We start from the raw sequence: 55,333 nt of genomic DNA on the forward strand, positions 1-55,333 counted from the left end.
CGCAGAACGCCGTCGTGAGGTCCGCGAAGTGCCGGGCGAAGCGTCGGCGCACGCGGCGCCCGGCCCGGGCCTTCGCGCCGGCCGGCCACCAGCGGTCCGCGTCGGGCAGCTCGCCCCCCAGCGGGGCCGTGCGTGCCACGCGGACCCGCTTCGGCAGCCCGGCCGGACCGGGCTGTGCCGCGGCGTCCCGGCCGAGCGCGTACAGCTCGAAGTCATGACCGGTGAGCCCGCGCACGAGCCGGTCGCACCAGACGCGCGTTTCACCACACGCGTACGGATCGCCACTCTCAGTGAGCAGACCTATGCGCACAAGTGCACCCCCGTTCCTCGGATCGGCGACCTTCCGGGCGGTGGCCTGATTCGGCACCGCCTGCGCCCCGACGCTACGCAGAAGCACCGGTGGCGCGACGGACGGTTGTCCATCGCGCCACCAAAAGGGGTGAAGAGGCGTAACTTTCCGCCGAACCCGGCGTTCTGATGCGCTACGTACACGGAGCGCTACATGGAGTGTCGGTCGCGCGAGCGGAGACTCTGCGCCGGGGACGTGCCGCGCGTCAGGCGGTCGGGAACGGCCAGGCGTTCGGGCGGCAGGTGACGCCGTCCGTGCTCAGGAACTTGGTCTGCTGCATCATCACGGGCGCGAGCGCCCCCTGCCGGTGACAGCCCTCGTGGTCGTGCCCCAGCCGGTGCCCCACCTCGTGGTTGATCAGCATCTGCCGGTACGCGTACATCCTGTCGGCGCCGTACGTCTCGGCACCGCGCGCCCACCGGTAGGCGTTGATCATGACGCGTTCGGTCGCGGCCGAGTCGCAGGAGACGCGCTCCTGACTGGTGTCCAGGCCGGACTTGGCGCACCACTCGTCCGTGGTCCCCGGGCTCGCCAAGGTGATCACGAAGTCCGCCTTGCCCGAGGCGACGCGCTCGAACGTCCGCCGCCCTCCGTGCGCCCAACTGCGCTCGTCGTTCAGCGTCTTGTGCACCGCCTCGGCGAACAGCCCGCCGTCCAGCCCGAGCCCGTCCTCGACGTCGACGCGGTAGCGCACCACGTCCCCGCGGCCCGGCGCCGCCGCCGCGCCGCCGGCCGGCCGGAACGTCCCCGGCCCCTTCAGATCGGCGGCCAGCGGATAGACCTTGGCCATCCTGGCCGCGTACGTGACGGGCGCGGCGGTGGGCCCGGGGCGCGGGCTCGCGGCGTCGGCGTCCGGCGAGGCGTCCCCGCCGCTCACCGGCGCCCCCTCGGCGCCGTTCTTGCGGGCGTCGGCGACCTGCCCCGCGACCACCACCGCGAGCACGGTGGTCACCGCGGCGGCGGCCACTCCGGTGAACGTGCGCCCCTTGGCGCCGCGCCGCCGGGCGGGAGCGTCCTGTGACGGCTCCCGCCCGGCGAACTCCGCTTCGTATGCGGCGAGTTCCTCGTCCTCCTCGGGACCGGAGGACGGCGGGTGCACGGGAGGCACCCCCTGCGCAGCCCCTGAGGGCGGCACGGGCGCGGTGGGCGGACCGCCCACCGGGGGGCGCGCGCCCTTCGGGGGACGCGGGCCGGACACCGCACCGGGAGCGGGCGCGGCGAAGTGACCGTCGTCGGCGAAGGCGTCCAGGTACTCCTGGCGCGGCCCCGGCCGGCCGCCGCCCGGATCGACGGGCGTGCCGAGCACACCGGGCCGGCCGCCGCCCGTACCGCGCTGATGCGGCACCAGCGGGACACCCGGCGCCTGCGGGTGGCGCGGGCCGCCGGTGTCCTCCTGGTGGGCCGGATGGCCGCCGCGCACCGCCGGGGCTTCCGCCGGGCCGTCCTCGCCGCGCCGCCGGCGGCCCCTGCCGGGTCCCGCGTCCGGCCCGGGGCCTTGGGCGGCACCGCGGGCTGCCGCGGGCTGCCGGGGCGGCGGGCCGGCCGCGGCCCGCCCGTCCATGACGACGTCGGTCTCGGTGGTGTCGGCGGTCCCGTCCTGGGCCCGGCGGCTATGGCGTCCCACTGGGCCCGTCAGCTCCTGCCCGCGTCGGCGGTCGTGTCACCCGGCGCACCGTCCGCGCCGCTCTGCGGAGCGACGGCGCCGCCACGGGTGCCCCGCGAGGCACGGCCCTTCGGGCCCCCGGACGGCATGCCCTCCGTGTCGTCCAGCAGCTCCCGGATCGCCCGGGCGACGGTCGGCGGGTACTCCATCATCGCGACGTGGCCCGCCTCGGGGAGCGTGAGCAGCCGCGAGCCGCGGAAGGCGGCCGCCGCCCTGCGGGCCATCCGGAAGGAGACGAGCCGGTCCCGCCCGCCGTAGATGAGCAGCGTGGGGGCGAGGACGCGCTCCGCCTGCCGCCACAGGTTGTGCTGGCCGCCGATCGTGTAGGCGCTGACGATGCCGCGCGAGGCGCGCTCCATCACCTCCCAGAAGTACGGCAGTTCCAGCCGGCGCGCGGTCTCCTCGACCGCCGCCGCCACCTCTTCGGGGGTGGCCTTCCCCGGATCCCCGTAGCAGAGGGCCAGCACCTCACGGGTGCGGCGCTCGGCCGTCCAGTCCCGCGTCAGGCGGCTGAAGAGGCCGGTCACGCCGGGGAGCGCCAACAGGCCCGTGGGCAGCGCGCTGAGCTGCGGCCGCAGCTCGGGAAGGGCGGGCGAGACGAGCGTCAGGGTCCGCACGAGGTCGGGGCGGACGGCGGCGACCCGGGTCGAGACCGCGCCGCCCATGGAGTTGCCGATGAGGTGCACGGGGCCGCGGCCGCGGTGATCCAGGTACCGGATCACCGTGCGGGCCTGGCCGCTGATGGAGTAGTTGCCGTCGTCCGGGGGCGGGGAGTCGCCGAAGCCGGGGAGGTCCAGCGCCTCGCCGTCGACCCGGTCGGCGAGCAGCGACATCAGGGCCGACCAGTTCTGCGACGAGCCGCCGAGGCCGTGGACGTACAGGGCGGGCGGCAGCCCCTCGCGCACCCTCGCGGGCGCGCGCACGCTGAGCGTCACGCCCGGCAGGCTCACGCTGCGCAGCGTCTCCTCGGCGCCCACGTACGGGCCCGGCCCCCCGGGCGGTACCGGGAGCGCGGTTCGGGTGTCCGGCGGCTCCGTGGAAGACATGCGTCGATGTTACGAGACGATCACACCCCTTCCGGTGTGTTCGCCATCACACGTCCCTCGCGTCACGGTCGGCGCCCGCGGGGCCGCGCACCGTGTGCGCGCTCCCGGAACCGCCACCCGTTCGCGGCGCGTACCACGTCGCGCCGGACATTCCCCTCTCATAGGCTCGTGTAAAGGACGCTCGCCCAGGAAAGGGGAGCCACCATGCCTGTCGACCCCACAGATCCGGATACCTTCGACGAGGACGAGGCGGCCGAAATGGACGTGGAAGCACCGGAGGCGGACGCCCAGGAGCAGCTGACCGAGCTCGCTCCGCACCGCGACGACGCGCTGACCGGCGGCGATCCCGACACAGCGAATGAAGCGGACCGCGCGGAACAGGCGCGGACCGTCGAGCTCGACGAAGACGATTACCGGTGACCTGAGCCGGTATGTCGGCTTCCCGCAGGCGCCGGGCGGAGAAATTCTCGGTCCGGACCGCGCACAGCCTCGTTACCCAAAAGTACGATGGCGGGCGCGGTGCACCGTGCTGTGTGCATCTCGTACGGAACGACACTGGGAGGCGGCGTGAGCGCCATCGAGCAGACAGAGGCCGCGCGCCCTCGGGGCACGCGCCTGCCGCGCCGGGCGCGGCGCAACCAGCTCCTGGGCGCTGCACAGGAAGTCTTCGTGGCACAGGGGTACCACGCTGCGGCGATGGACGACATCGCCGAGCGGGCCGGCGTCAGCAAGCCGGTGCTCTACCAGCACTTCCCCGGCAAACTCGACCTCTACCTCGCGCTGCTGGACCAGCACTGCGAGGCGCTGCTGCACTCGGTGCGGACGGCCCTGGCCTCCACCACCGACAACAAGCAGCGGGTCGCCGCGACCATGGATGCGTACTTCGCGTACGTGGAGGACCCGGGCGGCGCGTTCCGACTGGTGTTCGAGTCCGACCTGACGAACGAGACGGCCGTCCGCGAGCGCGTGGACAAGGTCTCGCTGCAGTGCGCCGAGGCGATCAGTGACGTGATCGCGGAGGACACCGGGCTCTCCAAGGAGGAGTCCATGCTGCTGGCGGTGGGCCTGGGCGGAGTGTCCCAGGTCGTCGCGCGGTACTGGCTCTCCAGCGAGCGCACGGTGCAGCGCGACACCGCGGTGCAGCTGCTCACCTCGCTGGCCTGGAAGGGCATCGCGGGCTTCCCGCTGCACGGCACGGAAGGCCACTGAGGGCGGGCGCCGGTCCACCCCCGAAGCGGGTGCCGACGGCCGTCATTGGGGCACGCCCCGGCCGCGGCCCGGCGCCCGCTCCGGGTACGGCGGTGCGACGCACGCCTCCCGTGTTCGCTGCGGGCGTGCTCCGTGACGGCCTGTCCGTCCCCGTACCGGGCTAATGTGTGCTGCGTACGGCGCGGATCGTCGCGCACCCCGCCCCCTGGTCGGACCGGGGGGACCGAGACCGTCGGAGGGACATAAGCCGTGGAGGTCAAGATCGGCGTGCAGCACGCGCCCCGCGAGATCGTCCTGGAGAGCTCGCAGTCTGCCGAGGATGTCGAGAGCGCGGTCTCCGCTGCGCTGGGCGGCAAGTCGCAGCTGCTGAGCCTGGAGGACGAACACGGCCGCAAGATCCTGGTGCCGGCGGACCGCCTGGCGTACGTCGAGATCGGCGAGCCGGCCGGGCGCAAGGTGGGCTTCGGCGCGCTGTAGGACGCTGCCGCAGGCACAGCACGCATGACGGGCGGCGGCCCGGGGAGACGATTCCCCGGGCCGCCGCCCGTTGTGCGTGCCGCGCTCGCCCGCAGCCGTGCGCTCTCGGCCGCTTTTCCCTGCTCAGGGCCGTGATCGCACCTTTGTCCGGCCCGGCACGATTGCCCGTGGCGCCCCTTGGGTACGACCGCCCACGAACGACAGTGACACCGCCGTATCAGGACGGCGTCATCGCGCGGGAGGGGAAACATGATCTTCGAAGTTCTCGGCGCCGCGGTCCTGGGCCTCGCCATCGCCCTCGCCGCCGTGCGGCGGCTGCCCGGCCGCTTCCCGACCCGGAGCCTGACGCTGGCCACGGGGCCCGGCGCGGCCGTCTTCGGGGCGCTGCTGGCCCACACGGTCCTCGGCCCGGGCTGGGCGCCCGCGGTGCTGCTCGTGGCCGTGGGCGTCTGCGCCGCGCTGCTCTCGCTGCTGCTGCGTCCCGAACCCCGGCCGGCCCGTCGGCTGCGCCGATCAGCGACGGCCTGAGGCGCCGCGGGAGGCCCGGCCGCCGTCCGGTGCGGACTCCGGCCCGGACGGAGCGTGACGGACGCTTTCCGGCCGATGTCGGGCCGGAGAAACGGCGCGTTCCGCACCGTGGGCCCCGCACCGTCCCGGACGGTGCGGGGCCCACGGGGTGAGCATCCTCATACGGGCCGGGTGACGGTCCCGGCCGGGGCGGTCCGGCCGAACCGGCCGGTCCCGCCGTCAGTACGTCAGGCGGCCAGCCCCAGGGCCGCCATCCGCTTCGTGTGCGCCTCGGTGATCCGCGAGAACATCCGGCCGACCTCGGCCAGGTCGAAGCCGTCGGCCACCCCGCCGACCAGCATCGTCGACAGTGCGTCGCGCTCCGCGACCACCCGCTGCGCCTGCGACAGCGCCTCGCCCATCAGGCGGCGCGCCCACAGTGCGAGCCGGCCGCCGACCCGCGGGTCGGCCTCGATGGCCGCGCGGACCTTCTCGACGGCGAAGGACGCGTGCCCTGTGTCATCCAGCACACCGAGCACCAGCTCCTTCGTGTCGGAGTCCAGCCGGGCCGCCACCTCGCGGTAGAAGTCGCTGGCGATGGAGTCGCCGACGTACGCCTTGACCAGGCCCTCCAGCCAGTCCGACGGGGCGGTCTGGCGGTGGAACTCGTCCAGTGCCGCCACGAACGGCTCCATGGCCGCGCTGGGCTCCGCGTCGATCTGCGCGAGCCGCTCCCGCAGCCGCTCGAAGTGGTGGAATTCCGCCGACGCCATCTTCGCCAGCTCCGCCTTGTCGTCCACGGTGGAGGCCAGCTTGGCGTCCTCGGCCAGCCGCTCGAAGGCGGCCAGCTCGCCGTACGCGAGGGCGCCGAGCAGGTCGACGACCGCGGCGCGGTACTGCGGATCGGCGGCCGCCTGCTCCCAGGTCTGGGCGGCGATCCCGGTGGGCTCGTCGGGCGTGGCGGGGGCGTCGGCGGTGGCGTTGTCAGGCGTCTCCATGGAGCGCACAATAGCCCGCCGCGCAAGCCGGGAGAGGGCCTGGTCAGCCACTCGGGTCCCACTCGACCGAACGATTGCCCGGACACACATGCGCTCATCCGGGGTATGGTGGTAATGAGCCCGCCGATTAGTCGGTGGGCCTGCCACGCATGCGGATGCCCGGTCGGTGGCCCGATCGGCTCCAACACCCGACCGCCCTCTGTTGTGGCGCGTACGAGACGTACGTGCGGCAGGAGGGACACCGCTCGCGGCACGAGCGCCTGAGCGAAGGCAGTGGTCCCGCGCCATCCGGCCCTAGGAGGCCGGGCCGCGCCGAGTACGACCAGTACGACGGTGAGAAGGCACGGTTGATCCCCTTCGACGCCTCGCGCCGCGACTCACAGAAGAGGCAAGCATCCTGTCTACGTTCCGAGACCTCGGGATCCTCCCCGAGACCGCCGAAGCCCTCGAGGCCGTCGGCATCACGACTCCTTTCCCCATCCAGGCCATGACCCTGCCGGTCGCCCTCTCGGGCTCCGACGTCATCGGCCAGGCCAAGACCGGTACGGGCAAGACCCTCGGTTTCGGCCTCCCCCTCCTGGAGCGCGTCACCGTCCCCGCCGACGTCGAGACGGGCCGGGCGAAGCCCGAGCAGCTGACCGACGCGCCGCAGGCCCTGGTCGTCGTCCCCACCCGTGAGCTGTGCCAGCAGGTCACCAACGACCTGCTGACCGCCGGCAAGGTCCGTAACGTCCGCGTGCTCGCCATCTACGGCGGCCGGGCGTACGAGCCCCAGGTCGAGGCGCTCAACAAGGGCGTCGACATCGTCGTCGGCACCCCCGGCCGGCTGCTGGACCTCGCGGGCCAGAAGAAGCTGGACCTCTCCAAGGTCCGCGGCCTCGTCCTGGACGAGGCGGACGAGATGCTCGACCTCGGCTTCCTGCCGGACGTCGAGAAGATCATCCAGTACCTGCCGGTCAAGCGGCAGACGATGCTGTTCTCCGCGACCATGCCCGGCCAGGTCATCTCGCTGGCCCGGCGCTACATGTCGCAGCCGACCCACATCAGCGCCACCTCGCCCGACGACGAGGGGGCGACGGTCGCCAACACCACGCAGCACGTCTTCCGCGCGCACTCCATGGACAAGCCGGAGATGGTCTCGCGCATCCTGCAGGCCGAGGGCCGCGGGCTCGCGATGATCTTCTGCCGTACGAAGCGCACGGCGGCCGACATCGCCGACCAGCTGGCGCGCCGCGGCTTCGCCTCCGGCGCGGTCCACGGCGACCTCGGCCAGGGCGCCCGCGAGCAGGCGCTGCGCGCCTTCCGCAACGGCAAGGTCGACGTCCTGGTCTGCACCGACGTCGCCGCCCGGGGCATCGACGTCGGCGGTGTGACGCACGTCATCAACTACCAGACGCCCGAGGACGAGAAGACCTACCTGCACCGCATCGGCCGTACGGGCCGCGCGGGCGCCAAGGGCACCGCCGTCACGCTGGTCGACTGGGACGACATCCCGCGCTGGCAGCTGATCAACAAGGCGCTGGACCTGTCGTTCAACGACCCGGAGGAGACCTACTCCACCTCCGGCCACCTCTACGAGCTGCTGAACATCCCGCAGGGCGTCACCGGCGTGCTGCCGCGCTCGGAGCGCACCCGCGCGGGCCTCGCCGCCGAAGAGGTCGAGGACCTCGGCGAGACCGGCGGCCGCGGCCGCGGTCCCCGCAAGGGCGGCCGGGAGCGCGAGGAGGAGCGCCCGGAGCGTACGCGTACGCCGCGCAAGCGTCGCCGTACCCGCAACGGCGCCCCGGTCGAGGCGGGTGCCGAGGGCGGTGCCGACGCCCCGAAGGGCGGCGAGGCCGCCGAGGCCGCGGCGGACACCGCCGAGGGCACGTCCGCGCCGCGCCAGCTGCGCCGCCGCCGTCGCACCCGCAGCGGTGCCTCCGCCGCCACGTCCGCGGCCACCACGGCCCCCGCCGCCACCGCGCACGCCGTGGCGGAGCCGGAGCCGGCGCCCGCCGAGAAGGCCCCCGCCGAGAAGGCGGCGAACGCGGTGGACACCGCCGAGGGCACCGACGCCGCGAACGTCCCGGCGCAGGGTGCCGGTCCGGACACCGCGCAGGAGGCGCCGGCCAAGCCGCGCCGCCGCCGCAGCCGGAACGCCCGCACCCAGGGCACGGCCGCCGAGGCCGTGGCCGCCCCCGCCGAGGACCGGGCGCCCGCCGCCAAGGCCCCGGCCCGGGCCAAGACTCCGGCACCCCGGCGCCCGGTCGTGGTCAAGGAGGACAACTCGGTGGGCTTCCAGACGGTCGAGGTCGCCGCCCGGCGCCTGGCCGCCGAGCGGCGCGCCGCCGAGGACGCCGCCAAGAAGACCGCCGAGCGCGCCACCGCGGAGAAGGCCGTCGCGGAGAGCGCTCCGGCCGAGGCCGCCGAGGAGGCGCCGGCGAAGCCGCGCCGTGCGCGCAAGACGGCCGCCCAGAAGATCGCCGAGAGGGCCGAGGCCGCGGTCGACGCCGCCGAGGGCAACCAGCTCGCGGAGACGGCGGCCGACGAGGCACCGGCCAAGCCCCGCCGCACCCGCAAGACCGCCGCCAAGAAGACGACCGCGAAGGCCGAGGCCGCCGTCGAGGCGGCCGAGGGTGCGGACGTCGCCGAGGAGGCGCCGGCCAAGCCGCGGCGGACCCGCAAGACCGCCGCCAAGAAGGCCGAGGCCGCGGTCGACACCGCCGAGGGCAACCAGCTCCCGGAGACGGCGGCCGACGAGGCACCGGCCAAGCCCCGCCGCACCCGCAAGACCGCCGCCAAGAAGACCGCCGAGAAGGCCGAAGCGGCCACCGGGGGCGGCGCGACGGATGAGGTTCCGGCCAAGCCGCGCCGCACGCGCAAGACCGCGGCGAAGAAGACGGCCGCCGCCGCCGAGGCGGCGTCCGAGGGCTGATCCGCAGGCCACCGACGGCCCCGTACCGCTCAGGCGGTGCGGGGCCGTCGTCGTTCGGGCGGCGGGGCGGGCGGCGGAGGCCATCTTTCCGGCACCCGCCCGTCATCCGCCCCGGATAGCCTCTGGTGCATGAGTAGGCCTCCGTTCCTCGATCTGCCCGCGTGCGCCGGCGCGTACCGACTCGCCACCGGGCGAGGTGAGTTCGCGGTGCACGACGCGCGTCCCGACGGTCCGGTACGCGGCACCGCCCTGCTGGTACCGGGCTTCACCGGCAGCAAGGAGGACTTCCTCCCCCTGCTCGCCCCGCTGGCGGCGGCCGGGTACCGCGCCGTGGCCGTGGACGGCAGAGGCCAGTACGAAACGCCCGGACCGCGTACGGAACAGGCTTACACGCAGGGCGAGTTGGCCCGGGACATCGCCGCGCAGGCGGCCGCGCTGAACGCCGGCCCTGTGCATCTGCTGGGCCACTCGCTCGGCGGGCTGCTGGCGCGCGCCGCGGTGCTCGACGACGCCGCGCCGTACCGCTCGCTGACCCTGATGAGCTCGGGCCCCGCCGCGGTCGCTCCCGAGCAGCGGGCCCGCGCCAAGATGCTCATCGACGCGCTGACCACGATGCCCATGGAGGCCGTCTGGCAGGCGATGCGGGACCTGGACCCGCCGGAGGCGGCGGGCGAGACCACGCCGCCGGAGATCGCCGAGTTCCTGCACCGCCGCTGGCTGGGCACCGTGCCGGAGCAGCTGATCGGCACGGCGCGGCAGATAGCGGGCGAGCCGGACCGGGTGGCGGCGCTGGCCGCCGTACCGCTGCCCAAGCACGTGCTGTCCGGCGCCGTCGACTACGCCTGGCCGGTGCCGCTGATGGACGAGATGGCCGAGCGGCTCGGCGCGCGCCGTACCGTCATCGCGGGCGCCGAGCACTCCCCCAACGTCGAGCGGCCCGCGGAGACGGCGGCGGCCCTGGTGCCCTTCTGGGGCGAGGCCGGGGACGGCGCCGGGCTGTAGGGCGTACGCGGGGCTGTGGCGCGTGCCCGGGGCGGGCGGCTCAGAACTGCGCCCGCACGTGCTCCCAGAAGCCGTCCCGCAGCACGCGCCGGAGGTCGGCGTACGGGCGCAGGGAGTGGCGCAGCAGGCCCTCGGCGGTGGTCAGCAGGTCCTGGTCGACGGCGCCCGGCAGATAGGGGTGGCCGGGCAGCAGGTCGGCGGTCCAGTCGCGGCCGCGGGAGGCCAGCCACTGGGCGGCGACCTGCGCGCCGACGAAGCGGACGTCCTCGCGGCTGGGCGCCGGCCCGTCGTCGGCCGCGCCCGCCGCGCCGCCGTCCTGCAGCGTGCGCTCGGTGACGTACGGCTTGCAGAACTCCAGGTCGAAGGTGCGCTGGCTGTCGACCTCCCAGAGCAGCGGCTCGGCCTGGTTCCGCCCGTCGACGGCCTCGATGCCCCACAGGTGCACCCGCGCGCCGTAGCCCTGCGCCGCCTCGACCGCGGAGACCAGGTCCTCGTCGCCGCCGATGAGGACGGCGTCGCTGATGGCGCGGTGCCGGGCGAGCGACTCCAGGTCGGAGCGGATCAGGGAGTCGACGCCCTTCTGCTGGTTGTTGGCGTTGAGGTTGCCGAGCCGCACCTTGACGTCGGGGAGCTCGGCGATGGACTGCTGCTCCAGGGTGTGGATGCGGCGGCGCGCGCCGTCGTACCAGTAGACCCGCAGCAGCCGGCTGTCCGGGAAGACGACGCGGGTCACCTCGATGAAGGCGTCGATGATCCCTTCGGCGTCCAGATCGAAGGAACGGCGGTCCTCCGTACCGGTGACGAGCCGGCCGGCCGCCGCGTAGAGGTAGCCCGCGTCGACGAAGACCGCGTGCGTGGAGGGGGTCGTGGCGACCTCTGCCAGGACGCGGTTGAGCAGCTCGTTGGTGCGCTCGATGCCCGCCACGACAGCGGTGAGGTCGGTGGGGCCCGCGGGCCGGACGTCGTCGTTCATACCGGTCCGATTCTCCTGGCGGGCACGGGGGAGGCACAACCGGCCGGGTGGCGAGGGGCGAGTGAACTTACCTGTGAGTAATTAGACACTCGAAAATTTTCTTTAGCGTAGGGAATTATTGCTCAGAGCACTTCGTTGTCCCCATTGGCACGCCTGACACCGATGACAGGCATCCGTGCCACCCAGCAGTTCTCCTCAGGAGGATCAGACGAAGGGAGAAGCCCTTTATGCGCTTCGAGATCATGCGTCTTGACGACGTCAACGGCACCGCCGTGGACAGCACCGTCGTGGACGCCGCCTCCGTCAACCGGATCGTGCAGCAGGCCGCAGCAATCGGCCAGCGCATCTACATCCGCCCCGCCGATGCCGCGGCGGCCGCTTCGTAACGCGGTCCCCGGCTCTCCCGGCCGGGCCGGCTCACCGGCCCGCCGACAGCAGCGCCCCCGTACGGACGGTCCGTACGGGGGCGGCGTGTCTTCCGGCGGCGGTGACTGCCGAGGCGGTCGGCTCAGGCGCCGTTGACCACCTGGGTCACGCCGTTGATGATCTGCTGGACGGCCAGCGCGGAGAGCATCATCCCGGCCAGCCGGGTCACCAGGACCACCCCGCCGTCCTTGATCACTCGGATGATCACCAGCGAGAAGCGCATCACCAGCCAGAGGACCACGTGGATCGCGGCGATCGCCGCCCACACCGAGACCTGGCCCGTGGCACCGTCCGCGTGCTGCACCGCGAGGATCACCGACACGATGGCCCCCGGCCCGGCCAGCAGCGGCATGCCCAGCGGCACCAGCGCCACGTTGACGTCCTTGGTCTGCGTCGGCTCCTCCGACTTCCCCGTCAGCAGGTCGAGCGCGATGAGCAGGAGCAGCAGCCCGCCCGCGATCATCAGCGCGGGCGTGGAGATGTGCAGGTAGGCGAGGATCTGGCGGCCGCAGAGGCCGAAGACGGCGATCACGCCGAACGCGACGGCCGCCGCCTGCCAGGCCATCCGGCGCTGCACCTTGGCCGGGCGGCCCGAGGTCAGGGCGAGGAAGATCGGGGTGATTCCAGGAGGATCCATAATCACAAAAAGCGTGAGAAAAAGGGATCCAAAGACGGCGAGGTCGAACACGGTGATGGCCTTGCGGTGGTACGGGAGCACGCGCGCGCAGGGGCGCGCGTGCAGCGGGAAGGGGGCGGCGCGGAGCGCCGGAGGAGCCCGGAAGGGGCGGGAAGGTGTACGGCCGGGCGGGCCGGATCAGCCGCCGGCGCCGGGGACGGGGAACGCGCCCGTCGCACGGCGCACGATCTCCCCGTAGATCTCGGGGTCGGTGGTGTACTCGCCGAGCCGGCAGGTCTTGCGGCTGCCGTGGTAGTCGCTGGAGCCGGTGGTGAGCACGCCGAGGTCGGCGGCGATCGCGCGCAGCCGGTCACGGGTCGGCGCGTCGTGGTCCATGTGATCGACCTCGATGCCGTCCAGCCCCGTGGCGGCCAGCTCGGCGATCGCGCTCTCCGGGACGCAGACGCCGCGCTTGAGGGCCAGCGGGTGCGCGAAGACGGTGACCCCGCCCGCGGCCTTGACCAGCCGGACCGCCTCGAAGGGGTCCAGTTCGTGCTTCTCGACGTACGCCCGGCCGTCGTTGGCCAGCCACTCGGGGGTGAAGGCGTCGGAGACGGTCGGCACGATGCCCAGCTCGACCATGGCGGTGGCGATGTGCGGGCGCCCGACGGCGCCGTCGCCGGCGATCCGCGCCACCTGCTCCCAGGTGATGGGCACGCCCAGCTCCTGGAGCTTGCCGACCATGCCGCGGGCGCGCGGGATCCGGTCGTCCCGTACGAGCTCCCGCTCGCGGGCGAGCTCCGGCTCGTCGGGGTCGAAGAGGTAGGCCAGCATGTGCAGGCTGATGCCGTCGCCGCTGCCGTCGCGCGCGGGCAGCCGGCAGGACAGCTCGGCGCCGGTCACGAGCGTCAGCCCGGCCGGCAGCGCGGCCTTGGCCTCGGCGTGTCCGCCGACGGTGTCGTGGTCGGTGAGCGCCACGACGTCCAGACCGGCCTCGGCGGCGTTGCGAACCAGTTCGGCCGGGGTGTCCGTGCCGTCGGACGCGGTGGAGTGGGTGTGCAGGTCGATACGCACGACACGGACTCCAGACACGGACGGGACGGCGGACCGGGCAATGGCCGGACGGCGCGCCGGACGACAGGGGACGTCCAAAGGATAACCGCCGCCCGCCCGGCCGTCCGTCGGCCGGGCGTGACACCGCTCTCACTGCCGGACGTGCGCGGACACCATCGCCGCAGGACAGGACGTACGCGGAGCCGGCCGCCTCAGGACAGGATGCGCGGGGACAGCGCGCCGCACGGCAGCAGGTCGACCTCGGCGCCCGCGTCCCGCAGGTCGGTGAGGACCAGCTCGTCGTACATCAGCATCCCGGACTGCTCGGGCCAGACGACCGCCCACAGCCACAGCCCGCGCGCCTCGCCCGCGAAGACCGCACGGTCCTCGGGCACGCCCTCGACGTGCCACAACGGGGTCGGCCGGCCCGCGGCCATCACCTTGGCGTGCGGCGGCCGCTCCACGCGCATGCCCGGTCCCGGGTCCGGTCCGTCGATGCCGGCGTACCGGGCACCGAGCCCGACGCCCAGCTCCTCGGCCACCAGCACCAGCTCGCCCGGGCCGCCCAGCGGTCCGGGGCCCGAGCAGGCCACCGCGGTGGCACGGCCGCCGCTGCGGTCGTCCCCCGCGCAGGCCACGCCCGTGAACAGCCAGCCCACCGGGAGCGGCCACGGCATCCACACCGGGACGCGCGCGCGATTGACCACGACGGCCAGCGCTTCGACGCTCGGCGGCACGACCGGTTGCAGCGGGTGCACGGTGCCGTGCACGTCGCACTGCCAGGAGTCGGCAAAGAGACCGGGCGCGCGCACCCGGCCACCGCACTTCGGGCAACTGGGTTCGCCCCTCATAGGGCTCAACGGTCCTCCAGGGCCGCCCGCGCGTCAAGGACGATCACCCGTCCGGGGTGCGCTGCGCCGCTGCGTCATCTGTATGCCCCATGCAGCGAGATCGCTCGCATTCGAGCCAAGGAGTCGGCGACTTCACGCCAACTTCGTACCGTGGCGTTTCGATCTCGGTGTGTCAGTCCAAAGAGACGCCGCCGCGCAGCGGATCGCGCAGGTCGGTGCCCTGCTGGAGCCATCGCTCCTCCAGCGCCGCGGCACCGTGCACCCGCTTCCAGGCCGCCTCGTTCGGCGTCATGGGCAGCAGCGGCAGAAAGCGCACCGGCTCCAGCGGCTCATCCAGCTCCAGGTCCTCGACCAGGCCACCGCCCTCGCTGACCAGTACCGAGGTGAAGGGCGCGTCCGGCCACAGTGGGTCGCCGACGTCCAGGGAGGCCCCGGGAGCCACGATGACGCCTTCGACCTGCGGGGAAGCGGCCAGCACGGCGAGCGGCCTGAGCACCTTGTCGGTGTCGGCGCGGCCGTTCCGTACGGTCAGGATCAGTTCCGCGCGGGGGCCGCGCAGCGGGTCGGCCAGCACCGCCGACGGGTCGTTCATGGGCTGCGCGGACATGCCCAGCGTGACGTACCGCACCAGCTCGTCGTCGGCGTAGCGCAGCACTTCGATGCGGTCCGTACCGAGGAACGTCACCGCCGCGCGCGCGTCCGGCTCTCCCAGCGCCATCAGCAACCGGGCTTCGACCAGCTCAAGAACGTCAGACATGCGGCGAGCATACGGGCGGCTCCGGGGCCGGCCGGCCGCCCCTTCGGCGGGGTGCGGCCGCGTATGGAACAGGCAAAGCGGCGGCGCAGCGGGAACGTAACGGTTCAGTCGGCTGATAGCCTTGCCATCTGGTTCAGCGAAAGACGTCCGTCCCCCAGCAGGGACCGGCCGGAGGAGGTGGGACTGGCATGGATCCTAGTCGACCGTGCAGTACCGGCAGTTCTCCCGTCGTCCCGCTGATGATGCGACTCTCCTGATTCCGAGAGCTTCCGTACCCGGCCTCCTCACGCCGAAACACGTGAAGTCCCTTCGCACCCGCAGCTTCTGACGGAAGAACGCCTGCACCTCGGTTTTCCCTGTTCTTTCCGCACTGCGAACCGCCGTCAGTACCGACGCACGGAGCGCCGCCCGCTTTGCGGACGTACGGCCGACGATGCCGCGTACGTCCACGTTCCGGGTTGCGCTACGCACCGCGCCCCGCGCCTGACGGCCGGCCCGTGAAGGAGCCTGCCATGTCGATGATCCGCGACCTGCGCGCCGCCGTCCGCCCCTCCCGGCGTCGCGGCGACTCCCCGTACGAGTACGAGACCACCCGCACCGCCGCCACCAACAGCGCCATCGTCGACTGCGGTGTCTACCGCGACGGCCGGCGCGTCAGCGGCCACGTCTCCCCCGGCGAGGCCATCGCCGACGTCCGCGAGAACGGCGGCTTCACCTGGATCGGCCTGCACGAGCCGAACGAGCGCGAGTTCGCCGGCATCGCCAAGGAGTTCGGGCTGCACCCGCTGGCCGTCGAGGACGCCGTCCACGCCCACCAGCGGCCCAAGCTGGAGCGGTACGACGACACCCTCTTCACCGTCTTCAAGACGATCCACTACGTCGAGCACGCCGAGCTGACCGCCACCAGCGAGGTCGTGGAGACCGGCGAGGTGATGTGCTTCACCGGCCGGGACTTCATCGTGACCGTCCGGCACGGCGGCCAGGGCTCGCTGCGCGCGCTGCGGCACCGCCTCCAGGACGACCCCGAGCTGCTCGGCAAGGGCCCCTCGGCCGTGCTGCACGCCATCGCCGACCAGGTCGTGGACGGCTACATCGCGGTCGCCGACGCGGTGCAGGACGACATCGACGAGGTCGAGATCGACGTCTTCAGCTCCGGCACCAACGGCAAGGCCCAGGGCAAGGCCGGGGCCACCGCCAAGGGCGGCGACGCCGGGCGGATCTACCAGCTCAAGCGCGAGGTGCTGGAGTTCAAGCGGGCGGTCTCGCCGCTGCTGCGCCCGATGCAGCAGCTCAGCGAGCGGCCGATGCGGCTGGTCGACTCCGACATCCAGAAGTACTTCCGGGACGTCGCGGACCACCTGGCACGTGTCAACGAGCAGGTGCTCAACTTCGACGACCTGCTGAACTCCATCTTGCAGGCCAATCTGGCGCAGGCGACCGTGGCGCAGAACGAGGACATGCGCAAGATCACCTCATGGGCCGCGATCTTCGCGGTGCCGACGATGATCGCCGGGATCTACGGCATGAACTTCAAGTACATGCCCGAGCTCCAGTGGAAGTTCGGCTACCCGGCGGTCCTGGTCGTCACGGTCGCCATCTGCTTCGGCATCCACCGCGGCTTCAAGCGCAACGGCTGGCTGTAGCGGCCGCGGGGCGGCGGCACGGTCCCCCGGTGAGCCTGACTAGGCTTACGGGCATGACGGAGACCGTGCCCCAGCCGCTGCTCGACCAGGCGCTCATCGAGGAGGCCACCAAGAAGTCCGGCCTCATCTGGGTCCAGGGGACCGAGGGCCCGTCCCGCGCGCTCTGGCACGTCTGGCACGACGGTGCCGCGTGCCTGGTCGGCGACGGCGCCCTGGAGCAGCCGCTGGCCGACCTCGGGCTCGCCGACGGCGCCACCGCCACCGTCACCGTCCGCAGCAAGGACAAGGGCGGCCGGCTGGTCGCCTGGACGGCCCGGGTCACCGAGGCCGCGCCGCACAGCGAGCCCTGGGAGGCCGCCGTCGGCGAGCTGAAGGGCAAGCGGCTGAACGCGCCGGACGCCGACACCATGCCGGAGCGCTGGGCCCGCGAGAGCCGGGTACTGCGGCTGACCCCGCTCACCGGGGACGGGGCGCCCGAGGCCCGTACGGACTTCGGCGACGGCGCGGGGGCCGCCCGGCCGCTGCCGTCCGCCGCCACCACCCGCGGGCCGCTCCCCGCCGCGCTGCCGAAGCTGCTCCGCCGGGGCCGGCGCGGCTGAGCCGCTCCCGGTACCGCCGGGGCCGGGCGCCGCGCGCCGGCGCTCAGTTGCCGCTGCCGAGGCTCTCCCCGTAGTCCACGACCTGGTCGTCGTCCGGGCGTTCCAGCCCGATCTGCTTGCCCCAGTCGGTGAACCGGATCACGCCCGCGCCGCCGGCCCGCTGGAGGCGCAGCGGGAAGGGCTCGCCGTCCAGGGAGACGTCCAGCGTGCCTCCGTTGCCCTGCGCCGCCGCGACGCGGATGGTGCGGGTGCCGTCGACGTCGCCGTGGGCGCCTCGGGAGAGGCCGCCGTGCAGCGTGAGCAGCGTCTCCAGCAGCGGCTCCTTCTCGGTGAAGCCGCTGAACTGCCGGTAGGTGCGGTCCTCGGCGGGCACCTTCACGTACTTGCCGTCGAGCTTGGCGGCGGCCGCGGTGTCGCTCTTGCTCGGCGCTGCGTCCTTCTGGTGCGCCCAGAAGTCGGCGTCGGCCTTCACCCACAGCGAGCGGTCGATGCGCAGCAGGGAGAACTCGGTGTCCTTGGTGCCGACCGTGCCCTTGCCGCCGTTCTGCGCCAGCTGCATGTCCAGTTCGTACGTGCTGCGGCCGCTGACGAGCTTGCCGGTGACGTGCACGGTGTTCGCGCTCTCCGCCGCGGCCACCGTCTTCTTCCGGATCTTGGCGGCGGACAGCTTGCCGACGCCGTTGGTGCCCGCGTCCGGGTCCTCCGAGCCTCCGCAGGCCGTCAGCGCCAGCGCCAGGCCCGCGCACACCGTGACGGCGGCCGTCGCCCGGCCGGCGCGGCGGACGGGGCGGGGCCGGCGACTCGTTCCTGGCGAAGTTGCGGTCACGGCTGGCTGCCTCCTGGTGCGCTGGTCGGTCGCGGGGTGCCTCGACGGCGTACGGCAGCGTACCGGTGCTCCGCACGCCGTCCGGCGGAGAGGGAGGCGGACGGCGGTCGGACAGCCGTACGGTGGTGCCTGCCGGGGCACCCGTCAGCGGAGCGCGCTAGCCTGAAGCCGACCGAAGCGCGATATCACCTGATTTTTCGGGAGTCGGCTGCCCCCGGTCCGCCGGGAGCCGGAGGAGAAGGAGCGGAGGCGCACGGCATGGCGGTGGTCACCCCCCGGGTGTTCGTCTCGCATCTCTCCGGCATCGCCGTGTTCGACCCCAACGGCGACCAGGTCGGCCGGGTACGGGACCTCGTGGCCGTACTCCGGGTGGCCGGCCGGCCGCCGCGGCTGCTCGGGCTCGTCGTCGAGGTGATCAGCCGGCGCCGGATCTTCCTGCCGATGACCCGGGTGACCGGCGTGGAGTCCGGCCAGGTCATCACGACCGGCGTGGTGAACATGCGGCGTTTCGAGCAGCGCGCCTCGGAGACCCTCGTCCTCGGCGAGCTGCTGGACCGCCGGGTGAGCATCGTGGAGACCGGCGAGGACGCCACCGTCCTGGACATCGGCATCACCCAGCTGCCCGCCCGCCGGGACTGGGAGATCGAGAAGGTCTTCGTACGGAAGGGGAAGGGCGGCGCGCTCAGGCGCAAAGGAGAGACGTTTACCCTCGACTGGTCCCAGGTCACCGGCTTCTCCCTGGAGGAGCACGGGCAGGGCGCCGAGAGCCTGCTCGCCACGTTCGAGCAGCTGCACCCCGCCGACCTCGCGAGCGTCCTGCACCACCTCAACCCCAAGCGCCGCGTCGAGGTCGCCGCCGCGCTGGACGACGACCGGCTCGCCGATGTCCTGGAGGAGCTGCCGGAGGACGACCAGGTCGAGATCCTCGGCAAGCTGAAGGACGAGCGGGCCGCCGACGTCCTGGAGGCGATGGACCCCGACGACGCCGCCGACCTCCTCTCCGAACTCCCGGAGGACGAGAAGGAGCGGCTGCTGACGCTGATGCGGCCCGCCGACGCGGCCGACGTCCGGCGCCTGATGTCGTACGAGGAGCGGACGGCGGGCGGCCTGATGACCACCGAGCCGATCGTGCTGGGCGCGGACGACACGGTCGCCGACGCGCTCGCCCGGGTGCGCGACCCCGACCTCTCCCCCGCGCTCGCCGCCCAGGTGTACGTCTGCCGGCCGCCGGACCAGACGCCGACCGGCAAGTACCTCGGTGTGGTCCACTTCCAGCGGCTGCTGCGCGACCCGCCCTTCACCCTCGTCGGCGCGATCGTGGAGAGCGACCTGCCGCCGCTGCCGCCGGACACCCCGCTGCCCGCCGTCACCAGCTACCTGGCCACGTACAACATGGTCGCGGCGCCCGTCGTGGACGAGAGCGGGTCCCTGCTGGGCGCGGTGACCGTGGACGACGTACTGGACCACCTGCTGCCCGAGGACTGGCGCGAGACGGACCTGCACGGCGCGCCCGGCGTGGACGCCGCCGACCACATGGGCGGGCACGCCGACCGCCCGAACGGGCACGGGGGCGACCGGACGAACGGACACTCCGGCGGCGCTCCGGGGAGCAGCGCCGCGGGCACCGCGGGCGGGGGCACGCATGGGCGTCGATGACCGGGAGAGCACCAAGGAGCGGGCGCGGGCCGCCGCGGTCTCCGGCGAGCGGTCACGGGCCCGGCTGGACGTGCCGCGGGCGCCACGCCGCAGCCTGCTGCCGGAGTACGACCCGGAGGCGTTCGGACGGCTGTCGGAGAAGATCGCCCGCTTCCTGGGGACCGGCCGGTTCATCGTCTGGATGACCGTCCTGATCATCGTCTGGGTCGCCTGGAACGTCACGGCACCCGCGCCGCTCCGCTTCGACGAGTACCCCTTCATCTTCCTGACCCTCGCGCTGTCCCTGCAGGCGTCGTACGCCGCGCCGCTGATCCTGCTCGCCCAGAACCGGCAGGACGACCGGGACCGGGTCAGCCGCGAGCAGGACCGCAAGCAGAACGAGCGGTCGATCGCGGACACGGAGTACCTGACGCGTGAGATCGCGGCGCTCCGCCTCGGCCTCGGCGAGGTCGCCACCCGCGACTGGATCCGCTCCGAACTCCAGGACATGATCAAGGAACTGGAGGGGCGGCGGGACTCGGAGTACGAGGACGGCGAGTACGAGGAACGGCCGTCCCGCCGCCGTCACCGGGAGTGACACACGCGACGGGGGACGGGCCTTTCCGGAGGCTCCCACCGAAGCCCGCCCGTCCCCCGACCACCGCCCCTTTGGGACGCGCTTTGCGCGGCCGTACTATGCAGTACATGGCTACCGACACGCCCACGACGGCCGTTCCGAGCGAGGACGCGATCCGCGACGCGCTCGCGACGGTGAACGACCCCGAGATCCACCGCCCCATCACCGAGCTGGGGATGGTCAAGTCCGTGGACATCGCGGCCGACGGCGCCGTGTCGGTCGTGGTCTACCTCACCGTCTCCGGCTGCCCGATGCGCGAGACGATCACCAGTAACGTGCGCGAGGCCGTCGCCGGGGTCGAGGGCGTCACCTCCGTCGCCGTCGACCTGGACGTGATGAGCGACGAGCAGCGCAAGGAGCTGGCGGCGGCGCTGCGCGGCGGCACGGCCGAGCGCGAGGTGCCCTTCGCCCAGCCGGGTTCGCTCACCCGCGTGTACGCGGTCGCCTCCGGCAAGGGCGGCGTCGGCAAGTCCTCGGTGACGGTGAACCTCGCTGCGGCCATGGCCGCCGACGGGCTGAAGGTCGGCGTCGTGGACGCGGACATCTACGGCCACAGCGTGCCGCGCATGCTGGGCGCCGAGGGCCGTCCCACCCAGGTCGAGAACATGATCATGCCGCCGTCGGCGAACGGCGTGAAGGTCATCTCGATCGGCATGTTCACCCCGGGCAACGCGCCGGTCGTCTGGCGCGGCCCGATGCTGCACCGCGCGCTCCAGCAGTTCCTCGCGGACGTGTACTGGGGCGACCTGGACGTCCTGCTGCTGGACCTGCCGCCCGGCACGGGCGACATCGCGATCTCCGTCGCGCAGCTGGTGCCGAACGCCGAGATCCTGGTCGTCACCACCCCGCAGCAGGCCGCCGCCGAGGTCGCCGAGCGGGCCGGCTCCATCGCCGTGCAGACCCACCAGAAGATCGTCGGCGTGGTCGAGAACATGGCCGGCCTGGAGCTGCCCAACGGCGAGATCGTCGACGTCTTCGGCACGGGCGGCGGCCAGCAGGTCGCCGAGGGCCTGACGAAGACGACCGGTACGCAGGTGCCGGTGCTCGGCTCGATCCCGATCGACGTCCGGCTGCGGGAGGGCGGCGACGCGGGCCGTCCGGTCGTCCTCACCGACCCGGACTCCGGTGCGGGCGCGGCGATCCGCGCGGTCGCCGGCAAGCTGGGCGGCCGTCAGCGCGGCCTGTCGGGCATGTCCCTGGGAATCACCCCGCGCAACAAGTTCTGAGCGCTCTCCGGGCCATTCCCGGGCGTCACGAGGGGCGGACCACCGGGTCCGCCCCTTTGTCGTACGCGGGCGTTGTCCGCGGGCGTCGTATGCGGTGACTGTTCGCGGGCGTCGTACGCGGTCGCCGTGAGCGCTCGTTGTACGTGGTCTCCGCTACGTGCTTCTACGCGCCGGGGCGCGTAGGCGCACGGCAGGGCGCTGCCCGGCTCGTAGCCGAGCGCCGCCCGCCCGGCGGGGCGATCGCGTCGGTGCCGGGCGCCCAGTCCTCGGACGTCAGCCCTCGTACGTGCTGAGGTCCTTGACGACGGCGAAGCCGAGGCCGTAGGCGCTCATGCCCCGCCCGTACGCGCCGATGTGCACGCCGTCCGGGCCGTCGCCCGTCGACCCGGCGAGCACCCAGCCGTACTCCGACTCGCGGTAGTGGAACGGCGTCGGCACGCCGTCCACCGGGAGCGTCAGCTCGGTCCAGGCCTCACCGGTCAGGTCGTCCGCCAGCTCCCACGCGATCATGGTCTGCTGGTCCAGCCAGTCCTGCCGCAGCGCCCGCTCCATCTGCACCGGCCAGGTGCAGTTCAGCAGCCCGGAGCCGGCCAGCCAGGCCGCCGAGGAGACCGAGGTGGCTTCCAGGACGCCCGTGCCGTCCTCGCTGCGCCGTACGGGGCGGCAGGGCACCGTGACCACGACCGCGAAGCGCTCGGCATCCGGCACGGTCTCCACCCGAATGGTGGGCTCCTCGCCGTGCGCGAGCGAACCGTGTTCGACCGTGCCTTGGGGGGTGACGCCCGCGTGCATCAGCCGGCGCGGGCCCGTGAAGGCCTCGTCCAGGCCGTACCACGGGAAATCGGCCATCAGATAGCCGTCGACCTTTTCCCCGGCGTCAGCGGGCACCGCGTGTGCGCCGGCCCGACTCTTCGTCTCCATGTGCGCGGAGCCTCCTCGTTGCCCTGCGTCGTGGGCGGCCCGCCCCCCTCAGGCGACCTCACCCCGGACACCGGGAGCATAGCCATACGAGTCAACACAGCCGGACATACGGGCGTATCAGGTGGCGTCCGCGTCGAACGGGGGACGGTCGGCGGGGGCGGGGGTCTCGCGCTTGGTCAGCCGGTCGGGCGTGCCGCCGCCGGCGGCCGGGGTCTCCTTGCTGAGGCTGTGGCGTACGCCGCCGCCGCCGTCGTCGCTCCCGTTGCCCCGGACGGCCTCCGTGACCTCGGCCATCTCCTGCTTCACGTCGAAGCCGTCACGGATCTCCTGGAGGCCGTACTCCTCCTTCTCCAGGACGTGCTTCCGTACGAAGTTCTTCGGGTTCAGGTCGTCGAACTCGAAGTCCTTGAACTCGGGGCCCAGCTCGGAACGGATGTCCTCCTTGGCGCTGTCGGAGAACTGCCGCACCTTGCGGATGAATCCCGTCACATCCTGGATGACCTTGGGCAGCTTGTCGGGGCCGAAGATCAGGATGGCCAGAACCACGAGCGCCACCAGCTCTAGGGGTCCTATGTCGAAGAACACCTTGCAGCTCCTTGATCCGTCCGTGGCCCTGTCCTGCGGCCTTCCGGCCCAGGCCGACTATCACGGTACCTGGCCCCGGCCGTCCAACGGGAGTCACCCGTCCCAACACAGTGCAAACGATCGTGACACCGGGGCCCCGCCCGTAACGGCGCGCGAGCGCCGGGACACGGGGTGAGACGCGAGGGCGGGACCGGAAGGACGATCGATCCAGGACCGATTCGCGACGGTCACCACCGGTCGGTTCCGGTCCGTGGAGTCAGTTCTCGTCCGTGGAGTCATTCCTGTCCGTGGAGTCAGTTCTGGTCCGTGGACGAGCCGAGGGTGATCCGGACCGTGCGCGGGTGGCCGTTCCGCTCGACCGTGAGCTTCAGCCGGTCACCCGGGCGGTGACTGCGGATCTTGACGATCAGCTCCTCGCCGCTGTGCACCGCGCCGCCGTCCACCTGCGTGATCAGATCGCCCGCCTTGATCCCGGCCCGCGCGCCGGGCCCGCCCGGCGTCACCGCGGCGCCGCCGCCCCGGCTCTTGGCGCTCACCCGCGCGCCGTCCCCGCTGTACCCCATGTCCAGCGTCACGCCGATCACCGGATGCGTGGCCCGGCCGGTGTTGATCAGCTCCTCGGCGACGCGCTTGCCCTGGTTGATCGGTATCGCGAAGCCCAGCCCTATGCTGCCGCCCTGCTCGCCGCCGAGGCTGTCGCCGTTGCCGGCCGCGCGGATGGCGCTGTTGATGCCGATGACGTGCGCCCGGCCGTCGACCAGCGGGCCGCCGGAGTTGCCCGGGTTGATCGGCGCGTCGGTCTGCAGCGCGTCCACGTAGCTGACGTCGCTGCCGTCGCCGCTCTCGCCGCCCGCGGTGATCGGGCGCTGCTTGGCGCTGATGATCCCGGAGGTCACGGTGTTGGCCAGGTCGAAGGGAGCGCCGATCGCGACGACGGGGTCGCCGACCTGTACGTCGTCGGAGTTGCCGAGGGTGAGCGGCTTCAGGTCACCGGCGCCGTCGACCTTGACCACGGCGAGGTCGTAGCCGCTGTCCCGGCCCACGACGCGGCCGGTGGCGGTCTCGCCGCCGCTGAAGGTGACGGTGATCTCGGCGTCGCCCCCGCCGGCCTCGACGACGTGATTGTTGGTCAGCAGGTGGCCCCGGCGGTCCAGTACGAAGCCGGTGCCGGTGCCCTCCTCGTCGCCGCCGCGTACGTGCAGGGTCACGACGCCGGGGAGCGCGCTGCGCGCGATGCCGGCCACGCTGTCGGGAGCGCGGCCGGACTGCTCGCCGGAGACCTGCGGCAGCCGGACGTCACCGACGCCGCCGCTCCGCTCGATGTACGCGCCGACGCCGCCGCCCACGCCGCCCGCCACCAGTGCGAGCACGACCGCGCCGGCGACGATCCGTCCGCGCCCCCGCTTGCGCTCCGCGGGCGCCGCCTCTCCCGCGCCGTTCCGCGCCGCCCAGGGGTCGTACCGCTCCCACGGCCCCCCACCGCCCCCGGAGTACCCGGCAACGGGCACCTGAGGCGACGGGAGAGGCTCCCCGCCCTGGGGCCGGCCTTGCAGCTGTCCGCCCTGAGGCGGGGGCTGCTGCCCGCCGCCGTGAGACGGAGGCTGGGGCTGGGGACCGCCCTGCGGGGGCAGCGGGGCGCTCGGGGTGTGGGCCTGGGGTCCGGGCTGCGCCGGAGGCAGAGGCCCGCCCTGCGGGTACGGCTGCGGCTGACGGGGCGTTCCCTGCGGCGCCGCCTGAGGTGTGCCCGGTGCGGCCGGTGCCGGGGGCCCCGCGTACGGCTGTGGGGCCGCGGACGGGAAGTCCTGCGCCGGCGGTTGCGCGGCGGCGGGCGGGGCGCTCTGCGCCTGCTGGGGCGGGACGGCCACGCCGTGGGGTGGTGTCGGCACCGGGCGCTGTACGGGCGGCGCCGGGGCCCACGGGCCGGGCCCGCCGTACGGCGGGGTGCCGTACGGGTCCTGCGGATGCAGCGGTCGCGCGGGCTGCTCCGGCGCGGGGGCCACCGCGGTGTCCGGCGTGCCCGTTCCGGCAGCCGTCCCCGGACGCCCGGCCCGTGACTGCTCCTGGCCCGGCGTCGGGTCCGGCACCGGGGTCTCCTCCGGAGCGGGCTCCGGGGGCCGCTGCTGGGCCGGCTCCGGCCGTCCTTCCGTGGCCCGGTCCGAACGGTCCTCGTGGTGGGGCCCGGAGGCCGTGCCCTCGTTCATGTTCTCCCCACAGTTCGCCCGCGTGCGGGGCCGCGCGCCCCCTGGGTGCGCTGGTGGCGCGATGCGCGGCCCACCGGCGATTCAACCAGGTTCGGGTCCGCCGCGTGCAGGGCCCGGCGGCTGCCGGGCCCCGGTGACGACGGAAGGCACCGCCTGCCTGACGGCGGGTCAGGGGGCGGCGGAGGCGCTGCGGGTCAGCAGGGGCCGCTTCGGCTCCAGCGGGGGCAGCGGCGGGGCCGGGTAGGTGGTGGCCCGCGAGGACGGCGAGGCGAGCGCCGAGGGCAGTGGCCCGCGGCTCACGGACGGGGCCGAGCCGCCCGTGCCGCCGCCGGCCGCCGTCACGCCGGAGAGCCCGTGGGACGCGCCCGCCCACGCACCGGAAGCGGCACCGGTGCCCGCCGCCGTGTCCAGCCCGGAGGCCGGGCCGCTGCCGGAGACACCGGGACGGCCGGGGGCCGCGAGCGGGCTCAGCCGCGCGCTGCCGTCGCCGGTCAAGGAGGTGGCGTACCGCACCGGGAGGGATGCGGACGCGGGGTAGAACTCGGCGGAGGAGGCGGCCGGCGTCGCCCGGCCCTGCAGGACGCCGAGCAGCGCGTCCCGGTCACCCGAACCGCGCGCCGCGGCCGGCCGCTGCCCACGCCCGGTGGCACGCTCCGCCTGGGCGGCCGGGGAGGCCGACAGCGGACTGTTCGCCCCTTCGCCGCGCCCCGAAGCGGTGTCGACCGCCGCCTCCAGCGGCAGCGCTCCGCTCAGCGCGAAGGCCGCAAGGGAGACGGCGCCCGCAGCGGCGAACGCGAAGCGGCGCCGCGGCGAACCGTTGGGAGCCGTGCCGGAGGGACCGGCCGTCGCGGCACCCGACCGCTCGCCGCCGCGCTCATGTATCCGGAAGCCGCGCCCGCCCGGCTGCGCGAGCAGCCCGGGGGCCGCGTGCGTACCCGAGGTCGGGGCGTACGCGAACGACAGGCCGCCGCGGCCGAAGCCGCCGCCGTCCAGGCCGCCGCGGCCGAAGGACCCACGCCCGAGACCGCCCTCACCGAGCCGGCCCGCGGGCGCGCCGGGATCCCCCCCGGGCAACCCCTGCAGACGGGCGAGCAGCCCGTCGGAGGGCCCGGGCGGGGCCATCTCGGCGAAGACGTTCTTCAGTTCCCGCTGGGCATCGGCCTCGGCCTTGCACTTGCCGCAGGTCGCCAGGTGCGCCAGCACCCGCTCACGCTGATCGTGCCCCAGCTCCCCGTCGACCAGAGCCGCGAGGCGGTCGCCGAGATGCTGCTCAGCGGGGGACTGACCGCCGCTACCGCTCACGCGATTCCGACCTCCCCTGTCGCCAGGGGCGCGAAGGCGCGCTGCTGCCGCTCGCGCTCCCGCTCCTCGGCGCGCGCAGCCGGCGAGCGGTGCTTGAGCGCCTTGCGCAGGTGGGAACGGCCTCGGTGGATACGGCTGCGGACCGTGCCGAGCTTCACGCCCAGGGTCGCGGCGATCTCCTCGTACGACAGGCCCTCGATGTCGCACAGGACGACGGCGGCGCGGAACTCCGGCGCCAGGGTGTCCAGCGCCTGCTGCACATCGGCGTCGAAGTGGGTGTCGTTGAAGTGCTGCTGCGGCGACGGCTCGCGGCTGGGCAGCCGCTCGGCGGCGTCGTCACCCAGCGCGTCGAAGCGGATCCGCTGCCGGCGGCGCACCATGTCCAGGAAGAGGTTGGTGGTGATGCGGTGCAGCCAGCCCTCGAACGTACCGGGGGTGTACGTCGAGAGCGAACGGAAGACGCGGACGAAGACTTCCTGGGTGAGGTCCTCGGCATCGTGCTGGTTTCCCGTCAGGCGGTAGGCGAGACGGTAGACACGCGCACTGTGAGTGCTGACGATCTCCTCCCAGCTGGGCGGAGTCCACGCCTGCGATTCCGCATCGGCGGCGAAGGTCGCGGTGGGTGCGGAGTCGTTCGCGCGGGCACGGTCAGCATTGTTGGTCACGGATTTCGGCTCGCCGGCCGACCTTCGAAAACGCAGCAGCGTTCTTCGGTCACCCGCCGCAGCCGCACCTCCCCTGGTGGCTCTGGTGGTGTCCAGTAGAGCCCCTACCATATCCACCTCACCCGTTAGCTCCGGATAAGCAGTTTTGACCTGCTTTTGGTCTGGCTTGCGGTTCTCTTCCGTCTTCACCTGCGCATCCCCCCTGTTTCTCTCCAACGCCCGGTCCCATCTGCGGGTTCCCGCACTCAGCGGATACAGTCACGGTTGCGTCAACTACGGGGACAGGAGAGGGCCATTACCGGCAACCGGCAGACGAGCTTGGCATTCGCCGAGGCCTACGGCGCCGGGACCATCGACGACACGGCCGACGCCGCCCTGCACTGGTCCCGCGACCGGGCCCGGGAAGCCGGCATCCGCACGGTCTCGACCGGCACCGGATCGGCCCTCAGCCTGCTCGCCGCCACCGCGGACGCCAAGGCCGTCGCGGAGATCGGCACCGGTACCGGCGTCTCCGGCATCTACCTGCTGCACGGCATGCGCCCCGACGGCGTCCTGACCACCGTCGACCTGGAACCGGAGCGGCAGCAGTTCGCCCGGCAGGCGTTCCGCGCCGCGGGCTTCGCCGGCAACCGGGCCCGTTTCATCCCCGGCGGCGCCCTGGAGGTCCTCCCCCGGCTCGCCGACGGCGGCTACGACCTGGTCTTCTGCGACGGCGACCGCATGGAGTACGCCGACTATCTCGCTGAATCGTTGCGCCTGCTGCGGCCGGGCGGGGTGGTCTGCTTCGAAGGCATCTTCGCCGACGGCCGGACCGTCGACTCCGGCGTCCAGCCTGCGGAGATACAGCGGCTGCGGGAGCTGCTGCGGTCCATCCGCGAGAGCACCCACCTGGTCCCCTCGCTGCTGCCGGTGGGCGACGGCCTGCTCTGCGCGGTCAAGCGCGCCTGAGGGGCGCCCGCGGGGCCCAGCGCGCGCCGGGCGCACAGGGGTGCGTAGGGTGCGACGGGCGAGAGCGCGTACGCCGGGGCTGAAAAGCCCTACGTCCGGGCGCGTACGCACGCATGCGTATTTCCGAATCCGGGTAGTGGGCCGTGGGTACGACACGGCCCCGGGAGTCGGTGCGTACCGGGTACGCGCCGTCCGCCGGGGCCGGACAGATCGTGAGGCTCGGCCGCGTCAGACGCAGACCTTGTCCAGAGCCTCGCCGAGAGCCTTGGCTTCGTCGGGAGTCAGCTCGACGACAAGCCGACCGCCGCCTTCGAGCGGAACGCGCATGACGATGCCCCGCCCCTCCTTGGTCACCTCGAGCGGGCCGTCGCCCGTCCGCGGCTTCATGGCCGCCATGCTCGTTCCCCTTCCTGAAACCAGCTCATCGTCAGCCGACGGCCCTCTGGAGAGGGGCACGCGTCACCGGCATCGAACACATTGCTTCCATGTCATTATCCCGCATCGCAGGACCCGATGACCAACATCAGCGGGCATCCCTTCGGCAACGTACATTCGCAAAACCACCCAATTCGGGGAGTCACCTGCGATACTGCGCCACCCGCCGTTGCCCGGCACGCCACCATTCTTTGATGTACGTCACACGACAGCGCGGATGATCTCCGGCATCCTGATCGCCGGCTGCACTTCTCCCGCAGCCCGAGCCGCGACGGAGGGGATCCCACCATGGCCGACACCGTGCTCTACGACGTCACCGACGGCGTTGCCACCATCACGCTCAACCGCCCTGATGCCATGAACGCGCTCGACACGGAGACCAAGGTCGCCCTCCGTGACGCCGCGCGCGAGGCCGCCGCCGACCCGGCCGTACGCGCCGTCCTCCTGACGGCCACGGGCCGCGCCTTCTGCGTCGGGCAGGACCTCAAGGAGCACATCGGCTCACTGGAGAAGGACCGGGCGAGCGGCGAGGGCAGCACCATGAGTACGGTGCGCGAGCACTACAACCCGATCGTCGAGGCGCTGGCCGGCATGGCGAAGCCGGTGGTCGCGGCCGTGAACGGGGTCGCGGCCGGGGCCGGCGCCGGCTTCGCGATGGCGGCGGACTACCGCCTCGTCGCCGACTCCGCGTCCTTCAACACCTCCTTCGCGGGCGTCGCGCTGACCGCCGACTCCGGCGTGTCCTGGACGCTGCCGCGTCTGGTCGGCCACGGCCGCGCCGCCGACCTGCTGCTCTTCCCGCGCAACATCAGCGCCCAGGAGGCGTACGAGCTGGGCATCGCGAACAAGGTCGTGCCCGCGGCGGAGCTGGCCTCGGAGGCCCGGGCGCTCGCGCTGCGGCTGGCGCAGGGGCCGACCGCCGCGTACGCCGCGATCAAGGAGTCGCTGGCCTACGGCACCGACCACTCGCTGGCCGAGACGCTCGCCAAGGAGGACGAGCTGCAGACGCGGGCCGGCGCGTCGGAGGACCACGTGATCGCGGTGGAGGCGTTCGTGAAGAAGGAGAAGCCGAGGTTCGTCGGGCGGTGAGCGGTCGTGCGGGGCCCGGCCCGGCCCCGCACGGGGGCTCACGACGCCGCTGCCGCCTCCGTGGCCGCACGGGCGTGGCAGTCGGCGAGGTGGTCGTTGACCAGCCCGCACGCCTGCATCATGGCGTACGCCGTCGTCGGGCCGACGAAGCGGAAGCCGCGCTTCTTGAGGTCCTTGGCGAGCGCGGTCGACTCCGGGGTTACCGGCGGGACGTCGGCGCCGCTGCGGGGCGCCGGGCGGTCCGCACGGTCCGGGGCGTAGGACCAGATCAGGGCGTCCAGCTCGCCCGGCGCGAGCTGCGCCGCGAGCCGGGCGTTGGCGAGCGTGGCGGAGATCTTGAGGCGGTTGCGGATGATGCCGGGGTCGGCCAGGAGCCGCGCCGCGTCCTCCTCGGTGAACCGCGCGACCTCGGCGATCCTGAAATTCGCGAAGGCGGCGCGGAACCCCTCGCGGCGGCGCAGGATGGTGATCCACGACAGCCCCGACTGGAACGCCTCCAGGGACATCCGCTCGAACAGGGCGTCGTCACCGTGCACGGGGCGGCCCCACTCGGTGTCGTGGTAAGCGCGGTAGTCCGCCATCGACTCGGCCGTCATGCCCCAGGGGCAGCGCGGCAGGCCGTCCTGCGCGGTCTCGACGCCGCTCATGCGGTCTCACCGTCCTCGGGGGTCTCGCCCGGGCCCGCGGGCTTCCGCAGGCCGGGGGCCTCGTCCGGCACCGGGCCCGGTGCCTCGGGGTGCGCGTCCGGCGTCCCTGGGCGCGCGTCCATTCCCCGGCCGCCGCCCATGGCCGCGGCGTTCGCCCCCGCCAGGGCGGCCTCCAGCTCGGCGATGCGGGCGTCCCGCTCGGCCAGCTCGGCGCCGAGGCGGTCCAGCACGTCGTCCACGTCGTTCATGCGGTAGCCGCGGAGCGCCGGCGGCAGCCGTACCTCCTCCACGTCGGCCCGGGTGCACGGGCGGTCGGCGGGCAGCGGGTCGTACAGCCGCTCGGGCTCCGCCTCCCGCAGCGCGCCGCCGTCACCGCCGCCGACCACGGCGAGCGTGACCACGGCGACCACCGCGACCAACGCGATGAGCAAGAACCAGAACACGACCATCTCCCCACGCTCTCCGTCGTCCATTGATCGTGCCATGCGCCGCTGACAGTTAAGGTCGCTTGGTCCTGTCGTCGAAGGGGGCGCCCGGCCGGGAGCGGCATGAGCGGGGCGCCCCCTTCGACGACCGGCCCGGAACCACGAAGAGGGAGTAGGTAATGCTGCGGCTGGGGAATCGCGAGTTCGGCCCGCACGAGCCCGTGATCATGGCGATCGTGAACCGGACGCCGGACTCCTTCTACGACCAGGGCGCCACGTTCCGGGACGAGCCGGCGCTCGCCCGCGTGGAGCAGGCGGTCGCGGAGGGCGCGGCGATCATCGACATCGGCGGGGTCAAGGCCGGTCCGGGCGAGGAGGTCACCGCCGAGGAGGAGGCGCGGCGCACGGTCGGCTTCGTGGCCGAGGTGCGCAGGCGCCACCCGGACGTGGTGATCAGCGTGGACACCTGGCGGCACGAGGTCGGCGAGGCGGTCTGCGAGGCCGGTGCCGACGTGCTCAACGACGCCTGGGGCGGCGTGGACCCGAAGCTCGCCGAGGTCGCGGCCCGGTACGGCGCGGGCCTGGTGTGCACGCACGCGGGCGGCGTCGAGCCGCGCACCCGGCCGCACCGGACCACGTACGAGGACGTGATGGCCGACATCCTGGACGTCACGCTCGGGCTCGCGGAGCGCGCCGTGGAGCTGGGCGTACGGCGGGACGGGATCATGATCGACCCGGGGCACGACTTCGGGAAGAACACCCGGCACAGCCTGGAGGCCACCCGCCGGCTCGGCGAGATGACGGACACCCGGTGGCCTGTACTGGTGTCGCTGTCCAACAAGGACTTCGTGGGCGAGACGCTGGACAAGCCGGTCAAGGAGCGGGTGCTGGGCACCCTCGCCACGACCGCGGTCTCGGCGTGGCTGGGCGCCCGGGTCTACCGCGTCCACGAGGTCGCCGAGACCCGGCAGGTGCTGGACATGGTCGCCTCGATCGCCGGGCACCGGCCCCCGGCGGCGACCCGCCGCGGCCTGGCCTGAGCCGGGCCGGGCGGCCCCCGGTCCTCCGGGGGCCGCGAGGTGCCTCACCGGGAGGGGCCGGGGCCCACTTCCTTCGTGACGAGCGCGACCGCCTCGTCCACGTCGTCGCTGAGGTGGAAGAGGTCCAGGTCGCGGGTGGAGGCCTTGCCCTGGGCGATGAGGGTGTTGCGCAGCCAGTCCACCAGGCCGCCCCAGTACTCCGTGCCGAAGAGCACGATGGGGAAGCGGGTGACCTTACGGGTCTGCACGAGGGTGAGCGCCTCGAAGAGCTCGTCGAGCGTGCCGAGGCCGCCCGGCAGGACCACGAAGCCCCGGGCGTACTTCACAAAACACGTCTTGCGGACGAAGAAGTACCGGAAGTCCACGCCGAGGTTGACGTATTCGTTCATGCCCTGTTCGAAGGGCAGCTCGATGCCGAGCCCCACGGACGTGCCGCCCGCTTCGTGGGCGCCCTTGTTCGCCGCCTCCATGGCGCCGGGGCCGCCGCCCGTGATGACCGAGAAGCCCGCTTCCACGAGCGCCCGCCCCAGGCCGACGCCCGCCTCGTACTCGGACGAGTCGCGGGGCGTACGGGCCGAGCCGAAGACGCTGATCGCCGGACCCAGTTCGGCCAGCGCGCCGAAGCCCTCGACGAACTCCGACTGGATGCGCATCACGCGCCAGGGGTCGGTGTGCACCCACTCGGAGGGGCCCTCGGAGTCCAGCAGCCGCTGGTCGGTGGTGCCGGGACGCACCTGGTCACGGCGGCGCAGTACCGGGCCGAGTCGCTGCTGATCGCGCTCGGCTGCCAGGGTCTCGCGCTCGGCTGCCTCAGGATCGGCCATGGTGTGCTCCCTCCGCAGGGTCCTCCGCCAAGGACGGAAGACAGTTCGTTGCCGGTAAAGCGTATGTGCACAAAGGTGACGAGCGGCGTAATTCGGTCTGACGGCGGTCCCGGCCGCCGCGCGGCGCTCCGGTGAACCTCTACCCGCGCAGACCACCCGAGATCACCGGAATCCCGGTCACCACATTCCCGCTGCCCGCAGGGCGCCGGTTCAGGCCTCCAGCCAGGCCCGCAGCCGCTCCTCGCAGCGGATCACGTCGGCGGCGACGACGTTCTCGTCCCGCTTGTGGGCGAGCAGCGCGTTCCCCGGGCCGTAGTTGACCGCCGGGACGCCGAGCGCGGAGAAGCGCGAGACGTCGGTCCAGCCGAACTTGGGCATCGGCGTGCCGCCGACCGCCTCGATGAACGCCTTGGCCGCGGGGTGCGAGAGGCCGGGCAGCGCCGCGGTGGAGTGGTCGTCGACCGTCCACGCGTCGGTCTCGCAGCCGGCGAAGACCTCGCGCACGTGGGCGAGCGCCTCCTCACCGCTGCGGTCGGGCGCGTACCGGAAGTTGACGGTGACCGTGCACTCGTCGGGGATGACGTTGCCCGCGACGCCGCCCTCGATGCGTACGGCGTTCAGGCCCTCGCGGTACTCCAGGCCGTCGATGACGACGCGGCGCGGCTCGTACGCGGCCAGCCGCTCCAGGATCGGGGCCGCGGTGTGGATGGCGTTGGACCCCATCCAGCTGCGCGCGGAGTGCGCCCGCTCCCCCGTGGTGCGCAGCAGGACGCGCAGGGTGCCCTGGCAGCCGCCCTCGACCTGGTTGCCGGACGGCTCCAGGAGGACGGCGAAGTCACCGGCCAGCCAGTCGGGGTGCTCCTCGGCGATCCGCTTCAGGCCGTTGTACTCGGCGGCGATCTCCTCGGCCTCGTAGAAGACGAAGGTGAGGTCGCGGTTGGGCGCGGGCACGGTGGCGGCGATGCGCAGCTGCACGGCGACGCCGGACTTCATGTCGGAGGTGCCGCAGCCCCACAGGACGCCGTTCTCGTCGAGCCGGGAGGGCACGTTGTCCGCGATCGGCACGGTGTCGAGGTGGCCGGCGAGGACGACCCGCTCGGCGTGCCCGAAGTCGGTGCGCGCCACGATGGTGTCGCCGTCGCGGTCCACGGTCAGGTGCGGGAGCGCGCGCAGGGCCGTCTCGACGGCGTCCGCGAGGACTTTCTCGTCCCGGCTGACGGACGGGATGTCCACCAGCGCCGCGGTCAGCTGTGCGGCGTCGAGCGACAGGTCGAGTGCGGGCTTCTGCGCGGGGCGTTCCATGGTCCCGACCCTACCGGTCGCAGGATGCCCCTCTCCTGCCCGACGCTGTCCGTTCACCGAGGTCCGGCGGGGCCCGTCACCGCACTCCAGTACCGTATGGCGCGTGCTTCGCCGTCCCCAGCGTGCCTCCGTCCGCCGCAAGCGCCTCATACGCGTGTTCGCGGCCCTCGTCGTGCTGCTCGGACTCGCGGGCTACCTCGTCGTGCAGTACGTGACCGGTGGCCCCGGGGCCCCGCGCTGCACGGTGCAGCCCGAGGGCGGCGGCGAGCCGTACGAGCTCTCCCCGGAGCAGGCGGCGAACGCCGCGACGATCTCCGCGGTGGGCGCCTCGCGCGAGCTGCCCGAGCGGGCGGTGACCATCGCGCTGGCGACCGCCATGCAGGAGTCCGGGCTGCGCAACATCGAGTACGGCGACCGGGACTCGGTGGGCCTCTTCCAGCAGCGGCCCTCCCAGGACTGGGGCACGGCCGAGGAGATCATGGACCCGGTCTATGCGTCCGGGGAGTTCTACAAGCACCTGGTGCAGGTTCCCGGGTACTCCCGGCTGCCGCTGACCGTCGCGGCCCAGAAGGTGCAGCGCAGCGCCTATCCGCAGGCGTACGCCAAGCACGAGGCGAACGCTGCGGTGCTGACCGGCGCGCTGACCGGGCGGGCGCCGGCGGCGCTCAGCTGTGCGGAGAGCCGGCCGGCGGAGAACGCGCCGGGCGGCACGGCGCAGGTGCGCGAGAAGCTGGTGCGGGAGTTCGGGCCCGAGGTGCTGCCGCGGACCACGGCGGCCGCGCGTACGGCCGGACGGACGCTCACGGTGCCGGTGACGGCCGTCGCGGGCGTGGCGGCGGACCAGCGGGGCTGGCAGCTGGCGACCTGGGCGGTGGCACACGCGTCGGAGTTGCGTATCGAACGCATCTCTTACGGCGATCGCCGGTGGACCGCCGAGGATTCCGGGAATGGCTGGCAGAAGGTGACCGGCGATTCCGGCGGCGCCCGCCCGACGGATGTTCGGATCACGACCGCGCAGTAGTCCGGACATTCCCTCGGCAGTGGGAATGGCGTCAATCCACGTCGACAATTCACGGCGCTTTCCTCACCCCTGCCGCGACCCCATAACTTCCTTGGCGCATATGAGGCGTGACGTTCTTTCACCTCCTCCGGACGTACGAATTTCACCCACTTTCATCCGAAGCAGATAATGCGACGCGTTACCAATTCTTTACCGGGGCGCACCGCAACCTTCGGGGCTCTGGCGCGGTATTCACTGCGTCCGCCCGGCAGTCGACTGCCGCCGCCCGGCGGGCACCGTACGTCTGCACAGAAGAAACAAGTCCCTCTCCGTCAAAGGAGCACCATGTCCCTCCCCCTTACGCGTCGGATCGCCCGGGCCGCGCTGCTGGTCGCAGCGGGCGCAGCTCCCGTGGTCGGTGCCGCCGGCTCCGCGAGCGCCGTTGACCTGCCCAAGGCCGCCGACCTGGGTGGACTGACCAAGGTGGACCCGTCGAGCGTCACCGAGACCGCCGGCAACGCCCTGGAGAACACCAGCGCGGTGGCCGGCCCGGTCGCCGGTGAGGCCGTGAAGGAGGCCGTCCCGGAGGCCGGCCGCACCGGCAACGAGACGCTGCAGAAGCTCGCCCCCACCGCCAAGAAGACCACCGGTCACGTCACGGGTGACACCAAGGACGCCGTCGGCGACACCGCCCGTGCGCTGCCCACCGAGGGACTCACCAAGGACCTGCCGCTGGCCAAGGAGCTGCCCGCCGGCCAGCTGCTCGCGGGTCTGCCCGTGACCAAGGGCCTGCCGACGGACGGCCTGCCGGTCGCCGGCGTGCTCGGCGCTCTGGGCGGCTGACGCCATCACCGGACACACGAAGGGCCCCGGGAGCAACACCTCCCGGGGCCCTTCGGCCGTGTCCTGCGCTCAGTCGGCGAGCCGGCGGACCGCCGCGTCCACCCGCTCGTCGGTGGCCGTGAAGGCGATCCGTACGAACCGCTCCCCCGCCGTGCCGTAGAAGTCACCCGGCGCGACGAGGATGCCGCGCTTGGAGAGGTCGCCGACGGTGTCCCAGCAGGGTTCGTCGCGGGTCGCCCAGAGGTACAGCGACGCCTCGCTGTGCTCGATGCGGAAGCCCGCCGCCTCGAAGGCGGTGCGCAGGGCCGCGCGCCGGCGGGCGTAGCGCTCGCGCTGCTCGGCGACGTGCGCGTCGTCGCCCAGCGCCGCGACGGTGGCGGCCTGGACGGGCGCGGGGATCATCATGCCGCCGTGCTTGCGGATCTGGAGCAGCTCGCCGAGCACCGCGGCGTCGCCCGCGATGAAGGCCGCGCGGTAGCCGGCCAGGTTGGAGCGCTTGGAGAGCGAGTGGACGGCGACGATCCCGTCGTACGAACCGCCGTTGACCTCCGGGTGCAGGACGGAGACCGGGTCGGCCTCCCAGCCCAGCTCCAGGTAGCACTCGTCGCTGAAGACCAGGATGCCGTGCTCGCGGGCCCAGGCGACCGTACGGCGCAGGTCCTCGGCGCTCAGCACGCGGCCGGTGGGGTTGGACGGCGAGTTGAGCCACAGCAGCTTCAGGCCTGCCGGGTCCAGCTCCCACGGGGTGTCGTAGACGACCGGTTCGGCGCCCGCGAGCCGCGCGCCGACCTCGTAGGTCGGGTACGCCAGGCGCGGGTGGGCCACCTTGTCGCCCGCGCCGAGGCCGAGCTGGGTCGGCAGCCAGGCGACCAGTTCCTTGGAGCCGACGACCGGCAGCACGTTCTCGTGCGCGAGGTCCGTGGCGCCGAGGCGGTGGCCCGCCCAGCCGGTGAGCGCGTCGCGCAGCGCGGGCGTGCCCCACACGGTCGGATAGCCCGGGCTGTCCGACGCGTCGGCGAGCGCCTTCTGGATCAGCGCCGGCACCGGGTCGACCGGGGTCCCCACGGACAGGTCCACGATGCCGTCGGCATGCGCGGCGGCCGTCGCCTTGTAGGGCTCCAGCCGGTCCCAGGGAAAGACAGGGAGGCGTGCGGATACTGCGCCCACGTTGCTCTTCTTTCGTGCGTGTCGGGAAACGCCGCGGTCCCGTACGGCGGTGGCGGCCGTACGGGACCGGAGGCTGCGGCCTGCCGTTACTGGTTCTGCGGCGGCAGGGCGGCGATGAAGGAGTGGTCCTTCTCGATCAGGCCCAGCTTCGAGGCACCACCGGGCGAACCGAGCTCGTCAAAGAACTCGACGTTCGCCTTGTAGTAGTCCTTCCACTCCTCAGGGGTGTCATCTTCGTAGAAGATGGCCTCGACCGGGCAGACCGGCTCACAGGCACCACAGTCGACGCATTCGTCCGGGTGGATGTACAAGGACCGGGAGCCCTCGTAGATGCAGTCGACCGGGCACTCCTCGATGCACGCCTTGTCCTTGACGTCGACACAAGGCTGCGCGATGACGTAGGTCACGCTGTCGTTCCTCCTCGTTAGGGCCGGCGGACCGTCTCGTTCGGGCGGCCGCCTCAGGGCGCGCGGGAGCGCGGCGTCGTCGATGCCCGCACCTAGTATCTCCGGTCCCGGGCACGAGACGAACAAGAGGGGCGGGCACAGCTGTGGAATTCACCACGGGCGGACGACTGGAGGTCGCCATCACCCCTGCTGACGTGGGGAAAAGGGTATCGGTCCGCAGGCTGGCCGGGCCGGGTGAGTCCACGGAGCGATTCACTGACACGGTCGGCGTTCTCACATCGTGGGACGATGATGTGCTGAGCATCACACGGCGGACCGGTGAAGAGGTACGGATCATGGCAAGCTCGCTGGTCGCGGGCAAGGTGGTCCCGGCCGCGCCGGCCCGCCGGAGAGGCCCGGCGACGAGCGCGCGGGAGCTCACGGAGGTGGCCGCGCGCGGCTGGCCGGCCGTCGAGACGGAGCGGCTCGGGGAATGGACGCTGCGGGCCAGTGCGGGATTCACCCGGCGGGCGAATTCGGTGCTGCCGGTCGGAGATCCCGGGGTGCCGCTGGACGCCGCGCTGGACCGCGTCCGTGACTGGTACGTACGCCGCGGTCTGCCCCCGTACGTCGTCGTCTCCACCGGCGCCGCGGGCAGCGACGAAATCCTGGCCGCCGAGCTGGAGCGGCGCGGCTGGACGGCCGAACGGCACACCGTCGTACGCGTCGGGGCGCTGGCCCCGCTGGCCGACACCGACGCGGACACCGGCCGGGTGCGGCTCTCCCGCGAGCCGGACGACGGCTGGACCACGATGTACAACCGGAGCGCGGACGCACCGCCCGAGGCGGTGAAGGTCCTGGCCGGTGGGCCGTCCGTGTGGTTCGCGACCGTGGCGGGCTCGGACGGGCCCGCCGCCATCGGCCGGGTGGTGATCGACGGCCGCTGGGCGGGGTTCGCGGCGCTGGAGGTCGCTCCGGCGCACCGCCGTCAGGGGCTGGCCACGCTGGTGATGGCCGCGCTCGCCCAGCGGGCGCTGGAGGAGGGTGCCTCGGCGGCGTACCTGCAGGTCGAGACGGACAACGACGCCGCCCGGGCGCTCTACGACGGCCTCGGCTTCACCGATCATCACCACTACCACTACCGGCGCGCCCCGCAGGACGGCCCTCGCTGAACGGGTACGGACCAGACATGCATCCCGAGCCCGATTCCGGCCGTGCCGCCCGGCGGCGGCAGTTCGCCGAGGCCGCCCGCGAGGAGCGGCCCGACCTCACGCTGCTGTGCCTGCTGCTGGCCGCCGAGGCCGACCCGGAGCTGACCGAGCACGGCATCGACGCCGCGCAGATCGAGCTGGACCGGCTGGCCGGCCTGCTGCCGTTCCGCCCGGCGCGCGCCCACGGCGGCACCGGTGACGACGCGCGTGCCTGGGCCCGCAGCGTCTCCGGGCTGCTCGGCGCCCGCTGCGGCTTCCACGGCCTGCCCGCCGACTACCGGCGGCTGGAGTCCTCGCTGCTCCACGAGGTGCTGCGGCGCCGCCGCGGGCTGCCGATCCTGCTGTCGGTGGTGTGGACGGAGGTCGCGCGGCGGGCCGGCGCTCCGGTGTACGGCGTGGCGCTGCCCGGGCACTACGTCGTCGGGTTCGGCGACCCGTACGGCGCGCACGTCCTGGTGGACCCGTTCGACGGCGGGCGGATCCTGTCCGACGAGGACGCCGGGCTGCTGGTGGCGGGCGCGACCGGGCAGCCGCTGACACCGCAGATGCTGGCGCCCGCCGACCCCCTGGAGACCGTGCTGCGCATCCTGAACAACATCCGGGCCTGGGCGACGGCCCGCCCCGAGCGCAGCGACGTGCGGCTGTGGGCGGTGGAGCTGTCGCTGCTGCTGCCCAGCCACCCGGCACGGCTGCGGCACGAGCACGCCGAGGTGCTGGTGGAGCGGGGCGACTTCGTGCGCGGCGCCGCGGAGCTGGAGGAGTACGCGACGGTGCTGGAGGCGGTGGACCCGGAGGCCGCGGAAACGGTCCGCCGGCAGGCCGCGGCGGCCCGCGCGATGCTCAACTGACGGTACGGGGCCGGCTCGGGGAGGCACCCCGCTCCGCCGGCGCGCGGTCCCCGGCGTGACTGCCCGTCGGCAGTCCGGCGGCGGGGCGCAGCGGGGCGCTGTCCGGGCTGCGGCGGACGATCAGTACGGTCGCGTCGTCCTTGAGCCGGCCGCCGGTGAACTCCGTGAGGTCGGCGCGGAGGGCCGCGGCCAGCTCGGCCGGCGCCAGCCCGGTCCAGCCCTTCAGCCGCTCGCCGAGCGGGTAGAACGTGCCGTCCCGGCGCCGGGCCTCGGTCACGCCGTCCGTGCACAGCACGGCCCAGTCCTCGTCCAGCGGCCACGAGTCGAAGGCCCGGCGCCGCTCGCCGGTCAGCTCGCCCAGGCCCAGCGGCAGCCACTGCCCCTCGTCCCGCTCGGTGACCCGGTCGCCGCGGACGACGTAGTAGGGAATGTGGCCGCAGGACAGCGAGCGGCCGTGGCCGTCGGGGCCGATCTCGATGAGCAGCGCGGTCACGAAGCGCTCCGTGCCGCCCTGGGCGACGGCGCGCGCGTTGTGGCGCTTGAGGGAGGCCTCCATGCGCGTCGCGACGCCCTCCAGCGTCGCCTCGTAGTGCGCGGCCTCCCGGAAGGACGCCAGCGCCTCGTGGCCGGCGCCGATCGCGGGCATGCCCTTGCCCTGGACGTCGCCGATCACCAGGCGGGTGCCGTACGGCGTCTCGACCGCTTCGTAGATGTCGCCGCCGACCCGGGCGCCTTCCAGCGCCGAGACGTAGAAACCGGCCACGGCGTACGCACCGGCGCGCAGCGGCAGCTCGTGCAGCATGGCCCGCTGGACCTCGTCGGCGACGAGCCGGGTGCGGTCGAACGCGTCGTCGCGCCGCCGCCGGTTGTGGCACAGCAGCTGGGCGAAGGCGGCGACCACGAGGGTGCCGAGGAGCCCCACCAGCGAGCCCGACACCGTCCAGGCGGCGAAGTGCACGGAGTAGATGACGAAGCTGGCCGCGACGAAGGAGGCCGTCACCACGGCGGTCCAGCGCGCCGAGCAGCGCAGCGCGGCGAACATCGGCGCGACCCCGGCGAAGGAGATGAGGCGCACCTGGGGGCCGGTGAGCTCGTCGGCGACCGCGATCAGCACGACAAGGGCGCTCAGCAGCAGCGCGCGCCGGCGGCCCGAATCCTGCAGTCGCGTGAAAGGCATGGCACTTCCAGCATGCGCACAGGTGCCGCGGTCCTGCAGGGGCGAAGGTCCCGTCCGCTCCGGCCGGGGGTCCGGTACGGCGGCGGTACCTCAGGCCCGCTACAGCCAGCCCTTGTCGCGGGCGGTACGGGCGGCCTCGGCGCGGTTGCGGGCGCCGGTGGGGCCGGCCCGGTCCCGGGCGTCCGGTCCGGGTCGCGCGGCAGGTCGCGGTACCGCTCCAGGGCCGGGTCGACCTCCGCGGTGATCCCGGCGGTACGGAGCGCGGCGCGCGCCCCGGCCAGCTCGACGGCGAGCCGGGGGCGGCGGTAGCCGGTGACCGCCTCCCGGACGTCCACCAGCGCCTGTCTGCCGACCCGCTCGACGTCGGCGACCTGGCGGGCCGCGTCCTCGGGCCGGTCCGGCAGCAGCCGCCCGGCCAGCTCGCTCTTCAGGGTGATCAGGGAGAGCGAGTGGCCGAGGAGGTCGTGCAGGTCACGGGCGAGCCGCAGCCGCTCCTCGTCGGCGGCGAGCCGGGCCACCTCCTCACGGACCTGCCGCAGCTCGTCGGTGGTGCGGATCAGCTGCTGGATGCCGACCATGGCGAACCCGCCGAGCAGCGCCGGCAGCGCGTACCCGGCGAGGTAGACGCGGACGTGGCCCCAGCGCCGGCCGATCAGCACGATGACGGCGGTGACCGCCGGGATCGCCCGGCGCGACCATTCCCACGGCAGGACGGCCGCGCAGGCCCGCCCGCCGCGTCCGTCTCACGCCTTCCGGGTGTCCTTGCGGTACAGCCACGCGGCGCAGCCGGCGAAGAGGAGCAGGTACCCGGCCAGGATCCCGACGTCCTTGAGGTGCGGCGCGCCGCCGGCCTCGACGGCCGTGCCCAGCGCCGCGTACGCGTGGGTCGGTATCCACTCCGCGACGTTCTGCACCCAGTCGGGGAGGAACGTCAGCGGCATCCACAGGCCGCCCGCGAAGGACAGGACGAAGTAGACCAGCATCGAGATCGGCCGGACCGCGTCGCCGGTGGCGAGGTAGCCGATGGCGACGCCGAGCGCGGCGAAGACGAAGCTGCCGAGCCAGGTGCCGGCGGCGATGGCGGCCCACTGCCAGGCCTCCAGCCGGACGCCCTTGACGGTCGCGCCGACGATCAGGACGAGCACAATCGAGGGCAGGCTGACGGTCGCCGCGGCGGCGATCTTGGCGGTGACGTAGCCGCGGCCCGGCAGCGCGGTCAGCCGCAGCTGGCGCACCCAGCCCGACTCGCGCTCCTTGGCGATCCGCTCGCTGTTGCCGAGCAGCACGGCGGTCATGGCGCCGAACGCGGCCATGGCGACCATGTAGTACAGCCCCATGTCCAGCTCCGTGCCGGGGATCGGCCGGCGGTCAGCGCCGCCCGCGATGATCAGGTACAGCACCGGCGGGTAGAGCACCGAGAAGAACATGAACTTTTTGTTGCGCAGCGCGCGGCGGATCTCCAGCGTGATCAGCGTCGTCATCGTGCGGCCTCCTCGGACGCCCGGGGTGCGCCGGGAACGCCGGCTTCGGCGCCCGCGTCGGACGCCGTGGTGAGGACGATGAAGGCCTGCTCCAGGCCGAGGCCCATGACCTCCAGATTCCGCGGGTACAGGCCGAGGCCGTACAGCGCGTGGACGGTCGCGTCGGCGTCCGCCGACCGGATCCGCACCGTCCGCCCGGAGGTCTCCAGCGCGGTCAGGGCCGGCAGGCCGCGCAGCGCGTCCTGCCCGGCCGGCGCGTCCAGGTCGAAGCTGATGCGCCGGGCCCCGGCGCGCGCCTTGATCTCGGCGGCGGTGCCGTCGGCGAGCACCCGGCCGCGGTGCAGGACGATCACCCGGTCGGCGATGGCGTCGGCCTCTTCGATGTAGTGGGTGGCGAACAGCACCGTGCGGCCCTGGTCCGCCTGTTCGCGCATGGTGCCCCAGAACGTCTGCCGTGCGGAGACGTCCATGCCGGTCGTCGGCTCGTCCAGCACGATCAGCTCGCTCGCGCCGGCCGTGGCCAGCGCGAAGCGGACCCGCTGCTCCTGGCCCCCGGAGAGCTTGCCGATCAGCCGGTCGGCGATGCCGGTGATCCCGGCGGTGGCCATGACCTGCTCGACGGGGTGCGCCGCGGGGTGCAGGTCGCAGGCGAGGCGGACCAGCTCACGGACGGTGATGCCCTCCATCAGGCCGCCGCTCTGCAGCATGGCGCCGACCTTGCCGCGGGCGATGGCCTGCTGCGGGGACGTGCCGAACAGGGACACCGAGCCGGTGCCGGGCGTGCGGAGGCCGAGGAGGAGGTCGAGGGTGGTGGACTTGCCGGCGCCGTTCGGCCCGAGAAGGGCGACGGTCTCGCCCGGGTGCAGTTCCAGGGAGAGGTCGGAGACGGCGCGTACCTTGCCGTAGCTCTTGCTGACCCCCGTGAAACTGACCACGGGCCGCCGGCCGGCGCGGTGACCGGTGTCGGCTGCGGTGGTTGCTGTGGTCGTCATGGCATCAAGCGTCGCCGTTCGGGGCCCCGCGGCGGCAGTGCCGTGCGTCGTGAGAACGGGATGACAGATGTCATGGGAGACGTACGGACAGACGTGAGAAGCCCCGGCGGCCGGTGCCGCCGGGGCTTCCCCTCGCTTCGTACGCCGCGGGTCAGTTCGGGTTCGTCGGGATGGTGACGACCCGCTGCGCCGGGGTGGTGCCGCGGAGCGCCTGGCCGACCGCGCCCGCGACCTCCTCGACGCTGACCGGCTTCTTGGAGCCGTCGCCCTTGGTGACCATGACGCCCTCGAACGTCTCGCCGTACAGGGCCTTCAGCGCCGGCCGGTCGTAGTACTCGACCAGCTTGCCGTCGACGGGCCGCATCGAGACGAACTTCGGGATGGACTTCTCGGGGCTGAAGGACACCGTGTGCTGCGCGTCCGTCCGCACCGTGATCAGCCCGGACATCGCCGGCCTGGCGAACGACTTCAGCGCCCGGTTCACCTCGGAGTCCGGGACCGTCGGCTGCTGCATGCTGGTCTTGAGCGCCACCGGCTGCCCGGCGCCGCCGGCGAGCCGGTCCTTGTACGCCTGCGTGACCTTCTGCTTGGCGGCGTCGACGTCGATCGACTTGTACGGCTTGCCGTAGTGCGGGACGGCCTTGCCGGCGACGAAGTTTATGCCGCCGTCCTTGGCCGCGCCCTGCTCGCCGGCCACCGACTTCAGCGCGATGTCCAGCTTCTCGTCGTCGACGATCATCGAGGGCTCGGCCGTACGGGCGCCGCCGAACAGCGAGCCGATCACGGAGACCGGGTTGTAGTCGCGGCCCGCCGCGCCCCGGACGGTGGCCTGGGTGTCGATGTCCAGGCCCGCCTTGCCGGGGAGCAGGGTCTGCGGCTGCCCGTCGACGGTCAGCTTCAGCGGCGCGGTCCTGGTGTCCTTCAGCGCCGCGTCGAGCTTCTCGGTGGCCTGTTCCTTGGTCGTACCGCCGATGTCCACGCCGAGCGCCGTGGTGCCGCCCGGTACGTCGGAGTGGTCCAGCAGCAGGCCCGCGCCGTAGGCCACGCCCGCGAGCACGACGATGCCGCCGAGCACGAGGACGAGCTTGTTCCGGCCCTTCTTGGGCGGGTTGATCGGCTCGGGGATCTTCGCGCGCGGCTTGGGCTTCGGCGCCGCGGGCGCGTCCGGCGCGTCGGGCTCCGCCGGGCCGGCCGCGTTCTGCGGGGCGGCCTGCCACGGCGCCGGGCCGTCGGCGGAGACAGTGGGGATGCCGCTGACGAGGGTGTCGCTGGAGGTGCGGCCGTCCGTACCGGCGACCGGGCCCACCGCGCCGGCCGGCGGCTGCGGGGTCAGCTCGGCGGTGTCGTCGCTCCTCGGCGGCGGGGTGGCACCACCGGTCAGCGCACCACCGGCGAACGGGCCGCCGTGGAACGGGTCGCCGGGCTGCTCGCCGCCCGGCCGCTCGCCGGTGAGGCTGGCCGGCGGCAGCGTCTCGCCCGCCGCGAGCGCCTCCAGGCCGGAGCGCTGCCGGTCTGCGCCGGGTCCGGCCGGCGGGAAGGACAGGTCACCGGTGGCCGGGCCGGTCGTCGGGCCCGACGGTCCGGGCGCGCCGGGGGTGATGCCGCCGGAGCCCGCCGGACCGCCGCCACCGGGCGCCGCGGGGCCGTCGGAGAAGTACGGCAGGACGGAGTCCTGGCCCGGACCCTGCTGTGCAGGCCGGCCGCCGGGAACCGGACGCTGCCCGGCACCGGGGCCCTGGCCGACGCCGGGGCCCTGGCCCTGGCCGCCACCGGCCGGAACGCCGCCGGCCGGGGTGCCGCCCTGCGGCGCGGCCTGGCCGCCCGCGGAACGCTTGGGCCTGCGCGGCGCGAACCAGTCGCTCGTGGCGGACGAGCCCGCGGACTCCTTCTTCTCCTCGGGCGCGCTCTCGGCGGGCGCGGCGGGCGCCGCCTGCGGCCGGGGCCGCGGCGTGCCGCCGGTGCGCTCGGCACCGGCACGGCCGCCCTGCGCCCCGTCGGCGCCGTTCGCGGCGGTGTCCTCGCCGACCGGCTTGCGCACCACGACCGGCGGGATCGGCCGCGATCCCGGAATGTTGATCTTGATGCGCGTGGTCAGCGTGGTCTCGGTCTTGGGCTCCTCCGACCGCGCTGCTACCGCCTCGTCGGCGTCGCCCTGGCGGGGCCCGTACGGCGGGGTACCCGAGGGGTAGGCGGCAGCGCCGCGCCCCTGGGGCCCGGAGGACGAACTCTCAGATTCACGACTCAAAGCAGGATCTCCCGGTTGGCTCCGCCGCTCGTCATCGACGTGCTTGGGCGGCTCGGCGGCGCGCACCACCATACTGTCCGGCGCGTGCGGGGTATCGGGGTGTGTGAGAACGCTCCCCGTACGGACGTCCGCACGCACCGCGGAACAACGGCCTCGGACGGCCCGTCACATGCCACGACGGACCGCACCCAGGTTCGCGGAGCGGCCCATCGACGCCGTGGTGCAGATCACAGCGACGGCGATGCCGCCCAGCAGGAAGGCGTACGCGCCGAGGCCGGCGCCGAAGACGAAGTCGCCTTCCGCGCGCGTCGTACTGAGGCCGATCACCGTGATCAGCCAGCCGGCGGCCGGGACCAGCGCCCCGACGACCGAGACGGCCGCCCGCGCGCCGCCGGTGAACAGCGCGGCGGCGCCCGCCAGCGCGAGCAGCAGCCCGCCGGGGAACCACGCCCCCTGCACCAGCGCGCCGGCCACCGCGGTCAGCGCGCCCAGGACGAACAGCAGGACGTACAGCCCGGCCTTCAGCACGCCGGCGGGTGCGGTCTCCGGCCGCGGCGCCGCGGCAGCGGCCTTTCCGGCGCCTCCGCCGCCCGCCCGGCTGCGCTTGTTCGCGTCGTCGTTGCCGCTCATCGTCGTGCCTCCGACCGCTCCGCCGCCGTCTCCGGCCCGTCCTGCGTCCGTACGCCGGCGAACAGGTCGTCCTCCCGCTCGCCGTCCTTCGCGCCGGGCGTGCCGCGCACGAGACGGTAGTGCTCACCGCTGATCAGCGGCTGCCCGAGGTCGTTGGAGAGCGCGAAGAACGGACCGTCGACCGAGATCTGGGTGACGTGCGCGCGCATCGCGGCGGCCTTGGCCGCGCTGTACTCCGGCGTGGCCGGGATCGAGGCCGTGACCTCCGCGTCCGCCACCACGCCCGGCACGTCGTCCACGTCGGCCACGCCGGGGAAGGACAGTCCGGCGGCGCGCAGCCGCTCGAAGCCCTCCTCGACCACGGAGCGCGGGTTGCAGTTCCAGTAGATCTTCTCGATCGCGTGGGGCGCGCCGAGCTCCGGCCGGAAGGCGGGGTCCGCCGACAGGTCGGCCGCGCGCATCGCGACCCGGTGGGCCTGGATGTGGTCGGGGTGGCCGTACCCGCCGTCGGGGTCATAGGTGACCAGGACCTGCGGGCGGACCTCGCGGACGACCTCGACCAGGTCACCGGCGGCCGTGTCCAGGTCGGCCTGCCAGAAGGCGTCCGGGCGGTCGTTCTGCGGCGCGCCCATCATCCCGGAGTCGCGGTAGCGGCCCGGGGCGCCGAGCCGGCGGTGGTCGGTGACACCCAGCTCCGCCATGGCCGCGGCCAGTTCGCCGCTGCGGTACGGGCCGAGCACGTCGTCCTTGTCGGCGGCCAGGTGGGCGAGGTCGGCGGGGATCACCTCGCCCTCCTCACCCAGAGTGCAGGTCACCAGGGTGACGAGGGCGCCCTCGGCCGCGTATCTGGCCATGGTGGCGCCGTTGTTGATCGACTCGTCGTCGGGGTGCGCGTGCACCAGGAGCAGACGGCGGGCGGGAAGCTCGGACATGAGGACAGCGTACGAGTCCTGCGCAGGGCACGGAGAACCCGACCGGGTGATCCACCCGGTCGGGCGCCTCGTCCGCCGGTCACGGCCGGGCGGGTGGTGGAGCCACGGGCGCGGGCGGCCGTACCGCGCGGGCCCGTGGAGTCGAGGTCAGAACTTGATGCCGCCGATCATCCCCGCGACGTTGGTGGTGAACTCTCTGATGGTCGGCGCGATCGACGAGCTGGCGATGTAGAACCCCAGCAGTATGCAGACGACTGCATGGCCCGCCTTCAAGCCTGACTTCTTCACCAGCAGGAAGACGATGATCGCCAGCAGCACCACCGCCGAAATCGAGAGTGCCACGGCGGTCACCTCCAAGTACGCACGGACGGAACGGGATTGGGCGGGCAGGGCCCGGGCCGCTTTGGCCAATGGCTCCATACCCACACGCCTCAGCGATCATAACTATCGATCCGCGCGCATATGCCGGTGCACGGGTGCAGAGTGGGGGCGCACACGATCTTGACGAGTGCGGCAGCCATGAGCCCGGCGGCCCTTACGCTCGACCGCATGACCGGACAGCTCTCATTTCCCCGGCAGCACGCGCGCACCCAGCGCTTCGGCCTGGGCGTACCGCGCGGCTTCAGCGTCTCGCCGGATGGTACGCGCGTCGCCTTCCTCCGCTCCCGATCAGGCACCGATCGGGCGAATCTCTTGTGGGTCCTTGACCTTGACGCCGGGCGCGAGTACGCCGCCGCAGACCCGGCGGAACTGCTGGGCGGCGCCGACGAGGAACTGTCCCCGGAGGAGAGGGCGCGCCGCGAGCGGACCCGGGAGGGCTCGGGCGGCGTGGTCGGGTACGCCACCGACGCGGCCGTGGAGCTGGCCGCCTTCCCGCTCTCCGGCCGGCTGTTCGTCTCCGAGCTGCGGGCCGGCACCTGCCGCGAACTGCCCGTGCCGGGGCCGGTGGTGGACCCCCGCCCGTCCCCGGACGGCCGGTACGTGGCGTACGTCGCGGAGGGCGCGCTGCGGGTCGTGCCCGTGACGGGTGACGGCACGGCGGACGGCGACGGCGCGGCGCACGGCGACCGCGCGCTGGCGGCACCGGACGGGCCGAACGTCACCTGGGGCCTCGCGGAGTTCATCGCGGCCGAGGAGATGCGCCGGTACCGCGGCTTCTGGTGGTCGCCCGACAGCGAGCGGCTGCTGGCCGCGCGGGTCGACGACTCCCCCGTACGCCGCTGGTGGATCGCCGATCCGGCGCACCCGGACAAGGCGCCCGCCGAGGTGGCCTACCCGGCCGCCGGCACCCCCAACGCCGAGGTCGGCCTCGCCCTGCTGGACCTGACCGGGGAGCGCACGGACGTCGTCTGGGACCGCGAGCGCTACCCCTATCTGGCCCGGGTGCACTGGTCCCCGGCCGGCCCGCCGCTGCTCCTGGTCCAGTCCCGTGACCAGCGGTCGCAGCGCTATCTGGCCGTCGACACGGAGACCGGCGCCACCCGGCTGGTGCACGCCGACGAGGACCCGGTGTGGGTCGAGCCGTACCCGGGCGTGCCGGCCTGGACGCCGGACCGGCGGCTGGTGCGGATCGCCGACGAGGGCGGCGCGCGCAAGCTCTTCGTCGGGGACCGGCCGCTGACGTCCGCGCCGCTGCACGTGCGCGCGGTGTTCGATATCGGCCAGGAAGATGTCCTGTTCTCGGCGAGCGCCGGGGATCTGCACGATGTCGGGATCTACCGGGCCTGGTACCGGGGCAGCGGCGACCAGGGCGGCTGGGAGCGGGTGACGGAACGTCCGTACGCCTCGTACTCCTCCGCGGTGCGGGTGGGCGAGACCGCGGTCGTGTCGCACATGAGCGCGGAGCGGCCCGGGGCGCGGGTGGAGGTGCTGCGGCTGGCCGCCGACGGCAAGGAGACCCGGCTCGCCGAGATCCCCTCGTACGCCGAGACGCCGGTGCTCACCGCCCGGCCGCGGTTCGTGACGGCGGGCGAGCGGGACATCCCGTGTGCCGTGCTGCTGCCGACCGGTTACCAGGACGGGGACGGGCCGCTGCCGGTCCTGATGGACCCGTACGGCGGGCCGCACGCCCAGCGGGTGCTCGCCGCCCACAACGCCTTCCTCACCTCGCAGTGGTTCGCCGACCAGGGCTTCGCCGTGGTGGTGGCGGACGGCCGGGGCACCCCGGGCCGCTCCCCCGCCTGGGAGAAGGCCATTTATGGGCAGCTCGCCGACGTGGTGCTGGAGGACCAGGTCGACGCGCTGCACGCACTGGCGGAACGGTTCCCGCTGGACCTGGACCGGGTGGCCATCAGGGGCTGGTCGTTCGGCGGCTACCTCGCCGGGCTGGCCGCGCTGCGCCGCCCGGACGTCTTCCACGCGGCGGTGGTGGGCGCGCCCGTCACCGACCAGCGGCTGTACGACACGCACTACACGGAGCGGTACCTGGGGCACCCGGCCGAGGACCCCGCGTCCTACGTGCGGAATTCCCTGGTCACCGACGCGGGCCTGTCGGGCGCCGCCGAGCAGCACCGGCCGATGATGATCGTGCACGGGCTGGCGGACGACAACGTGGTGGTGGCGCATTCTCTGCGGTTCTCCTCCGCGCTGCTGGCCGCAGGCCGCCCGCATGAAGTACTGCCACTGTCCGGCGTGACCCATATGACTCCGCAGGAACAGGTGGCCGAAAACCTGCTTCTTCTGCAAGTCGCATTCCTCAAGCGGAGCCTGGGTCTCTCCTAGTACCAGGAATCCCCGGCCGTCCCGCGTGGATATGTGCACGCGGACGTGCGGCGAGACCGGACGAAATACGACCGGCCGGGGAGACGTTCGGTCTCCCCGGCCGGTCCACGGCACCCGCACGGCCGTACGCTGTCCAGGATGGCGCGTTCGTATATCGGTGCTGCGACGGCCAAGTGTCCTTCATGTTAAGGATGTTGGGGACGATATGTCGCCCATGCCGTACACCTTCCACACCTGTCAAGCACGCCCTGGCGTCAATCTGCGCAATCTTCGCTCAAGAAGCGAACAAGCTGGCTACGGTCGGTCCGCAGACTCTTGACTCCGCCGTAAATCACTTGCGAAAGTCCGCTCAACCAGCGGTGCGACTCTGTGCCGCTTCATGTTCCAAGAGAACTCGGCGCGGGGGCACTTCGCGATGACTAGTCCATCCCAGACCGCGGTTTCCAAGACCGACACCCCAGGACTTGGACCCGACGGGCTGAGCAAGGGAAAGGACCGCAAGGGCGGCGAATTGGTCGGCCGTTCGCCGGGCCAATTGATGTGGGCCAGGTTCAAGCGGGACCGCACCGGAGTGATCAGCGCCTATGTCGTGATCTTCTTCTTCGCCGTCGGTCTGCTGGCCCCGGTCATCTCCGCGCTGTACGGCAAGGACCCCTACACGCGGTACGGCATGCTCACGCCGGGCCTGCTGACCAACGGTTACCCGACCCAGCCCAACGGCGGCATCTCGGGCGACTTCTGGTTCGGCATCGAACCGACCCTGGGCCGCGACGTGTTCATGCAGCTCGTCTACGGCATCCGCACCACGCTCTACACCGCGGTCGCGATCACCATCGCCTCGGTGCTCACCGCCATCGTGCTGGGTGTGGCGGCCGGCTACTTCGGCGGCAAGATCGACTACTTCATCGGCCGGGCCATCGACCTGCTGATGGCCTTCCCGAACCAGCTGTTCTTCGTCGCCTTCGTCCCCGTCGTGGGCGCCATCTTCGTGGCCCCCGAGGACGCCATGCCGACCTGGCTGCGCGCGACCATCCTGATCCTGGTGATGTGGTTCCTGGGCTGGATGAGCCTGGCCCGCCTGCTCCGCGGGCAAGTGCTCTCGCTACGGGAAAGAGAGTTCATCGAGGCCGCGAAGGTCTCCGGCGCCTCACCGGCCCGCATCATCCGCCGCGAGCTGCTGCCGAACGTCGTGACGCCGATCCTGGTCCAGTCGACGTACATGCTCCCGAACTTCGTGACCGCCATCGCGGGCCTGTCCTTCCTGGGTGTCGGCTACGTCGAGCCCACCCCGGACTGGGGCCGGATGTTCGCGAACGCCGCCGACTACTACCGCAACGACATCACGTACTTGTTCTTCCCGGGTCTGGCGATGGTGATCTTCATCGTCGCCTTCAACCTGCTCGGGGATTCGGTCCGGGACGCTTTCGACCCGAAGCGGGCTCGATGAGATCCGTTCCATGGGGGGTGCTGCCACCCCGGCATCGCATGAGTCAGGCAGCAGCATCGGATCAACGACAGGCAGGTGCATTTACCGTCATGAGCAGCAACCGTACGCGCAGAACTCACGCCACCCTGGTCGCGCTGGCAGCCGGCGCCCTGGTCCTCACCGCGTGCAGCAGCGGCGCGGGCGCCGGCGGCGGGGACAACGCCAACGACCGCACCGGCGCCGAGGCGCAGCGCTCCCAGATCGCGTTCGGCGACGCCGCGGCGTCCAAGGGCAAGGCCGAGGAGGTGCCGGGCGCGCAGAAGGGCGGCACCCTCAAGGTCTACCAGCGCGACACCTTCTCGCACCTGGACCCGGCGCAGATCTACGTCAGCGACGAGGGCGCGCTCGCCACGCTGCTCTTCCGCAAGCTGACGACGTACCACATGGACAACAAGGGCAAGTACACCGTCGTCGGTGACCTCGCCACGGACAGCGGCCAGTCCTCCGACGGCGGCAAGACCTGGAAGTACACGCTCAAGGACAACGTGAAGTGGGAGGACGGCTCCCCGATCACGGCCAAGGACATCCGGCACACCTTCGAGCGGCAGTTCGCACCGTTCATCACGGACGGCCCGTACTTCGTCCAGCAGTGGCTGGCGGACTCCACCGACTACCGCAAGCTCCTCAAGGACGGTCCGTACAAGGGGAAGCACCTCCCGGACAGCGTCCTGGAGACGCCGGACGACAACACCATCGTCTTCCACTTCAAGACGCCGCACCCCGACCTGCCGTACGCGCTGGCCATGGCCGGCTACGCCGCGGTGCAGGAGAAGAAGGACACCAAGGAGAAGTACGACAAGGCCCCGCAGTCCTCGGGCCCGTACAAGATCAAGCCGGGGTCCTTCAAGTCCGGCAAGGGCATGACGCTGGTCCGTAACCCCGAGTGGGACGCGAACACCGACAACTCGCGCCACCAGTACGTCGACAAGTTCGACATCCAGTTCGGTGTGTCCTTCCCGGACTCGACCCAGCGTCTGATCGCGGACAACGCCGACAACCAGAACGCGGTCAGCTTCAGCAACCAGGTCGACGCGGCCAGCATGCAGACCGTGACCAACGACCCGAAGGTGAAGAAGCGTTCGACCTCGGGTTACCAGCCCTACGTCGGCGTCATCAACTTCAACATGAAGCGGATCAAGGACAAGAAGGTCCGCGAGGCCCTCGCCTACGCGATGCCGACGCAGGCCGTCCTGGACGCGTACGGCACGCCCGGCGGCGGCGAGCTGGCGGGCAGCTACGTCAGCCCGACGGTCACCGGCTACAAGGACATCGACCCCTACGGCAAACTGAAGAAGCCGCTGGGCGACATCGAGAAGGCGAAGAAGCTCCTGAAGGAAGCCGGCAAGACCGGCATGAAGATCACCTTCGCCTACATGAACGCGCCGGAGCCGCAGAAGTACTCGGTCTCCATCGTCGACAACCTCAAGAAGGCCGGCTTCGACGTCCAGCCGAAGGACCTGCCCTCCGACACGTACTACGACGTGATCGGCAAGGTCGACAACAAGTTCGACATCTACGCCTCCGCGTGGGGCGCCGACTGGCCGAGCGCCTCGACCGTGCTGCCGCCCACCATGGACGGCCGGCAGATCCAGGACGGCTCGCCGAACTACTCGCACTACAACAACCCGGCCGTCAGCAAGGAGATGGACCGCATCTCCAAGATGTCGGACCAGGAGAAGGCGTCCGAGGAGTGGTTCAAGCTCAACGAGAAGATCCTCAAGGAGGACCTGCCGGCGATCCCGACCTTCTACTACAAGCAGATCCAGCTGCACGGTTCCAAGGTCGGCGGCGTGGTGAACAACGACATCATCAGCGGTGTCGACCCGACGAAGCTGTTCCTCAAGAAGTAGCCGTGCCCTCGCGCCGGTAACCCTGGCGCCCGGTGTGCCCGTCCGGACCGGACGGGCACACCGCGCGGTCCCCACCCACCTCCTTCCGCTGCCCCACGAGAGCTGCGATCTGCCATGCTTCGTTTCCTCTTCCGCCGGTCTCTCGGCGCGATCGTGATCCTGCTGCTGATCAGCGCGTTCACCTTCTTCCTGTTCTTCGCGGCGCCCCGGGATCCCGCGCTACTGGCCTGCGGAAAGAACTGCACCCCGGACGCCGTCGCGCTGATTCACAAGAACCTCGGCCTCGACAAGCCGATCCCGGTTCAGTACTGGGACTTCATGTCCGGCATCGTGACCGGGCGCGACTTCGCCCAGGGGCCCTGCCCGGCCCCTTGCTTCGGCTACTCGTTCGCCAACGGCGACCCCGTCTGGAACACCATCGTCGACCGCTTCCCGACCACGATCTCGCTGACCATCGGCGCCGCCGCGGTCTTCCTGACGGTCGGCCTGGGCACCGGCATGCTCGCCGCCTGGAAGCAGGGCAAGCTGATCGACAAGTTCTTCAGCTCCGCCTCGCTGGTGCTGAGCTCGATGCAGATCTACTTCATCGGCCCGATCGTGCTGGCTCTGCTGGTGTACAACCTGGAGATCCTGGGGCAGCCCAAGTACGTCAACTTCACCGACAATCCAGGGGCCTGGTTCATGGGCCTGCTGATCCCCTGGTGCGTGCTGTCGATCATCTTCACCGCGCAGTACACCCGTATGGCGCGCTCCTCCATGATCGAGCAGCTGGCCGAGGAACACGTCCGCACCGCACGCGCCAAGGGCATGACGCGCGGCACGGTCTTCTTCCGGTACGCCTGGCGCGGCTCGCTCATCCCCATCGTCACCATCTTCGGCATCGACCTCGGGTCGCTCTTCGGCGGCGCGATGATCACGGAACAGACCTTCGCCCTGCCGGGCCTCGGCACACTCGCGGTGAAGTCCGTACAGGACACCGACCTGCCCATGGTCATGGGCGTGATGCTGTTCGCGGCGACGTTCATCGTCCTCTTCAACATCATCGTCGACGCGGCCTACGCGTTCATCGACCCGCGCGTGCGCCTGTCCTAGGAGAGCCACCAGTGACCACACTCACCAAGACCGAGGGCGCACCGGTCCCGACCGGGTCGGACCCCTTCCTGTCCGTGCGCGACCTGTACGTGCGGTTCTCCACCGAGGACGGCATCGTCAAGGCCGTCGACGGGCTCTCCTTCGACCTGGAGAAGGGCAGCACGCTCGGCATCGTCGGCGAGTCCGGCTCCGGCAAGTCCGTGACCAACCTCGCCGTGCTGGGCCTGCACAACCCCGCCTCCACCGAGATCGCCGGCGAGATCACGCTGGACGGCCAGGAGCTGACCGGCGCCGGCGAGCGCACGCTGCAGAAGCTCCGCGGCAACAAGATGGCGATGATCTTCCAGGACCCGCTGACGGCGCTGTCGCCGTACTACTCGGTGGGCCGGCAGATCGCCGAGCCGTTCATCAAGCACACCGGCGCGAGCAAGCGCGAGGGCCGGCAGCGCGCCATCGAGATGCTGACCAAGGTCGGCATCCCGCAGCCGAACCTGCGGGTGGACGACTATCCGCACCAGTTCTCCGGCGGCATGCGCCAGCGCGCCATGATCGCCATGTCCCTGGTCTGCAACCCCGCGCTGCTCATCGCCGACGAGCCGACCACCGCGCTGGACGTGACCGTCCAGGCGCAGATCCTGGACCTCCTCAAGGACCTCCAGCAGGAGTTCGGGTCGGCGATCATCCTGATCACCCACGACCTCGGCGTCGTCGCCGACATGGCCGACGAGCTGCTGGTGATGTACGCGGGCCGGGCCGTCGAGCGCGGCACGGTACGGGACATCCTCACCGAGCCGCAGCACCCGTACGCCTGGGGCCTGCTCGGCTCGATGCCGCGCCTGTCGGCCAGCGTCGACGAGCCGCTGCACCCGATCCCCGGCGCCCCGCCGAGCCTGCTCACCCCGCCGACCGGCTGCCCCTTCCACCCGCGCTGCGCGTTCACCTCCGAGGTGGGCGGCACCCGCTGCGCGGACGAGCGGCCGCCGCTGGCACCGGGGCGCGCCTCGGCCTGCCACCTCACGGCCGAGCAGAAACACACCTTCTTCACCGAGCAGATCAAGCCCCGGCTGGGCTAGGGAGCGACGACCATCATGAGTGAAACGAAAGACGTCACCCTCCCCGCTCCCCGCGACGCCGCCCCCGCGGGCGAACCGCTGCTGGTCGCCGAGGGCCTCACCAAACACTTCCCGATCAAGGGCGGCTTCCCGATCCGGCGGAAGATCGGCGCGGTGCAGGCGGTCGACGGGGTCGACCTGACCGTGCACGCCGGCGAGAGCTTCGGCCTGGTCGGCGAGTCGGGCTGCGGCAAGTCCACCACGGGCCGGCTGCTGACCCGCCTGCTGGAGCCCACCAGCGGCAAGATCTCCTACCGCGGCCGCGACATCAGCCACGCGAACCGCAAGCAGCTCGCGCCGGTCCGGTCCGAGATCCAGATGATCTTCCAGGACCCGTATTCCTCGCTGAACCCGCGGCAGACCGTCGGC

The 55,333-nt window shown here is 72.6% G+C and carries 54 protein-coding genes and 1 pseudogene (2 of these 55 only partly in view); 25 read left to right on the forward strand and 30 right to left on the reverse strand.

All coding sequences use genetic code 11. The annotated features are described in order from the left end of the window. From ACZ6WH_RS34050 to ACZ6WH_RS34060, 3 genes are all read right to left on the reverse strand, one after another. Positions 1-310, reverse strand: partial view of a glycosyltransferase gene (locus ACZ6WH_RS34050; RefSeq protein ID WP_469733360.1) — the 5' end (the start) only. The gene continues 1,550 nt to the left of window position 1, outside the view; 310 of the gene's 1,860 nt are visible here — the first part of the coding sequence; the start codon lies at positions 308-310; the stop codon falls past the left edge of the window. A gap of 244 nt (positions 311-554) precedes the next feature. Further along, complete coding sequence (locus ACZ6WH_RS34055; protein ID WP_469733362.1) at positions 555-1,973, reverse strand: DUF3152 domain-containing protein; 1,419 nt, start codon at positions 1,971-1,973, stop codon at positions 555-557. Positions 1,974-1,981: 8 nt separating this feature from the next. Continuing rightward, positions 1,982-3,058: an alpha/beta fold hydrolase gene (locus ACZ6WH_RS34060; RefSeq protein ID WP_469733364.1), complete on the reverse strand. Its 1,077-nt coding sequence runs from the start codon at positions 3,056-3,058 to the stop codon at positions 1,982-1,984. Positions 3,059-3,262: 204 nt separating this feature from the next. Between ACZ6WH_RS34060 and ACZ6WH_RS34065 the strand changes: the two genes are divergently transcribed. The 4 genes from ACZ6WH_RS34065 (at position 3,263) to ACZ6WH_RS34080 (ending at position 5,272) form a co-directional block, all read left to right on the forward strand. Further along, positions 3,263-3,478 carry a hypothetical protein gene (locus ACZ6WH_RS34065; protein WP_432858568.1) on the forward strand — a complete coding sequence of 72 codons (216 nt, stop codon included), beginning with the start codon at positions 3,263-3,265 and terminating at the stop codon, positions 3,476-3,478. Positions 3,479-3,625: 147 nt separating this feature from the next. Further along, positions 3,626-4,267: a TetR/AcrR family transcriptional regulator gene (locus tag ACZ6WH_RS34070; RefSeq protein WP_361563842.1), complete on the forward strand. Its 642-nt coding sequence runs from the start codon at positions 3,626-3,628 to the stop codon at positions 4,265-4,267. A gap of 249 nt (positions 4,268-4,516) precedes the next feature. Beyond that, entirely contained in the window at positions 4,517-4,744 is a 228-nt protein-coding gene (locus ACZ6WH_RS34075) for a DUF3107 domain-containing protein (protein WP_361563840.1), read from the forward strand. A 249-nt stretch (positions 4,745-4,993) separates the two neighbouring features. Continuing rightward, positions 4,994-5,272, forward strand: coding sequence for a hypothetical protein (locus ACZ6WH_RS34080; protein ID WP_432858565.1), 279 nt, complete (start codon positions 4,994-4,996; stop codon positions 5,270-5,272). A gap of 227 nt (positions 5,273-5,499) precedes the next feature. Here the strand turns inward: ACZ6WH_RS34080 and ACZ6WH_RS34085 are convergent, their stop codons facing one another. Beyond that, positions 5,500-6,249 carry a ferritin-like fold-containing protein gene (locus ACZ6WH_RS34085; protein ID WP_469733367.1) on the reverse strand — a complete coding sequence of 250 codons (750 nt, stop codon included), beginning with the start codon at positions 6,247-6,249 and terminating at the stop codon, positions 5,500-5,502. 487 nt (positions 6,250-6,736) lie between these two features. On the opposite strand from ACZ6WH_RS34085, the gene ACZ6WH_RS34090 reads away from it, so the two are divergent. After that, positions 6,737-9,163: a DEAD/DEAH box helicase gene (locus tag ACZ6WH_RS34090; RefSeq protein ID WP_469733369.1), complete on the forward strand. Its 2,427-nt coding sequence runs from the start codon at positions 6,737-6,739 to the stop codon at positions 9,161-9,163. 129 nt (positions 9,164-9,292) lie between these two features. After that, positions 9,293-10,165, forward strand: coding sequence for an alpha/beta fold hydrolase (locus ACZ6WH_RS34095; RefSeq protein ID WP_469733371.1), 873 nt, complete (start codon positions 9,293-9,295; stop codon positions 10,163-10,165). 40 nt (positions 10,166-10,205) lie between these two features. Here the strand turns inward: ACZ6WH_RS34095 and ACZ6WH_RS34100 are convergent, their stop codons facing one another. After that, the gene (locus ACZ6WH_RS34100; RefSeq protein ID WP_432858557.1) at positions 10,206-11,138 is read right to left on the reverse strand and encodes an NYN domain-containing protein; all 933 of its coding nucleotides are present in this window, start codon (positions 11,136-11,138) and stop codon (positions 10,206-10,208) included. A 227-nt stretch (positions 11,139-11,365) separates the two neighbouring features. Here ACZ6WH_RS34100 and ACZ6WH_RS34105 point away from each other — a divergent pair, with 227 nt between their 5' ends. Then, entirely contained in the window at positions 11,366-11,524 is a 159-nt protein-coding gene (locus ACZ6WH_RS34105) for a hypothetical protein (protein WP_432858555.1), read from the forward strand. Between the two features lie 122 nt (positions 11,525-11,646). Here the strand turns inward: ACZ6WH_RS34105 and ACZ6WH_RS34110 are convergent, their stop codons facing one another. From ACZ6WH_RS34110 to ACZ6WH_RS34125, 4 genes are all read right to left on the reverse strand, one after another. Continuing rightward, positions 11,647-12,252 (reverse strand): MarC family protein, encoded by a 606-nt coding sequence (locus ACZ6WH_RS34110; RefSeq protein WP_399718055.1) that lies wholly within the window; start codon positions 12,250-12,252, stop codon positions 11,647-11,649. 126 nt (positions 12,253-12,378) lie between these two features. Further along, entirely contained in the window at positions 12,379-13,254 is an 876-nt protein-coding gene (locus tag ACZ6WH_RS34115) for a PHP domain-containing protein (protein ID WP_469733374.1), read from the reverse strand. Positions 13,255-13,445: 191 nt separating this feature from the next. Beyond that, positions 13,446-14,084: a DUF6758 family protein gene (locus ACZ6WH_RS34120; protein WP_432858551.1), complete on the reverse strand. Its 639-nt coding sequence runs from the start codon at positions 14,082-14,084 to the stop codon at positions 13,446-13,448. Positions 14,085-14,256: 172 nt separating this feature from the next. Next, positions 14,257-14,841 (reverse strand): suppressor of fused domain protein, encoded by a 585-nt coding sequence (locus tag ACZ6WH_RS34125; RefSeq protein ID WP_432858549.1) that lies wholly within the window; start codon positions 14,839-14,841, stop codon positions 14,257-14,259. Between the two features lie 512 nt (positions 14,842-15,353). Between ACZ6WH_RS34125 and ACZ6WH_RS34130 the strand changes: the two genes are divergently transcribed. Then, complete coding sequence (locus ACZ6WH_RS34130; protein ID WP_432858547.1) at positions 15,354-16,484, forward strand: magnesium and cobalt transport protein CorA; 1,131 nt, start codon at positions 15,354-15,356, stop codon at positions 16,482-16,484. A 53-nt stretch (positions 16,485-16,537) separates the two neighbouring features. After that, a complete protein-coding gene (locus ACZ6WH_RS34135) occupies positions 16,538-17,083 on the forward strand; it encodes a hypothetical protein (protein WP_432858545.1) in 546 nt (181 codons plus the stop codon). A 43-nt stretch (positions 17,084-17,126) separates the two neighbouring features. On the opposite strand, the gene ACZ6WH_RS34140 is transcribed toward ACZ6WH_RS34135, so the two are convergent. Then, entirely contained in the window at positions 17,127-17,909 is a 783-nt protein-coding gene (locus ACZ6WH_RS34140; protein ID WP_469733377.1) for a hypothetical protein, read from the reverse strand. A 258-nt stretch (positions 17,910-18,167) separates the two neighbouring features. On the opposite strand from ACZ6WH_RS34140, the gene ACZ6WH_RS34145 reads away from it, so the two are divergent. The 3 genes from ACZ6WH_RS34145 (at position 18,168) to ACZ6WH_RS34155 (ending at position 21,407) form a co-directional block, all read left to right on the forward strand. Beyond that, positions 18,168-19,565, forward strand: coding sequence for a magnesium transporter MgtE N-terminal domain-containing protein (locus tag ACZ6WH_RS34145; protein ID WP_469733379.1), 1,398 nt, complete (start codon positions 18,168-18,170; stop codon positions 19,563-19,565). After that, on the forward strand, positions 19,552-20,142 hold the full coding sequence (locus ACZ6WH_RS34150; protein ID WP_432858539.1) for a DUF1003 domain-containing protein: 591 nt from the start codon (positions 19,552-19,554) through the stop codon (positions 20,140-20,142). The genes ACZ6WH_RS34145 and ACZ6WH_RS34150 overlap by 14 nt, the downstream gene beginning before the upstream one ends. 107 nt (positions 20,143-20,249) lie before the next feature. Beyond that, positions 20,250-21,407, forward strand: coding sequence for an Mrp/NBP35 family ATP-binding protein (locus ACZ6WH_RS34155; protein ID WP_432858537.1), 1,158 nt, complete (start codon positions 20,250-20,252; stop codon positions 21,405-21,407). A gap of 273 nt (positions 21,408-21,680) precedes the next feature. Here the strand turns inward: ACZ6WH_RS34155 and ACZ6WH_RS34160 are convergent, their stop codons facing one another. From ACZ6WH_RS34160 to sigE, 5 genes are all read right to left on the reverse strand, one after another. Further along, a complete protein-coding gene (locus ACZ6WH_RS34160) occupies positions 21,681-22,328 on the reverse strand; it encodes a hypothetical protein (protein WP_432858535.1) in 648 nt (215 codons plus the stop codon). A 117-nt stretch (positions 22,329-22,445) separates the two neighbouring features. Next, on the reverse strand, positions 22,446-22,913 hold the full coding sequence (locus tag ACZ6WH_RS34165; RefSeq protein ID WP_469733382.1) for a sec-independent translocase: 468 nt from the start codon (positions 22,911-22,913) through the stop codon (positions 22,446-22,448). Positions 22,914-23,206: 293 nt separating this feature from the next. Continuing rightward, positions 23,207-24,913: a S1C family serine protease gene (locus ACZ6WH_RS34170; protein WP_469733479.1), complete on the reverse strand. Its 1,707-nt coding sequence runs from the start codon at positions 24,911-24,913 to the stop codon at positions 23,207-23,209. A gap of 369 nt (positions 24,914-25,282) precedes the next feature. Further along, positions 25,283-26,416 carry a zf-HC2 domain-containing protein gene (locus tag ACZ6WH_RS34175; RefSeq protein WP_469733384.1) on the reverse strand — a complete coding sequence of 378 codons (1,134 nt, stop codon included), beginning with the start codon at positions 26,414-26,416 and terminating at the stop codon, positions 25,283-25,285. Continuing rightward, positions 26,413-27,192 carry an RNA polymerase sigma factor SigE gene (gene sigE, locus ACZ6WH_RS34180; RefSeq protein ID WP_361563789.1) on the reverse strand — a complete coding sequence of 260 codons (780 nt, stop codon included), beginning with the start codon at positions 27,190-27,192 and terminating at the stop codon, positions 26,413-26,415. The genes ACZ6WH_RS34175 and sigE overlap by 4 nt, the downstream gene beginning before the upstream one ends. 153 nt (positions 27,193-27,345) lie before the next feature. Here sigE and ACZ6WH_RS34185 point away from each other — a divergent pair, with 153 nt between their 5' ends. Then, positions 27,346-28,029: an O-methyltransferase gene (locus tag ACZ6WH_RS34185; protein ID WP_432858526.1), complete on the forward strand. Its 684-nt coding sequence runs from the start codon at positions 27,346-27,348 to the stop codon at positions 28,027-28,029. A gap of 228 nt (positions 28,030-28,257) precedes the next feature. Here ACZ6WH_RS34185 and ACZ6WH_RS34190 read toward each other — a convergent pair whose 3' ends face one another. Next, a complete protein-coding gene (locus ACZ6WH_RS34190) occupies positions 28,258-28,425 on the reverse strand; it encodes a DUF3117 domain-containing protein (RefSeq protein WP_107054016.1) in 168 nt (55 codons plus the stop codon). A gap of 327 nt (positions 28,426-28,752) precedes the next feature. On the opposite strand from ACZ6WH_RS34190, the gene chcB reads away from it, so the two are divergent. Then, a complete protein-coding gene (gene chcB / locus ACZ6WH_RS34195; protein WP_432858524.1) occupies positions 28,753-29,553 on the forward strand; it encodes a 2-cyclohexenylcarbonyl CoA isomerase in 801 nt (266 codons plus the stop codon). Between the two features lie 38 nt (positions 29,554-29,591). Here chcB and ACZ6WH_RS34200 read toward each other — a convergent pair whose 3' ends face one another. Then, positions 29,592-30,200 carry a DNA-3-methyladenine glycosylase I gene (locus ACZ6WH_RS34200; protein ID WP_469733387.1) on the reverse strand — a complete coding sequence of 203 codons (609 nt, stop codon included), beginning with the start codon at positions 30,198-30,200 and terminating at the stop codon, positions 29,592-29,594. Beyond that, positions 30,197-30,643, reverse strand: a complete 447-nt coding sequence (locus ACZ6WH_RS34205) for a DivIVA domain-containing protein (protein ID WP_469733389.1) — start codon at positions 30,641-30,643, stop codon at positions 30,197-30,199. Before ACZ6WH_RS34205 ends, ACZ6WH_RS34200 begins: the two co-directional genes overlap by 4 nt. Positions 30,644-30,804: 161 nt before the next feature. On the opposite strand from ACZ6WH_RS34205, the gene folP reads away from it, so the two are divergent. After that, on the forward strand, positions 30,805-31,665 hold the full coding sequence (gene folP, locus ACZ6WH_RS34210) for a dihydropteroate synthase (RefSeq protein ID WP_432858518.1): 861 nt from the start codon (positions 30,805-30,807) through the stop codon (positions 31,663-31,665). A 44-nt stretch (positions 31,666-31,709) separates the two neighbouring features. On the opposite strand, the gene ACZ6WH_RS34215 is transcribed toward folP, so the two are convergent. Next, positions 31,710-32,489, reverse strand: a complete 780-nt coding sequence (locus ACZ6WH_RS34215; protein WP_432858516.1) for an LOG family protein — start codon at positions 32,487-32,489, stop codon at positions 31,710-31,712. A 210-nt stretch (positions 32,490-32,699) separates the two neighbouring features. After that, positions 32,700-33,791, reverse strand: a complete 1,092-nt coding sequence (gene dapE / locus ACZ6WH_RS34220; protein WP_469733392.1) for a succinyl-diaminopimelate desuccinylase — start codon at positions 33,789-33,791, stop codon at positions 32,700-32,702. Between the two features lie 103 nt (positions 33,792-33,894). On the opposite strand from dapE, the gene ACZ6WH_RS34225 reads away from it, so the two are divergent. Together ACZ6WH_RS34225 and ACZ6WH_RS34230 are read left to right on the forward strand one after the other, a co-directional pair. Continuing rightward, positions 33,895-34,812, forward strand: a complete 918-nt coding sequence (locus tag ACZ6WH_RS34225; protein ID WP_469733394.1) for a VldE C-terminal domain-containing protein — start codon at positions 33,895-33,897, stop codon at positions 34,810-34,812. 324 nt (positions 34,813-35,136) lie between these two features. Then, positions 35,137-35,634 carry an ATP-binding protein gene (locus tag ACZ6WH_RS34230; RefSeq protein ID WP_432858510.1) on the forward strand — a complete coding sequence of 166 codons (498 nt, stop codon included), beginning with the start codon at positions 35,137-35,139 and terminating at the stop codon, positions 35,632-35,634. A 69-nt stretch (positions 35,635-35,703) separates the two neighbouring features. Here ACZ6WH_RS34230 and dapC read toward each other — a convergent pair whose 3' ends face one another. Together dapC and fdxA are read right to left on the reverse strand one after the other, a co-directional pair. Next, positions 35,704-36,801, reverse strand: coding sequence for a succinyldiaminopimelate transaminase (gene dapC / locus ACZ6WH_RS34235; protein WP_469733396.1), 1,098 nt, complete (start codon positions 36,799-36,801; stop codon positions 35,704-35,706). A gap of 86 nt (positions 36,802-36,887) precedes the next feature. Beyond that, a complete protein-coding gene (fdxA, locus tag ACZ6WH_RS34240) occupies positions 36,888-37,208 on the reverse strand; it encodes a ferredoxin (RefSeq protein ID WP_361563758.1) in 321 nt (106 codons plus the stop codon). Positions 37,209-37,351: 143 nt separating this feature from the next. Between fdxA and ACZ6WH_RS34245 the strand changes: the two genes are divergently transcribed. Beyond that, entirely contained in the window at positions 37,352-38,359 is a 1,008-nt protein-coding gene (locus tag ACZ6WH_RS34245) for a GNAT family N-acetyltransferase (protein ID WP_469733399.1), read from the forward strand. Between the two features lie 17 nt (positions 38,360-38,376). Continuing rightward, positions 38,377-39,246 carry a transglutaminase-like and tetratricopeptide repeat-containing protein gene (locus tag ACZ6WH_RS34250; protein ID WP_469733401.1) on the forward strand — a complete coding sequence of 290 codons (870 nt, stop codon included), beginning with the start codon at positions 38,377-38,379 and terminating at the stop codon, positions 39,244-39,246. On the opposite strand, the gene ACZ6WH_RS34255 is transcribed toward ACZ6WH_RS34250, so the two are convergent. From ACZ6WH_RS34255 to ACZ6WH_RS34290, 8 genes and pseudogenes are all read right to left on the reverse strand, one after another. Continuing rightward, positions 39,239-40,423 (reverse strand): PP2C family protein-serine/threonine phosphatase, encoded by a 1,185-nt coding sequence (locus tag ACZ6WH_RS34255; protein ID WP_469733403.1) that lies wholly within the window; start codon positions 40,421-40,423, stop codon positions 39,239-39,241. The genes ACZ6WH_RS34250 and ACZ6WH_RS34255 overlap by 8 nt on opposite strands. Positions 40,424-40,608: 185 nt before the next feature. Further along, positions 40,609-41,148: pseudogene (locus tag ACZ6WH_RS34260) on the reverse strand (sensor histidine kinase); the annotation flags it as partial. 18 nt (positions 41,149-41,166) lie between these two features. Then, a complete protein-coding gene (locus ACZ6WH_RS34265) occupies positions 41,167-41,904 on the reverse strand; it encodes an ABC transporter permease (protein WP_469733405.1) in 738 nt (245 codons plus the stop codon). Beyond that, complete coding sequence (locus ACZ6WH_RS34270; RefSeq protein ID WP_469733407.1) at positions 41,901-42,896, reverse strand: ABC transporter ATP-binding protein; 996 nt, start codon at positions 42,894-42,896, stop codon at positions 41,901-41,903. The genes ACZ6WH_RS34265 and ACZ6WH_RS34270 overlap by 4 nt, the downstream gene beginning before the upstream one ends. 151 nt (positions 42,897-43,047) lie before the next feature. Then, the gene (locus tag ACZ6WH_RS34275) at positions 43,048-45,141 is read right to left on the reverse strand and encodes a hypothetical protein (protein ID WP_469733409.1); all 2,094 of its coding nucleotides are present in this window, start codon (positions 45,139-45,141) and stop codon (positions 43,048-43,050) included. 165 nt (positions 45,142-45,306) lie between these two features. Next, positions 45,307-45,771, reverse strand: a complete 465-nt coding sequence (locus tag ACZ6WH_RS34280) for a DUF6113 family protein (protein ID WP_469733411.1) — start codon at positions 45,769-45,771, stop codon at positions 45,307-45,309. Further along, positions 45,768-46,703, reverse strand: a complete 936-nt coding sequence (mshB, locus tag ACZ6WH_RS34285; protein WP_469733413.1) for an N-acetyl-1-D-myo-inositol-2-amino-2-deoxy-alpha-D-glucopyranoside deacetylase — start codon at positions 46,701-46,703, stop codon at positions 45,768-45,770. The genes ACZ6WH_RS34280 and mshB overlap by 4 nt, the downstream gene beginning before the upstream one ends. 147 nt (positions 46,704-46,850) lie before the next feature. Then, complete coding sequence (locus ACZ6WH_RS34290; protein WP_052867828.1) at positions 46,851-47,045, reverse strand: hypothetical protein; 195 nt, start codon at positions 47,043-47,045, stop codon at positions 46,851-46,853. Between the two features lie 207 nt (positions 47,046-47,252). Here ACZ6WH_RS34290 and ACZ6WH_RS34295 point away from each other — a divergent pair, with 207 nt between their 5' ends. The 6 genes from ACZ6WH_RS34295 to ACZ6WH_RS34320 form a co-directional block, all read left to right on the forward strand. After that, complete coding sequence (locus ACZ6WH_RS34295) at positions 47,253-49,424, forward strand: S9 family peptidase (protein ID WP_469733415.1); 2,172 nt, start codon at positions 47,253-47,255, stop codon at positions 49,422-49,424. Positions 49,425-49,839: 415 nt separating this feature from the next. Then, positions 49,840-50,871, forward strand: coding sequence for an ABC transporter permease (locus tag ACZ6WH_RS34300; protein WP_432858487.1), 1,032 nt, complete (start codon positions 49,840-49,842; stop codon positions 50,869-50,871). 89 nt (positions 50,872-50,960) lie between these two features. Next, on the forward strand, positions 50,961-52,760 hold the full coding sequence (locus tag ACZ6WH_RS34305) for an ABC transporter substrate-binding protein (protein WP_469733417.1): 1,800 nt from the start codon (positions 50,961-50,963) through the stop codon (positions 52,758-52,760). Between the two features lie 114 nt (positions 52,761-52,874). Beyond that, a complete protein-coding gene (locus tag ACZ6WH_RS34310) occupies positions 52,875-53,852 on the forward strand; it encodes an ABC transporter permease (protein ID WP_432858483.1) in 978 nt (325 codons plus the stop codon). An 11-nt stretch (positions 53,853-53,863) separates the two neighbouring features. After that, on the forward strand, positions 53,864-54,925 hold the full coding sequence (locus ACZ6WH_RS34315; protein ID WP_469733419.1) for an ABC transporter ATP-binding protein: 1,062 nt from the start codon (positions 53,864-53,866) through the stop codon (positions 54,923-54,925). Between the two features lie 15 nt (positions 54,926-54,940). Continuing rightward, positions 54,941-55,333: the 5' end (the start) of an ABC transporter ATP-binding protein gene (locus ACZ6WH_RS34320; protein ID WP_469733421.1), read on the forward strand. The gene runs 732 nt beyond the window's last position; only the first 393 of its 1,125 coding nucleotides appear in the window; its start codon is at positions 54,941-54,943; the stop codon falls past the right edge of the window.

This window comes from Streptomyces sp. NPDC050806, assembly GCF_055586425.1.

Coding starts and splice junctions, on each gene's coding strand:
- ACZ6WH_RS34060 (WP_469733364.1), bottom strand. CDS start 3,058: ATGTCTTCCACGGAGCCGCCGGACACCCGAACCGCGCTCCCGGTACCG.
- ACZ6WH_RS34065 (WP_432858568.1), top strand. CDS start 3,263: ATGCCTGTCGACCCCACAGATCCGGATACCTTCGACGAGGACGAGGCG.
- ACZ6WH_RS34080 (WP_432858565.1), top strand. CDS start 4,994: ATGATCTTCGAAGTTCTCGGCGCCGCGGTCCTGGGCCTCGCCATCGCC.
- ACZ6WH_RS34085 (WP_469733367.1), bottom strand. CDS start 6,249: ATGGAGACGCCTGACAACGCCACCGCCGACGCCCCCGCCACGCCCGAC.
- ACZ6WH_RS34090 (WP_469733369.1), top strand. CDS start 6,737: ATGACCCTGCCGGTCGCCCTCTCGGGCTCCGACGTCATCGGCCAGGCC.
- ACZ6WH_RS34095 (WP_469733371.1), top strand. CDS start 9,293: ATGAGTAGGCCTCCGTTCCTCGATCTGCCCGCGTGCGCCGGCGCGTAC.
- ACZ6WH_RS34100 (WP_432858557.1), bottom strand. CDS start 11,138: ATGAACGACGACGTCCGGCCCGCGGGCCCCACCGACCTCACCGCTGTC.
- ACZ6WH_RS34105 (WP_432858555.1), top strand. CDS start 11,366: ATGCGCTTCGAGATCATGCGTCTTGACGACGTCAACGGCACCGCCGTG.
- ACZ6WH_RS34120 (WP_432858551.1), bottom strand. CDS start 14,084: ATGAGGGGCGAACCCAGTTGCCCGAAGTGCGGTGGCCGGGTGCGCGCG.
- ACZ6WH_RS34125 (WP_432858549.1), bottom strand. CDS start 14,841: ATGTCTGACGTTCTTGAGCTGGTCGAAGCCCGGTTGCTGATGGCGCTG.
- ACZ6WH_RS34130 (WP_432858547.1), top strand. CDS start 15,354: ATGTCGATGATCCGCGACCTGCGCGCCGCCGTCCGCCCCTCCCGGCGT.
- ACZ6WH_RS34135 (WP_432858545.1), top strand. CDS start 16,538: ATGACGGAGACCGTGCCCCAGCCGCTGCTCGACCAGGCGCTCATCGAG.
- ACZ6WH_RS34145 (WP_469733379.1), top strand. CDS start 18,168: ATGGCGGTGGTCACCCCCCGGGTGTTCGTCTCGCATCTCTCCGGCATC.
- ACZ6WH_RS34150 (WP_432858539.1), top strand. CDS start 19,552: ATGGGCGTCGATGACCGGGAGAGCACCAAGGAGCGGGCGCGGGCCGCC.
- ACZ6WH_RS34155 (WP_432858537.1), top strand. CDS start 20,250: ATGGCTACCGACACGCCCACGACGGCCGTTCCGAGCGAGGACGCGATC.
- ACZ6WH_RS34160 (WP_432858535.1), bottom strand. CDS start 22,328: ATGGAGACGAAGAGTCGGGCCGGCGCACACGCGGTGCCCGCTGACGCC.
- sigE (WP_361563789.1), bottom strand. CDS start 27,192: ATGGTAGGGGCTCTACTGGACACCACCAGAGCCACCAGGGGAGGTGCG.
- ACZ6WH_RS34190 (WP_107054016.1), bottom strand. CDS start 28,425: ATGGCGGCCATGAAGCCGCGGACGGGCGACGGCCCGCTCGAGGTGACC.
- chcB (WP_432858524.1), top strand. CDS start 28,753: ATGGCCGACACCGTGCTCTACGACGTCACCGACGGCGTTGCCACCATC.
- ACZ6WH_RS34200 (WP_469733387.1), bottom strand. CDS start 30,200: ATGAGCGGCGTCGAGACCGCGCAGGACGGCCTGCCGCGCTGCCCCTGG.
- folP (WP_432858518.1), top strand. CDS start 30,805: ATGCTGCGGCTGGGGAATCGCGAGTTCGGCCCGCACGAGCCCGTGATC.
- ACZ6WH_RS34215 (WP_432858516.1), bottom strand. CDS start 32,489: ATGGCCGATCCTGAGGCAGCCGAGCGCGAGACCCTGGCAGCCGAGCGC.
- dapE (WP_469733392.1), bottom strand. CDS start 33,791: ATGGAACGCCCCGCGCAGAAGCCCGCACTCGACCTGTCGCTCGACGCC.
- ACZ6WH_RS34230 (WP_432858510.1), top strand. CDS start 35,137: ATGTCCCTCCCCCTTACGCGTCGGATCGCCCGGGCCGCGCTGCTGGTC.
- ACZ6WH_RS34250 (WP_469733401.1), top strand. CDS start 38,377: ATGCATCCCGAGCCCGATTCCGGCCGTGCCGCCCGGCGGCGGCAGTTC.
- ACZ6WH_RS34255 (WP_469733403.1), bottom strand. CDS start 40,423: ATGCCTTTCACGCGACTGCAGGATTCGGGCCGCCGGCGCGCGCTGCTG.
- ACZ6WH_RS34265 (WP_469733405.1), bottom strand. CDS start 41,904: ATGACGACGCTGATCACGCTGGAGATCCGCCGCGCGCTGCGCAACAAA.
- ACZ6WH_RS34270 (WP_469733407.1), bottom strand. CDS start 42,896: ATGACGACCACAGCAACCACCGCAGCCGACACCGGTCACCGCGCCGGC.
- ACZ6WH_RS34280 (WP_469733411.1), bottom strand. CDS start 45,771: ATGAGCGGCAACGACGACGCGAACAAGCGCAGCCGGGCGGGCGGCGGA.
- mshB (WP_469733413.1), bottom strand. CDS start 46,703: ATGTCCGAGCTTCCCGCCCGCCGTCTGCTCCTGGTGCACGCGCACCCC.
- ACZ6WH_RS34295 (WP_469733415.1), top strand. CDS start 47,253: ATGACCGGACAGCTCTCATTTCCCCGGCAGCACGCGCGCACCCAGCGC.
- ACZ6WH_RS34300 (WP_432858487.1), top strand. CDS start 49,840: ATGACTAGTCCATCCCAGACCGCGGTTTCCAAGACCGACACCCCAGGA.
- ACZ6WH_RS34305 (WP_469733417.1), top strand. CDS start 50,961: ATGAGCAGCAACCGTACGCGCAGAACTCACGCCACCCTGGTCGCGCTG.
- ACZ6WH_RS34310 (WP_432858483.1), top strand. CDS start 52,875: ATGCTTCGTTTCCTCTTCCGCCGGTCTCTCGGCGCGATCGTGATCCTG.